This window comes from Kingella denitrificans ATCC 33394 (genome assembly GCF_000190695.1).
Lineage (GTDB): Bacteria > Pseudomonadota > Gammaproteobacteria > Burkholderiales > Neisseriaceae > Kingella_A > Kingella_A denitrificans.
Map to the genome: position 1 here is coordinate 1,457,393 of NZ_GL870929.1, position 55,109 is coordinate 1,512,501.

At 55.9% G+C, this 55,109-nt stretch carries 55 protein-coding genes and 1 other RNA gene (1 of these 56 cut by a window edge); 36 read left to right on the forward strand and 20 right to left on the reverse strand.

The genetic code is table 11. The features are described from left to right. Window positions 1-207: 207 nt before the first annotated feature. Complete coding sequence (gene ileS / locus HMPREF9098_RS07355; protein ID WP_040564355.1) at window positions 208-3,003, reverse strand: isoleucine--tRNA ligase; 2,796 nt, start codon at window positions 3,001-3,003, stop codon at window positions 208-210. A gap of 296 nt (window positions 3,004-3,299) precedes the next feature. Here ileS and HMPREF9098_RS07360 point away from each other — a divergent pair, with 296 nt between their 5' ends. Further along, window positions 3,300-3,713 (forward strand): MliC family protein, encoded by a 414-nt coding sequence (locus HMPREF9098_RS07360; RefSeq protein WP_003783440.1) that lies wholly within the window; start codon window positions 3,300-3,302, stop codon window positions 3,711-3,713. 72 nt (window positions 3,714-3,785) lie between these two features. On the opposite strand, the gene HMPREF9098_RS07365 is transcribed toward HMPREF9098_RS07360, so the two are convergent. The 5 genes from HMPREF9098_RS07365 to ftsY form a co-directional block, all read right to left on the reverse strand. Next, a complete protein-coding gene (locus HMPREF9098_RS07365) occupies window positions 3,786-4,751 on the reverse strand; it encodes an L-lactate dehydrogenase (RefSeq protein WP_003783442.1) in 966 nt (321 codons plus the stop codon). A 90-nt stretch (window positions 4,752-4,841) separates the two neighbouring features. Further along, complete coding sequence (locus HMPREF9098_RS07370; RefSeq protein WP_003783444.1) at window positions 4,842-5,024, reverse strand: hypothetical protein; 183 nt, start codon at window positions 5,022-5,024, stop codon at window positions 4,842-4,844. A gap of 74 nt (window positions 5,025-5,098) precedes the next feature. Next, window positions 5,099-6,379, reverse strand: coding sequence for a phosphoribosylamine--glycine ligase (gene purD / locus HMPREF9098_RS07375; RefSeq protein ID WP_003783447.1), 1,281 nt, complete (start codon window positions 6,377-6,379; stop codon window positions 5,099-5,101). A 94-nt stretch (window positions 6,380-6,473) separates the two neighbouring features. Beyond that, window positions 6,474-8,330: an ABC transporter ATP-binding protein gene (locus tag HMPREF9098_RS07380; protein WP_040564844.1), complete on the reverse strand. Its 1,857-nt coding sequence runs from the start codon at window positions 8,328-8,330 to the stop codon at window positions 6,474-6,476. A gap of 83 nt (window positions 8,331-8,413) precedes the next feature. After that, window positions 8,414-9,979, reverse strand: coding sequence for a signal recognition particle-docking protein FtsY (ftsY, locus tag HMPREF9098_RS07385; protein WP_003783453.1), 1,566 nt, complete (start codon window positions 9,977-9,979; stop codon window positions 8,414-8,416). 169 nt (window positions 9,980-10,148) lie between these two features. Between ftsY and HMPREF9098_RS07390 the strand changes: the two genes are divergently transcribed. Together HMPREF9098_RS07390 and HMPREF9098_RS07395 are read left to right on the forward strand one after the other, a co-directional pair. Beyond that, the gene (locus tag HMPREF9098_RS07390) at window positions 10,149-11,072 is read left to right on the forward strand and encodes an ABC transporter ATP-binding protein (RefSeq protein ID WP_050781270.1); all 924 of its coding nucleotides are present in this window, start codon (window positions 10,149-10,151) and stop codon (window positions 11,070-11,072) included. Window positions 11,073-11,368: 296 nt separating this feature from the next. After that, window positions 11,369-12,196, forward strand: coding sequence for a class I SAM-dependent methyltransferase (locus HMPREF9098_RS07395; RefSeq protein WP_003783458.1), 828 nt, complete (start codon window positions 11,369-11,371; stop codon window positions 12,194-12,196). 87 nt (window positions 12,197-12,283) lie between these two features. Here HMPREF9098_RS07395 and HMPREF9098_RS07400 read toward each other — a convergent pair whose 3' ends face one another. The 4 genes from HMPREF9098_RS07400 to HMPREF9098_RS07415 all read right to left on the reverse strand — a co-directional run bounded on the left by HMPREF9098_RS07400 (window position 12,284) and on the right by HMPREF9098_RS07415 (window position 15,784). Continuing rightward, the gene (locus tag HMPREF9098_RS07400; protein ID WP_040564357.1) at window positions 12,284-12,715 is read right to left on the reverse strand and encodes a hypothetical protein; all 432 of its coding nucleotides are present in this window, start codon (window positions 12,713-12,715) and stop codon (window positions 12,284-12,286) included. A gap of 47 nt (window positions 12,716-12,762) precedes the next feature. Further along, window positions 12,763-12,942, reverse strand: a complete 180-nt coding sequence (locus HMPREF9098_RS07405) for a hypothetical protein (protein WP_040564358.1) — start codon at window positions 12,940-12,942, stop codon at window positions 12,763-12,765. Between the two features lie 147 nt (window positions 12,943-13,089). Beyond that, the gene (gene argG, locus HMPREF9098_RS07410; protein WP_003783461.1) at window positions 13,090-14,421 is read right to left on the reverse strand and encodes an argininosuccinate synthase; all 1,332 of its coding nucleotides are present in this window, start codon (window positions 14,419-14,421) and stop codon (window positions 13,090-13,092) included. A 40-nt stretch (window positions 14,422-14,461) separates the two neighbouring features. Continuing rightward, on the reverse strand, window positions 14,462-15,784 hold the full coding sequence (locus HMPREF9098_RS07415; RefSeq protein WP_003783463.1) for a M16 family metallopeptidase: 1,323 nt from the start codon (window positions 15,782-15,784) through the stop codon (window positions 14,462-14,464). Between the two features lie 115 nt (window positions 15,785-15,899). Here HMPREF9098_RS07415 and HMPREF9098_RS07420 point away from each other — a divergent pair, with 115 nt between their 5' ends. Then, window positions 15,900-16,361, forward strand: coding sequence for a YchJ family protein (locus HMPREF9098_RS07420; protein WP_040564359.1), 462 nt, complete (start codon window positions 15,900-15,902; stop codon window positions 16,359-16,361). Between the two features lie 67 nt (window positions 16,362-16,428). Here HMPREF9098_RS07420 and HMPREF9098_RS07425 read toward each other — a convergent pair whose 3' ends face one another. Further along, a complete protein-coding gene (locus HMPREF9098_RS07425; protein ID WP_003783466.1) occupies window positions 16,429-16,797 on the reverse strand; it encodes a PAS domain-containing protein in 369 nt (122 codons plus the stop codon). A 226-nt stretch (window positions 16,798-17,023) separates the two neighbouring features. On the opposite strand from HMPREF9098_RS07425, the gene HMPREF9098_RS07430 reads away from it, so the two are divergent. Next, the gene (locus HMPREF9098_RS07430; protein WP_003783469.1) at window positions 17,024-17,461 is read left to right on the forward strand and encodes a protein tyrosine phosphatase family protein; all 438 of its coding nucleotides are present in this window, start codon (window positions 17,024-17,026) and stop codon (window positions 17,459-17,461) included. Window positions 17,462-17,661: 200 nt separating this feature from the next. On the opposite strand, the gene thrC is transcribed toward HMPREF9098_RS07430, so the two are convergent. Both thrC and HMPREF9098_RS07440 read right to left on the reverse strand, forming a co-directional pair. After that, window positions 17,662-19,071, reverse strand: a complete 1,410-nt coding sequence (thrC, locus tag HMPREF9098_RS07435; RefSeq protein WP_003783471.1) for a threonine synthase — start codon at window positions 19,069-19,071, stop codon at window positions 17,662-17,664. 83 nt (window positions 19,072-19,154) lie between these two features. Further along, window positions 19,155-19,538 carry a hypothetical protein gene (locus tag HMPREF9098_RS07440; protein ID WP_003783474.1) on the reverse strand — a complete coding sequence of 128 codons (384 nt, stop codon included), beginning with the start codon at window positions 19,536-19,538 and terminating at the stop codon, window positions 19,155-19,157. Window positions 19,539-19,670: 132 nt separating this feature from the next. Between HMPREF9098_RS07440 and HMPREF9098_RS07445 the strand changes: the two genes are divergently transcribed. The 5 genes from HMPREF9098_RS07445 to HMPREF9098_RS07470 all read left to right on the forward strand — a co-directional run bounded on the left by HMPREF9098_RS07445 (window position 19,671) and on the right by HMPREF9098_RS07470 (window position 24,956). After that, complete coding sequence (locus HMPREF9098_RS07445) at window positions 19,671-20,978, forward strand: replication-associated recombination protein A (RefSeq protein WP_003783476.1); 1,308 nt, start codon at window positions 19,671-19,673, stop codon at window positions 20,976-20,978. A 327-nt stretch (window positions 20,979-21,305) separates the two neighbouring features. Further along, on the forward strand, window positions 21,306-21,959 hold the full coding sequence (locus tag HMPREF9098_RS07455; protein WP_003783479.1) for a cell division ATP-binding protein FtsE: 654 nt from the start codon (window positions 21,306-21,308) through the stop codon (window positions 21,957-21,959). Further along, complete coding sequence (ftsX, locus tag HMPREF9098_RS07460; protein ID WP_003783480.1) at window positions 21,956-22,867, forward strand: permease-like cell division protein FtsX; 912 nt, start codon at window positions 21,956-21,958, stop codon at window positions 22,865-22,867. The genes HMPREF9098_RS07455 and ftsX overlap by 4 nt, the downstream gene beginning before the upstream one ends. A 169-nt stretch (window positions 22,868-23,036) precedes the next feature. After that, complete coding sequence (locus HMPREF9098_RS07465; RefSeq protein ID WP_147285383.1) at window positions 23,037-23,591, forward strand: hypothetical protein; 555 nt, start codon at window positions 23,037-23,039, stop codon at window positions 23,589-23,591. A 48-nt stretch (window positions 23,592-23,639) separates the two neighbouring features. Continuing rightward, window positions 23,640-24,956 (forward strand): DUF2130 domain-containing protein, encoded by a 1,317-nt coding sequence (locus tag HMPREF9098_RS07470; RefSeq protein ID WP_003783482.1) that lies wholly within the window; start codon window positions 23,640-23,642, stop codon window positions 24,954-24,956. 173 nt (window positions 24,957-25,129) lie between these two features. On the opposite strand, the gene HMPREF9098_RS07475 is transcribed toward HMPREF9098_RS07470, so the two are convergent. From HMPREF9098_RS07475 to rpsL, 5 genes are all read right to left on the reverse strand, one after another. Next, window positions 25,130-25,756: a hypothetical protein gene (locus HMPREF9098_RS07475; protein WP_003783485.1), complete on the reverse strand. Its 627-nt coding sequence runs from the start codon at window positions 25,754-25,756 to the stop codon at window positions 25,130-25,132. A gap of 85 nt (window positions 25,757-25,841) precedes the next feature. Further along, complete coding sequence (locus HMPREF9098_RS07480) at window positions 25,842-26,504, reverse strand: hypothetical protein (protein ID WP_003783487.1); 663 nt, start codon at window positions 26,502-26,504, stop codon at window positions 25,842-25,844. Window positions 26,505-26,601: 97 nt separating this feature from the next. Beyond that, entirely contained in the window at window positions 26,602-28,707 is a 2,106-nt protein-coding gene (gene fusA / locus HMPREF9098_RS07485; RefSeq protein ID WP_003783489.1) for an elongation factor G, read from the reverse strand. An 18-nt stretch (window positions 28,708-28,725) separates the two neighbouring features. Then, entirely contained in the window at window positions 28,726-29,199 is a 474-nt protein-coding gene (rpsG, locus tag HMPREF9098_RS07490; RefSeq protein WP_003783490.1) for a 30S ribosomal protein S7, read from the reverse strand. A gap of 152 nt (window positions 29,200-29,351) precedes the next feature. After that, a complete protein-coding gene (rpsL, locus tag HMPREF9098_RS07495; RefSeq protein WP_003783497.1) occupies window positions 29,352-29,723 on the reverse strand; it encodes a 30S ribosomal protein S12 in 372 nt (123 codons plus the stop codon). Window positions 29,724-29,939: 216 nt separating this feature from the next. On the opposite strand from rpsL, the gene mutS reads away from it, so the two are divergent. The 5 genes from mutS to HMPREF9098_RS07520 all read left to right on the forward strand — a co-directional run bounded on the left by mutS (window position 29,940) and on the right by HMPREF9098_RS07520 (window position 37,403). Continuing rightward, window positions 29,940-32,477 (forward strand): DNA mismatch repair protein MutS, encoded by a 2,538-nt coding sequence (mutS, locus tag HMPREF9098_RS07500; protein ID WP_040564847.1) that lies wholly within the window; start codon window positions 29,940-29,942, stop codon window positions 32,475-32,477. A 165-nt stretch (window positions 32,478-32,642) separates the two neighbouring features. After that, a complete protein-coding gene (locus HMPREF9098_RS07505; RefSeq protein WP_003783500.1) occupies window positions 32,643-33,386 on the forward strand; it encodes a hypothetical protein in 744 nt (247 codons plus the stop codon). Between the two features lie 156 nt (window positions 33,387-33,542). After that, a complete protein-coding gene (gene gyrA / locus HMPREF9098_RS07510) occupies window positions 33,543-36,251 on the forward strand; it encodes a DNA gyrase subunit A (protein ID WP_003783504.1) in 2,709 nt (902 codons plus the stop codon). Window positions 36,252-36,384: 133 nt separating this feature from the next. Beyond that, entirely contained in the window at window positions 36,385-36,789 is a 405-nt protein-coding gene (locus tag HMPREF9098_RS07515) for a DUF4878 domain-containing protein (RefSeq protein WP_003783506.1), read from the forward strand. Beyond that, window positions 36,771-37,403 carry a C40 family peptidase gene (locus tag HMPREF9098_RS07520; RefSeq protein ID WP_003783508.1) on the forward strand — a complete coding sequence of 211 codons (633 nt, stop codon included), beginning with the start codon at window positions 36,771-36,773 and terminating at the stop codon, window positions 37,401-37,403. Before HMPREF9098_RS07515 ends, HMPREF9098_RS07520 begins: the two co-directional genes overlap by 19 nt. Window positions 37,404-37,617: 214 nt before the next feature. On the opposite strand, the gene HMPREF9098_RS07525 is transcribed toward HMPREF9098_RS07520, so the two are convergent. Next, window positions 37,618-37,929, reverse strand: coding sequence for a hypothetical protein (locus tag HMPREF9098_RS07525; protein WP_198489557.1), 312 nt, complete (start codon window positions 37,927-37,929; stop codon window positions 37,618-37,620). A gap of 160 nt (window positions 37,930-38,089) precedes the next feature. Here HMPREF9098_RS07525 and HMPREF9098_RS07530 point away from each other — a divergent pair, with 160 nt between their 5' ends. Continuing rightward, complete coding sequence (locus tag HMPREF9098_RS07530) at window positions 38,090-38,773, forward strand: 2,3-diphosphoglycerate-dependent phosphoglycerate mutase (protein WP_040564360.1); 684 nt, start codon at window positions 38,090-38,092, stop codon at window positions 38,771-38,773. Between the two features lie 190 nt (window positions 38,774-38,963). Then, window positions 38,964-39,494 (forward strand): crossover junction endodeoxyribonuclease RuvC, encoded by a 531-nt coding sequence (gene ruvC / locus HMPREF9098_RS07535; protein ID WP_003783518.1) that lies wholly within the window; start codon window positions 38,964-38,966, stop codon window positions 39,492-39,494. Between the two features lie 291 nt (window positions 39,495-39,785). On the opposite strand, the gene HMPREF9098_RS07540 is transcribed toward ruvC, so the two are convergent. After that, a complete protein-coding gene (locus HMPREF9098_RS07540; RefSeq protein ID WP_003783520.1) occupies window positions 39,786-39,995 on the reverse strand; it encodes a hypothetical protein in 210 nt (69 codons plus the stop codon). A 178-nt stretch (window positions 39,996-40,173) separates the two neighbouring features. Between HMPREF9098_RS07540 and ubiM the strand changes: the two genes are divergently transcribed. The 19 genes from ubiM to nuoI all read left to right on the forward strand — a co-directional run. Then, window positions 40,174-41,352: a 5-demethoxyubiquinol-8 5-hydroxylase UbiM gene (gene ubiM, locus HMPREF9098_RS07545; protein WP_040564361.1), complete on the forward strand. Its 1,179-nt coding sequence runs from the start codon at window positions 40,174-40,176 to the stop codon at window positions 41,350-41,352. A gap of 410 nt (window positions 41,353-41,762) precedes the next feature. Continuing rightward, window positions 41,763-42,117: RNase P RNA component class A (gene rnpB, locus HMPREF9098_RS11255), an RNA gene on the forward strand. 248 nt (window positions 42,118-42,365) lie between these two features. Then, complete coding sequence (locus HMPREF9098_RS07550) at window positions 42,366-42,734, forward strand: NADH-quinone oxidoreductase subunit A (RefSeq protein WP_003783524.1); 369 nt, start codon at window positions 42,366-42,368, stop codon at window positions 42,732-42,734. Then, the gene (locus HMPREF9098_RS07555) at window positions 42,725-43,204 is read left to right on the forward strand and encodes a NuoB/complex I 20 kDa subunit family protein (protein ID WP_003783526.1); all 480 of its coding nucleotides are present in this window, start codon (window positions 42,725-42,727) and stop codon (window positions 43,202-43,204) included. Before HMPREF9098_RS07550 ends, HMPREF9098_RS07555 begins: the two co-directional genes overlap by 10 nt. Window positions 43,205-43,277: 73 nt before the next feature. Further along, entirely contained in the window at window positions 43,278-43,673 is a 396-nt protein-coding gene (locus tag HMPREF9098_RS07560; protein ID WP_003783530.1) for a GNAT family N-acetyltransferase, read from the forward strand. A 38-nt stretch (window positions 43,674-43,711) separates the two neighbouring features. Continuing rightward, window positions 43,712-44,464 carry an alpha/beta fold hydrolase gene (locus HMPREF9098_RS07565; protein WP_003783532.1) on the forward strand — a complete coding sequence of 251 codons (753 nt, stop codon included), beginning with the start codon at window positions 43,712-43,714 and terminating at the stop codon, window positions 44,462-44,464. Further along, the gene (locus tag HMPREF9098_RS07570; RefSeq protein WP_040564362.1) at window positions 44,431-44,931 is read left to right on the forward strand and encodes a hypothetical protein; all 501 of its coding nucleotides are present in this window, start codon (window positions 44,431-44,433) and stop codon (window positions 44,929-44,931) included. Before HMPREF9098_RS07565 ends, HMPREF9098_RS07570 begins: the two co-directional genes overlap by 34 nt. Before the next feature lie 51 nt (window positions 44,932-44,982). Continuing rightward, a complete protein-coding gene (locus HMPREF9098_RS07575; RefSeq protein WP_003783536.1) occupies window positions 44,983-45,570 on the forward strand; it encodes an NADH-quinone oxidoreductase subunit C in 588 nt (195 codons plus the stop codon). After that, entirely contained in the window at window positions 45,563-46,819 is a 1,257-nt protein-coding gene (gene nuoD / locus HMPREF9098_RS07580) for an NADH dehydrogenase (quinone) subunit D (protein ID WP_003783538.1), read from the forward strand. The genes HMPREF9098_RS07575 and nuoD overlap by 8 nt, the downstream gene beginning before the upstream one ends. Before the next feature lie 70 nt (window positions 46,820-46,889). After that, a complete protein-coding gene (locus tag HMPREF9098_RS07585; RefSeq protein WP_003783540.1) occupies window positions 46,890-47,330 on the forward strand; it encodes a hypothetical protein in 441 nt (146 codons plus the stop codon). Window positions 47,331-47,385: 55 nt separating this feature from the next. Further along, on the forward strand, window positions 47,386-47,859 hold the full coding sequence (gene nuoE / locus HMPREF9098_RS07590) for an NADH-quinone oxidoreductase subunit NuoE (RefSeq protein ID WP_003783542.1): 474 nt from the start codon (window positions 47,386-47,388) through the stop codon (window positions 47,857-47,859). A 190-nt stretch (window positions 47,860-48,049) separates the two neighbouring features. Beyond that, on the forward strand, window positions 48,050-48,484 hold the full coding sequence (locus tag HMPREF9098_RS07595) for a lysozyme inhibitor LprI family protein (protein WP_169309624.1): 435 nt from the start codon (window positions 48,050-48,052) through the stop codon (window positions 48,482-48,484). Between the two features lie 94 nt (window positions 48,485-48,578). Further along, window positions 48,579-49,880: an NADH-quinone oxidoreductase subunit NuoF gene (gene nuoF, locus HMPREF9098_RS07600; protein ID WP_003783549.1), complete on the forward strand. Its 1,302-nt coding sequence runs from the start codon at window positions 48,579-48,581 to the stop codon at window positions 49,878-49,880. 31 nt (window positions 49,881-49,911) lie between these two features. Continuing rightward, window positions 49,912-50,163, forward strand: a complete 252-nt coding sequence (locus tag HMPREF9098_RS07605; RefSeq protein WP_003783551.1) for a hypothetical protein — start codon at window positions 49,912-49,914, stop codon at window positions 50,161-50,163. A 131-nt stretch (window positions 50,164-50,294) separates the two neighbouring features. After that, window positions 50,295-52,544, forward strand: a complete 2,250-nt coding sequence (gene nuoG, locus HMPREF9098_RS07610) for an NADH-quinone oxidoreductase subunit NuoG (RefSeq protein WP_003783553.1) — start codon at window positions 50,295-50,297, stop codon at window positions 52,542-52,544. Window positions 52,545-52,546: 2 nt separating this feature from the next. Continuing rightward, on the forward strand, window positions 52,547-53,623 hold the full coding sequence (nuoH, locus tag HMPREF9098_RS07615) for an NADH-quinone oxidoreductase subunit NuoH (protein ID WP_003783554.1): 1,077 nt from the start codon (window positions 52,547-52,549) through the stop codon (window positions 53,621-53,623). Between the two features lie 53 nt (window positions 53,624-53,676). Continuing rightward, window positions 53,677-54,264, forward strand: coding sequence for an NAD(P)H-dependent oxidoreductase (locus tag HMPREF9098_RS07620; protein WP_003783556.1), 588 nt, complete (start codon window positions 53,677-53,679; stop codon window positions 54,262-54,264). 43 nt (window positions 54,265-54,307) lie between these two features. After that, on the forward strand, window positions 54,308-54,598 hold the full coding sequence (locus tag HMPREF9098_RS07625; RefSeq protein ID WP_003783558.1) for a YciI family protein: 291 nt from the start codon (window positions 54,308-54,310) through the stop codon (window positions 54,596-54,598). 180 nt (window positions 54,599-54,778) lie between these two features. Further along, window positions 54,779-55,109 carry the 5' portion of an NADH-quinone oxidoreductase subunit NuoI gene (gene nuoI / locus HMPREF9098_RS07630; RefSeq protein WP_040564363.1) on the forward strand. The gene runs 149 nt beyond the window's last position, so 331 of the gene's 480 nt are visible here — the first part of the coding sequence; its start codon is at window positions 54,779-54,781; the stop codon falls past the right edge of the window.

Consider the following 55,109-nt stretch of genomic DNA (forward strand, 5'->3'; position numbering starts at 1 on the left):
AGCTAAATTCCTTCATAAAGATCGATTAAAGAACAAGTTTGGTACAAAATGTGCCAAACACAAAACCAAACAACTGGCACGGGTGCAGGCTGCTTGGGCAAAGTGGGCGATTATAGGCGGAATTTTAAGTTAAATCAAGCGCATTTCTGCAGTTTTCCGACAAAAAAGCAGCCTGCACATTCAAAACCGCCATATATGGCACCCGAATCAAGCATGGGTACGGGTTTCCCCTTTTCCATCAATATTTTCCACGCAGCGGCTGCACAGTGTGGGATGTGCCGTATGGCTGCCCACGCTGTCTGTGTAATGCCAGCAGCGTTCGCATTTTTCCGCTTGGCTGGGGACAACATTTGCTGCCAATGCTTCGCCTTGGGCAATGCGGATTTTGGACACCAGAAACACAAAGCGCAATTCATCGCCCAATGTTTGCAGTGCGTCAAAAATGGCGGAAGGCGCGGTCAAATCGACTTCGGCTTGCAGTGAAGAACCAATGGATTTGTCTGTGCGCAAAGGTTCGATAGCCGCATTGACCACGGCACGGGCTTCGCGGATGGCGGCCCATTTCGCCACCAAAGCTTCTTCGCTGGCGGCCGGCATGGACGGGAACTCGTGCCAAGTGTGATACAGCACGCTGTCTTCTTCGCCGCCGCCAATCAGTTCCCAAGCTTCTTCGGCGGTGAAGCACAACACGGGCGACATTAACAGCACCAAAGAACGTGTGATGTGGTACAGCGCGGTTTGTGCCGAACGGCGCGCATGGCTGTCGGCCTGAGTGGTGTACAGGCGGTCTTTCAGAATATCCAAATAGAACGAGCCCAAATCTTCGGAGCAGAACTGCACCAAATCCTGCACGGCGAAATGGAAGGCATAACGCGGATAATATTCGCCGGCCAGTTTTTCCTGCAAGCGGCGCGCCAAAACCAGTGCATAACGGTCGATTTCCACCATGTCTGCCAGCGGCACGGCATCTTCAATGCGGTCAAAATCTTTCAAATTGGCAAACAGGAAACTCAATGTGTTGCGGATGCGGCGGTACATCTCGGTTACGCGTTTCAGGATTTCGTTCGAGATGGACAATTCGCCCGAATAGTCGGTATTTGCCGTCCACAGGCGCAGGATGTCCGCGCCGAATTCGTTGTACACGGCTTGTGGCGCAATCACGTTGCCCAAAGATTTGGACATTTTGCGGCCGTTGCCGTCCACCACGAAGCCGTGCGTGAGCAGTTGTTTGTACGGCGCGCGGCCCAAAGTGGCGCAGCCGGTGAGCATGGACGATTGGAACCAACCGCGGTGCTGGTCGCTGCCTTCCAAATACAAATCGGCAGGCCAAGCCAGTTCGGGGCGTTGTTTCAGCACGGAAAAGTGGGTGCTGCCCGAATCGAACCACACGTCCATGGTGTCGGGCAGTTTGTCGTATTGCTCGCAGTCTTCAGGCGAAAGCAATTCGGCTTTGTCCAATTCAAACCAAGCATTGATGCCTTTTTGCTCGATACGCTTGGCTACTTCTTCCAAAAGCTCTGCCGAATTCGGGTGCAGGCTGCCTGTTTCTTTATGGGCAAACAAAGTCATTGGCGTGCCCCAGAAGCGTTGGCGCGACACCACCCAGTCGGGGCGGCCTTCAATCATCGATTGCAGGCGCGCGCGACCCCATGCGGGGAAAAATTCGGTGTCGTCCACTGCTTTCAATGCATTGTCGCGCAATGTTTTGCCGGAAGTGCCGGCTTTGTCCATGCCGATAAACCATTGCGATGTGGCGCGGTAAATCAGCGGGGTTTTGTGCCGCCAGCAGTGTGCATAGCTGTGTTCGATTTTGGTGTGGGCGAGCAGGCGGCCGTTTTCTTCCAGCCATTGGATAACGGCATCATTGCCTTGTTTGAACACGTGCATGCCGGCCAAGCGCGGCACTTCACTGATGTAGCAGCCCTGCGCGTTCACGGGGTTGTACAGTTCGATGCCGTATTGGTTGCACACGATATAGTCTTCCAGGCCGTGTGCGGGTGCGGTGTGCACCAAGCCTGTACCCGCGTCTGTAGTTACGTGGCTGCCGTTGAGCATGACGATTTCGCGTTCCAAAAACGGGTGTTCTAGTTTCAGGTTTTCCAATGACGCGCCGGTGGTTTCGGCAAGCACAGGGCAGCCTGCACATCCGTAACGCGCCAATGCGCTTTCCGCCAAATCTTTGGCCAGCACCAGTTTGCCTTTGGGCGTGTCAATCAGTTGGTACACCACATCTGCACCGGCGGAAATGGCTTGGCTAGCCGGCAGCGTCCAAGGGGTGGTGGTCCAGATGACGGCAAAAGCTTCGCCGGAAATTTCGGGCAGGCCGAAGGCTTTGGCCAAAGCGGCATTGTCTTTGAACAGATATTGCACGTCGATGGCGGGCGATACTTTGTCTTTGTATTCCACTTCGGCTTCGGCCAGCGAAGAGCCGCAATCCAAGCAGAACTGAACGGGTTTCGAGCCGCGGTACAGATAACCCGCTTTATAGATTTCGCCGAGTGTGCGCACGGTGTCCGCCTCGGTTTTGAAATCCATTGTCCGATAAGGCTTGTCCCAATCGCCCATCACGCCCAGCCGCACGAAGTCGGTTTTTTGGCGGGCGATTTGTTCGGCGGCATATTCGCGGCACAATTCGCGGAATTTGTTGGCGGGCATATCCCTGCCGTGCAGTTTTTCAATCATGACTTCGATGGGCAGGCCGTGGCAGTCCCAGCCGGGCACATACGGCGCATCGAAACCGGCCAGCGTTTTGCTGCGGATGATGATGTCTTTCAGGATTTTATTGACGGCGTGGCCGATGTGGATGTCGCCGTTGGCATACGGCGGGCCGTCGTGCAGGATGAATTTCGGACGGCCGGCGGCTTTTTCGCGCAGTTTTTGGTAGCGTTTTTGGTCTTGCCATTGTTTGACCCAGCCGGGTTCGCGTTTGGCGAGGTTGCCGCGCATGGGGAACGGGGATTCGTGCAGGTTGACGGTTTTGGAATAATCGGTTTTATCGCTCATGGTTTGCTCTGTTGTGCAGGCTGCCTGCAAAGGCTTTGCCCGTTAAAAATGGTTGGGAATAAATGTTTGCCATTTTACAAGCGTTTAACCGCAGTGAAAAGGCAATGCGCTGAAATAAACTGCCGCGGCGTTCCGTAAATGCAATGGCGGGATTGTGTTATAACCTGCAAATCTGTGTGGGCTTTGCGTAAAAGTGCAGGCTGCCTGGCTTTACCGCGCAGGGGAAACTGTGCATAATGAAACAACGGCGGAATGATTCCGTCCGTTACCGACAAATGATATATGGAGAATAAACCATGAAATTACACACGATTATTGCTGTTGCAGTGTCCGGTTTGGTTTTGACGGCTTGTGCCGGTATGGACAACGAGCCGCGCGAACCGCGCCATCAGGAACGTCATGAGCACAGACACGAACACGCGCAAAACCGCATGGACGAGCGCAATGAACGCAATGCGCGTTTCGAATGCGAAAACGGCGTCGGCGGTTCTTTGAGCCAAACCGACGTGAACGGCTTGCGCATCAGCCTGAACACCGACAGCCAAAGCGCGCACCTGCCACGCGTCCGTGCCGCTTCCGGCGCATTGTTTGCCAGCGATAACGGCCTGTACGGCAAACGCACCGAATGGCACGAGAAAAACGGCGAAGCCGTATTCCAATTTGCCGATCCGTACGGCAATGTGGTGGAAACACGCTGCCGCTTGAAATAATCGCGTTTCCCATGAAAAGCAGCCTGCACTTCCGTTTTGGGGTGCAGGCTGCTTTTTGCTTGGCGCGGCGTGTTACAGGTATGCGTTCACTTTTTCCTGATAGCTGCGCAATATCTGTGCCGATTTTTCAAACTGGGTGCGTTCTTGTGCATCCAGCGGCTTTTCAATCACGCGGGCAATGCCGTTGCGGTTCAGCACGGCCGGCACGCCGATATAGACATCGCTTTGGCCGTATTGCCCGTCCAGCAGCGCGGAGATGGTAAGCACGATGTTTTGGTTGCGCAACACGGCTTGGGTAATCCGCGCCAAACCCATAGCGATGCCGTAATACGTTGCACCTTTGCCTTCAATGATGGAATATGCCGCGTCGCGCACGTTGGCATGGATTTCCGCCATCCGCGCCGCGCCGTCGCCCGCTTTTTCCAAGGCTTCTTTCAGCGGCACGCCGGCAATGTAGGCCGTGCTCCATGCGGCAATCACGCTGTCGCCGTGTTCGCCAATCATGTGCGCGTCCACGCTGGCGGGGGCGACGTTGAACGCTTTGCCCAGGCAGTTGCACAGCCGCGCCGTGTCCAAAATCGTGCCGGAGCCGATAACGTGTTCGGCAGGCAGGCCGGAAAATTTCCAAGTGGCATAAGCCAGCACGTCCACTGGATTGGTGGCGACCAGAAAAATGCCGTTGAAGCCGTGCTTCATCACTTCGCCGACGATGTTGTGGTACACCTTCAAATTGTTGTCGATTAAGTCCAGCCGCGTTTCGCCCACTTTTTGCGGCACGCCGGCGCAAATGCAGACGATATCGGCATCTTCGCAATCGGCATAGCCGCCCTGCTTCACTTGGATGGGCGATTGGGCATACAGCACGCCGTGCCGCAAGTCGCGCGCTTCGGCGGACACGCGTTTTTCGTTCAGGTCAATCAGGACCAGCTCGTCGCACAGGGCTTGGTTCAGCACGGCGAAGGCATAGCTGATGCCGACTGCGCCGGTGCCGATGATGACGACTTTGCGGCCGGATTTGTTGTGGTGGTAAGAAGACATTTTATTGCTCCTGATGTGTGTCGATGAAAAATGATGCGAATCATGAAACGGGCAGCCTGCACGCCGCGAAGGGAAAGTGCAGGCTGCTTTTTATGGCTGCGGCTTCGGTGCGGCAGGCTGCGAAGCGGTTTGCGAAGTTGCGCGCGCCGCTTTCTTTTTGGCGATTGCTTCGCGCATTTTCTGCTGCTGCTCCGCGCTCGGCATGGTCAGCCACACGCCCGCAATCACCACCGCCAGCGCGGCAATGTAAAACCAGACTTTGTTCATGTTCATGGTGTTGTCCGAAAGATGGGGTGCAGGCTGCTTTTGGGTGATGGAAAAGCAGCCTGCACCTTAAATTTGCACGGTTAATCTGCTTGGCGGCGAATCGCCTTGTCCGCAATATCGCGGCGCAGCTGCATGCCGTCAAAGTGGATTTTGCCCGCCGCTTCATAGGCTTTGGCTTTGGCTTTGGCAACGTCCGCGCCCAAACCCACCACGCACAGCACGCGGCCGCCGTTGGTCAGCACTTCGCCTTGTTCGTTGGCGGCGGTGCCTGCGTGGAACACTTTGCCGATTTGGTCAGCCGCTTCAATGCCGCCGATTACGTCGCCCTTGCGCGGCGTTTCGGGATAGTTGTGCGCCGCCAGCACCACGCCCACCGCTGTTTCGTTTTTCCATTTTGCCTGCACGGTGTCAAGTTTCCGTGCCAAAGCAGCCTGCACCAAATCGACCAAATCGCTGTCCAGACGGCTCATAATCGGCTGTGTTTCCGGGTCGCCGAAGCGGCAGTTGAATTCGATGGTGAACGGCGCGCCGCTTGCGTCAATCATCAGGCCAGCATACAGAAAGCCCGTGAATTCGATGCCGTCGGCCTTCATGCCGCGCACGGTGGGCAGGATGATTTCGTTCATCGCGCGTTCATAAACGGCGGGCGTTACCACGGGGGCGGGGCTGTATGCGCCCATGCCGCCGGTGTTCGGGCCTTGGTCGCCGTCCAGCAGGCGTTTGTGGTCTTGGCTGGTGGCCATCGGCAAAACGTGTTCGCCGTCCACCATCACGATGAAGCTGGCTTCTTCGCCGGTCAAATAATCTTCAATCACCACGCGGCTGCCGGCGCTGCCCATTTTGTTGCCCAGCAGCATATCGTCAATCGCCGCGTGCGCCTCGTCCAAGGTCATGGCGACCACCACGCCTTTACCCGCCGCCAAGCCGTCGGCCTTAATTACAATCGGCGCGCCTTTTTGGCGGACGTAATCGTGCGCCGCATCCACCTGTTCGAAGGTTCGGTATTGCGCGGTGGGAATGCCGTGCTTTTGCATGAACGCTTTGGCGAAATCTTTGGAGCTTTCCAGTTGCGCCGCCGCTTTGGTGCAGCCGAAAATCGGCAGGCCGGCGGCGCGGAAATCGTCCACAATGCCTGCCGCCAGCGGCGCTTCGGGGCCGACCAGCGTGAAGGCGACCTGTTCGTCGCGGCAGAATCGGATTAAATCGTCGTGTGCCGTGAGCGCGATATTGCGCAATTTGGGTTCGGCCGCCGTGCCCGCGTTGCCCGGTGCCACAAAAACGGTTTCCACTTTGGGCGACTGTGCCAATTTCCACGCCAGCGCGTGCTCGCGGCCGCCGTTGCCGATAACGAGTAATTTCATGGTGTCTGCTTTCTGTATATCGATAAATTAACAATAATAAAAAGCAGCCTGCACTTTGGCGATTCGATGGCCGCAAGGGTGCAGGCTGCCTGGCTTAATGTTCAATCTGCTCCGGTAAAAAGCCGCCGCTTTGGTGCGTCCAGAGTTTGGCATACAGGCCGTTGTTTTCCAAAAGCTGCGCGTGCGTGCCTTCTTCCACGATGCGGCCTTTGTCCAGCACGATGAGGCGGTCCATGGCGGCAATGGTGGACAGGCGGTGGGCAATCGCAATCACGGTTTTGCCGTCCATCATTTTGTCCAGGCTTTCCTGAATGGCGGCTTCCACTTCGGAATCCAGCGCGCTGGTGGCTTCGTCCAGCAGCAGGATGGGTGCGTCTTTCAGCATCACGCGGGCGATGGCGATACGCTGGCGCTGGCCGCCGGAAAGTTTCACGCCGCGTTCGCCGACGTGCGCGTCATAACCTGTGCGGCCTTTCGCGTCCGACAGGTTGGGGATGAAGTCGGCGGCTTCGGCGCGCAAAGCAGCCTGCACCATTTCTTCTTCGGTGGCTTCGGGGCGGCCGTAGATAATATTATCGCGCACGGAGCGGTGCAGCAGGCTGGTGTCCTGTGTGACCAGGCCGATTTGGGCGCGCAGCGATTCTTGGGTAATGTCGTTGATGTTTTGGCCGTCGATGGAAATCGTGCCGCTTTGCGGTTCGTAAAAGCGCAGCAGCAGATTGACGATGGTGGATTTGCCCGCGCCGCTGCGGCCGATTAAGCCGACTTTTTCGCCTGCCTTAATGTGCAGGTTGAAGCCGTTGAGTAGCGGTTTGCCCGCTTCGTAGGAAAAGTCGATGTGCTCGAAACGGATGTCGCCGCGTTCCACTTTCAGCGGCAGGGCATTGGGTTTGTCCAAAATGGTGTGCGGTTTGGACAGCGTGACCATGCCGTCCGACACGGTGCCCACGTTTTCAAACAGCCGCGCCGATTCCCACATAATGAACTGCGACAAGCCGTTCAGCCGCAACGCCATGGCCGTTGCCGTGGCCACCGCGCCCGCACCGACATGCCCGCCGTGCCACAGCCAAATGCCCAGCGCGGCCGTGGAGAGCGTGAGCGACGAATTGATGATGAAACTGCAAGTGTGCAGCAGCGTGGCCAGCCGCATTTGCGCGTACACGGTCACCATAAATTCTTCCATCGACTGCTTGGCGTATTTGGCTTCGCGCGCGCCATGCGAAAAGAGCTTCACGGTGGCGATGTTGGAATACGCATCGGTGATGCGGCCCGTCATCAGGCTGCGTGCGTCCGCCTGTGCCTGCGCGGTTTTGCCCAGTTTGGGCATCAGCGTTTTCATCATGACGGCAAACGACACAATCCACAGCGCGAACGGCACGAGCAACCAGCCGTCCAATGCCGCCAGAATCAGGCCGGAGGTCAAAAAATACACCAGCACATACACCACCATGTCGGCAACGGTCATCACCACGTCGCGCACGGCCAGCGCCGTCTGCATGACTTTGGCGGACACGCGGCCGGCAAATTCGTCCTGATAGAAGCCGAGCGACTGGTTCAGCATCAGGCGGTGGAAATTCCAACGCAGGCGCATGGGGAACACGCCTTGCAGCGTTTGCAGGCGGATGTTGGATGCGGCGAAATGCCAGAACACGGCAAACACCATCATCGCCGCCATGCCGAATATCGCCCAGCCTTTTTCGGCAAACAGCGTTTGCGGCGTGTATTTGCCCAGCCAGTCCACCAGCTTGCCCATAAATTGGAACAGCAGGGCTTCCATAATGCCGATGCCGGCGGTGAACACGGCCAGCGCGAATATCCACGGGCGCACGCCTTCCAAGCTGCTCCAAATAAAGCGGAACGTGCCTTTGGCGGGCGTTTTCGGGGATTCGGAAGGATAGGGTTCGATACGGGTTTCGAACCAGTGGAAAATTGAATTTAAACGTGTTTTCATAATGTCAGACAAGTGCAGGCTGCTTTTGGCAACGGAAAAAGCAGCCTGCACATAATTTCACAATCAATAGCGGAAGATTCGGCTTATGCCAGCGAGCCTTCGTCCAGCAGGGCATCGACAAACGCGCGCGCATTGAACGGCCGCAAATCATCAATACGCTCGCCCACGCCGATAAAGCGCACCGGAATGGCGCGGCTGCTGGCCAATGCCGCCAACACGCCGCCTTTGGCCGTGCCGTCCAGCTTGGTGACGATAAGGCCGGTAACGCCCAAGGCATCGTCAAACGCCACCACTTGGTTCACGGCGTTTTGGCCGATGTTCGCATCCAGCACCACGATGATCTCATGCGGCGCATCGGGCATGGATTTTTGCAGCACGCGCTTCACTTTTTTGATTTCTTCCATCAAATGCAGCTGCGTGGGCAGGCGGCCGGCCGTGTCCGCCAGCACCACATCAATTTTGCGCGCTTTCGCCGCTTCCACGGCATCGAAGCACACGGCGGCAGAATCGCCTTTTTCCTGCGAAATCACCACCACGCCGTTGCGCTCGCCCCATTCCTGCAACTGTTCGCGCGCGGCGGCACGGAAGGTATCGCCCGCCGCCAGCATCACGCTTTTGCCTTGTTTTTGGAAATATTTGGCCAGCTTGCCGATGGACGTGGTTTTACCCGCGCCGTTAATGCCGGCCATCATGATGACGAAAGGCTGGCCGTTTTCGGGCAGAACCAGCGGTTTTTCCAGCGGTTTGAGCAAATCGTAAATCGCTTCTTTCAGCGCCTGACGCAGCTCTTTGCCGTCTTTCAGGCCACGCAGCGACACGCGTTCTCGCACTTCCTTCATCAAATGTTCGGTCGCTTCGATGCCCATGTCGCTGGTCAGCAGCACGGTTTCCAGCTCTTCATACAAATCTTCGTCGATTTTGCCGCCGCCGAACACGCCCGCCAGCGATTTGGCCATGTGGTTGCGCGATTTGTCCAATCCGCGCACCAGCCGCGCCGTCCAGTTCAGCGGCTCTTCTTCTTCGGGCTGCACTTGCGGCGGCATTTCCGTAACGGCTTTGGGTGCTTCGGTTTTGGGCAAAGCAGCCTGCACGGGTTCTTCGGTTTCAGTTTGCGCTGTTTCCGCTGCGGCGGTTTCTGTGGTTTCGTTTTGGGCTACATTTTCCGTAACGGCGTTGTCCACTTCGGTTTCAACGATAGGTGCAGGCTGCTTTTCTTCATCCGCGCTGTCGGGTTGGGCAGCCTGTTCGGTGGCTTGTGCGGATTCTTCGGTTTCGGGTTGCGCTGTTTCTTCAGCGGCGGTTTCTTTGGTTTCGTTTTGGTTTACATTTTCCGCAACGGCGTTGTCCATTTCGGGTTCAATGGCAGGTGCAGGCTGCTTTTCTTCATCCGCGTTTTCAGACAAAGCAGCCTGCACGGGTTCGGCAGGTTGTTCGGACGCAGGTTCGCCCGCGGCTTCTTGCACGCCGGGTTCTGCGGTTTCGCCGCTGTGCGCCGCGCTGCTGCCTGTGTTTGCTTCAGCGGCAGGTGCAGGCTGCTTTTGTTGTTCGGTCGTGTCGGGTTGGGCAGGCTGTTGTGCAGTTTCGGTATTGGTTGGTGTTGGTGACGCGTCTTTGGGTTTACGGAATAATTTATTGATAAAACTAAACATGGCGCGGACTCGTTGGAATAAAAATGTTGATATTGTATCTGTATTTTGGCTGGCATTAAAGCGGTTTGTCGCCGTTGGGGGGCTGCAATGGTGCAGTGTCAGCCTGTCGTGTCTCATTTTTATTTTAATCCGCTATATAATGCGCGTTTTGGGCAATGGGAGCGGCAAAATGTTGGAGATTCGGCGGCTGGATAAGCGGTTTGCAGACAAAATAGTGGCGGACGGCGTTGATTTGCGTGTGGAGGCAGGCTGCCTGACGGCGGTTTTGGGCGCGTCGGGCAGCGGTAAATCCACGCTGCTGAACATGGTGGCGGGGCTGCTGCCGCCCGACGGCGGCGAAATCGTGCTGGGCGGCACGCTGCTGAATCCGCTGCCGCCGCAAAAGCGCGAAGTGGCGATGATGTTTCAGGATTTCGCCCTGCTGCCGCATTTGAACGTGTGGCAGAACGTGGCGTTCGGGCTGCGGATGCGCGGCGAGGGCAAGCACGTTGCCCAAGAAAAAGCCGAACGGTTTTTGGCGCAGGTGGGCTTGCAGGACACGGCCGACCGGCGGATTGATGCCTTGTCGGGCGGCGAAAAGCAGCGCGTGGCATTGGCGCGCGCCTTGGTGGGTGCGCCGAAAGTGCTGTTGCTGGACGAGCCTTTTTCCAGCTTGGACACGGGGTTGCGCGGGCAGTTGCAAACTTTGGTGCGCGAGTTGGTGCGCCAATACGGGATTCCGGCGCTGCTGGTCACGCACGACCCGGCCGAAGCCGCATTGACGGCCGACCGGATGGCGGTTCTGCAACACGGCCGCATCGTCCAACACGACACGCCCGAACAACTGTTCCGCCGCCCCGTGTCAGAACCGGCTGCTCGGCTGCTCGGCTGCGTGAACGTGTCGCCCGAATATTATGTGCCGCCCGAAGCCGTGTTGATTGGCGACGAACGCGGCATTCCCGTGCCAGTGCACGCGTGCCAAAAGCAGCCTGCACTTTGGCGCATTGTGTTGCAACATCCGAAATGGGGCGAGCTGGTGTGCTGGCATGCGTATCCTGTGGGCGACACCTGCCGCGCATGGGTGGACGAGGCGCAAGTGGTGCGGTTTGCCTGAACCGCCGCGTACATGGTTTCGGACGATGAAAAAGCAGCCTGCACTTGGAATTTACCGTGCAGGCTGCTTTATTTGCATGCGGCAAACCAAGGAGCAGGCTGCTTTTAAAGCGTGGGTATGGCGGCGCAACGCCATGAACGCCGTAAAAAGCAGCCTGCACATTCGTCTGCGAAAGCCCGAAAAATGCGGCGGCGGTGCTTTTGTTTTCCGTCAAAGGCAGGCAGGTACGCGTTTGCCGTTCCTGTGGCGCGGGCGTAGAATAATAATCGTTATCAACAAAAACAGGAGTCATCGCAATGGAAAACAATAAAATTTCGCCCAGCCAAATCAGCGTATTGTCCGAAACCATGTTGATTCCGTTGTGGGCGAAGGCGGTGGAATACGGCCGGCCGGACGCGCTGCTGACCGATGCGGAAGCGGCGCGCATGAAGGAGATGATTGACTATGATTTCGGCAAATTTGCGGGCGTGAAGGCCTCGCAGGCGGGCTGCTGCGGCAGGGCTGCGCTGATTGACGATGAAGTGCGGCGGTTTGCCGAAGCGCATCCGGACGGTGTGGTGGTGCAGCTTGGCGCGGGGCTGGACGCGCGCTATGAGCGTTTGGGGCGGCCGAAGCTGACGGCCTGGTACGATTTGGATTTGCCGGACGTACTGGAGTTGCGGCGCATGCTGCTGCCCGAATCGGGCAATCATTATCTGGCGGGCTCGCTGTTTGACGAGGATTGGGCGCGGACGGCGGCGGCGCATGGCAAGCCGGTGTTGCTGGTGTCGGAAGGGGTGCTGATGTATTTTGAAGAGGCGCGGGTGAAGGAATTTTTTGCGATGGTGAACCGTGTGCTGCCGGGTGCGGAACTGGTGTTTGACGTGATTCCGCCGTTGTTGTTGAAACACGCGAAACAGCACGATGCGCTGGGCAAAATGGGAAAACCGCCGGAATTCAAATGGGCGCTGCCCGACCCGAAAGCGCTGGAAAGTTGGCTGCCGGGGCTGCGCGTAGAACGGGTCGGCAGCCTGATGGAGCGTTGTTTGCACCGCTATCCGTGGCTGCTGCGCCTGCTGTATAAAACGGCGTGGGGCAGGAAGAATGCCGACCAGAAAATCATCACGCTGCGGTTCGGCGGTTGATTGTGTCATGATTTTATGTGTTTAAAAAAAGTGCAGGCTGCTTTTTCATCGTCCAAAAGCAGCCTGCACTTCATTTATTGGTACCGCTTATTTTTTCACCATAAACCAAAGCCCGAGCAGGGTGAGCAGCACGCCGGCGGCTTTCTGCCACGAAAAATGTTCGCCGAACAGCAGCAGGCTCAACGGTATCAGCAGCAGTGCGGCCATGCCGTTCACCGCCACGCCGCCCCATTGCGGTGAACCGCCCACTTGGTAGGCCAGTAGGAAGCCCAGTTCGATAAGGATGATGCCCACGGCCACCAGCCATATGCGCCAGTTGCCCAGCAGCGGCACGGCGGCGGCCAGTTCGGTTTTGCCCCAGAACGCGAAGGCGAGCAGGCACAGCAGCATGGCGATGCCGTAATAAATGCTCAGCACCAGCATGGGATGGGCGGTTTCGCCGTGCAGCGATTTCTGGCCGAGGTGGTAACAGATATTGCCGAGCGCGGCAACAAGCAGGAAGGGGAGGAATTTGGGCATTGTGTTGTGGGATTCGGTGGGTGGAAGGGTGCAGGCTGCCTGAGCCGTCATCGCCAAAGCGCCAAACCCAGTATCAACAGCAGCAACATACCGCCCAGCATGCGCGTGGGCTTGGGCGCGGACGGTTTTATCCAGCCGCATTTGCGCCCTATCCAGAACATCAGGCGCAGCAGGCATTCAATCAGTGTCGCGGCAATATCGATAAGCAGCAGGGGCGATTCGGCCATTGTCGGCCTTCCTTTCGGCTTTGGCGGCAAGCAAGTAAGATAAATATCTATCTTACCCTGATTATACGCCGCCATCATGCCCAAACAAAAGTGCAGGCTGCTTTTTCTGTTGCCAAAAAGCAGCCTGCACTTTGCGATTATGCTTCTTTATTTATTCTCCAGCTTCGGAATCACCGCGCCTTCGCCCAGCTGCACCAGTCCGGTTTGCGCGTAAATGCCCAGTTTGGTGCGGGTGTCGGTAATGTCCAGATTGCGCATGGTGAGCTGGCCGATGCGGTCAAGCGGCGTGAACGCGGCGTTTTCCACTTTTTCCATGCTCAGGCGTTCCGGATGGTAGGTCAGGTTGGGCGATTCAGTGTTCAGAATCGAATAATCGTTGCCGCGACGCAATTCGAGGGTGACTTCGCCGGTGATGGCTTTGGCCACCCACCGTTGTGCCGTTTCGCGCAGCATCAGCGCTTGGCTGTCGAACCAGCGGCCTTGATACAACAGGCGGCCGAGGCGCAGGCCGTTGATGCGGTATTGTTCGATGGTGTCTTCGTTGTGGATACCGGTGACCAAGCGTTCGTAGGCGATATGCAGCAGCGCCATGCCCGGGGCTTCGTAGATGCCGCGTGATTTGGCTTCGATGATGCGGTTTTCGATTTGGTCGCTCATGCCCAAGCCGTGGCGGCCGCCGATGCGGTTGGCTTCGAGGAAGAGTTCGACGGGATCGGCATATTCTTTGCCGTTCAATGCCACCGGCACGCCTTCTTCAAAGCGCACGGACACGGTTTCGGGTTTCACCTCCACGTTTTCATCCCAAAACGCCACACCCATGATGGGTTTGACGATTTTGATGCCGCTGTTCAGAAACTCCAAATCTTTGGCTTCATGCGTCGCGCCGAGCATATTGGAATCGGTGGAATAGGCTTTTTCTACCGACATTTTGTATTGGAAGCCGTTGGCGATGAGGAATTGGCTCATTTCGTGGCGGCCGCCGAGTTCGTCGATAAATTGCTGGTCGAGCCAAGGTTTGTAGATTTTCAGCGCGGGATTGGTCAAGAGGCCGTAGCGGTAGAAACGCTCGATGTCGTTGCCTTTGTAGGTGCTGCCGTCGCCCCAGATGTTCACGTCGTCTTCTTTCATGGCGGAAACGAGCATGGTGCCGGTCACGGCGCGGCCGAGCGGGGTGGTGTTGAAATAGGGCACGCCGCCGGTGGAAATGTGGAACGCGCCGCATTGGATGGCGGCGATGCCTTCGTGCGCCAACTGGGCGCGGCAGTCGATTAAGCGGGCGTTTTCTGCGCCGTATTCCATCGCTTTTTTGGGAATGGCATTGTAGTCGTCTTCGTCGGGCTGGCCCAAATTGGCGGTGTAGGCATAAGGCAGCGCGCCTTTGAGTTTCATCCACAACAGTGCGGCGGAGGTGTCGAGCCCGCCGGAAAAGGCGATGCCGACTTTTTGATTGACGGGGAGGGATTGCAAAATGGTGCTCATGATATTCCTTCAATATTTTGGGCTGGGTGGTCAATAGGCATCAGCGTGCAGGCTGCATTTCCACGAAAACGGCGCGGCCGGACGTGAGCAATCGTGCGGCTTCCTGCACTTGTTGTGCGGTCACTTGGCTTAAACGGCGGCGGATTTCGGCTTCGTCGCGATAGGAAAAGCCGGTGTTTTCCAGCGTACCCATCAGCGAAGCGCGCGATTCGATGCTGTCGCGGTCGTAGATTTCGTTGGCTTCTTCTTGGCGGATGGCGCGTTGCAGCTCTTCTTCGGAAACGCCGTTTTCGGCAATGTCGGCAATCTGCGCTTCAATAAGCTGGCGCAGTTTGGCGGTGGAAGTGCCGTTGGCGGGCATGGCGAAGACGGTCCACAGCTGCGGCTGGCGCGACAGCAAATCGTATGAAACGTCGATGCGTTGCGCGGTTTGTTGGCCGCGTACCAGATTTTTGCTGAAACGCGCGGCGGAGTGGCCGTCCAGAATGCTGCCCAAAACGTCCAGCGCGTAAGGCATGGTGTCGTCCAGTTTCTGCAAATGCGGCACGCGGTAGCCCAGCACCATCAGGGGCTGCTTGGTGTTGGCGCGCATGGCGGCCGGTTTGACGGGGCGGTCCAGGCGTTCGGAAATGTCTTGGCGTTTGGGCAGTTCGCGTGCTGGGATTTGACCGAAATATTGTTTGACGGTGGCCAGCGTTTGTTCGGGGTTCACATCGCCCACGATAATCAGCGTGGCGTTGTTCGGCGCATACCATTGGCGATACCACTGGCGCAAATCGTTCGGTTTCAGGTGGTGCAAGTCGCGCATGATACCGATGGTGTGGGTGCGGTTGGCGGATTTTTGCCAGGCAATGCCCAACAGTTTTTCATACAGCGCGTTGTTCGGGCTGTCGTCCACGGTTTGGCGGCGCTCTTCGCGGATAACTTTCATTTCGTTGCGGAACGCGGCATCGCTGAAATTCAGGTTGGCCATGCGGTCGGCTTCCAATCGCAGCACGGTGGGCAGGTGTTGCGCGGCGATATTGACGTGATAGACCGTTTCTTCAGGCGATGTGTAGGCGTTGTCTTCACCGCCGAGTGCGGAAATCCGGCTGCTGTATTCGCCAGCGGGCACGGTGTGCGTGCCTTTGAACATCATGTGTTCCAAGGCGTGGCTGAGCCCTGTTTTGCCGGGCACTTCGTCTATCGAGCCGATTTTGTACCAAAGCTGCGTTAAAACGACGGGCGCGCGGTGGTCTTCGGCAATAATAACTTTCATGCCGTTGTCGAGTTGGTGGAAAACGGTTTCGGCAAATGCGGCGGGCATGGCCAACAGGGCGATGCCGGTGCAAATCAGGCGTTGGAGCGATTGCGGAAATAACATAGCGTATCCATAAAAACGAAAGGGGGATATTATAGCGAATTTGTGTGCAGGCTGCTTTTCCCGTATTGAAAAAGCAGCCTGCACGGGTCAAAAATCGGACGGAAAGGAAAAAAAGATGCTGTGTCCCTGCGGTTCGGGTGCGGATTACCAAGATTGCTGCGCGCCGCTGCACCGGCAAAAGGCGGTGGCGCAAACGGCGGAGCAGCTGATGCGTTCGCGGTACGCAGCTTATGTCGCCCATGAAATCGATTATCTGGTGGTCACCACTGTGCCGTCGCAGCAGGCGTTGCTGGACAGGGAGGGCATGGCGCAGTGGTCGCGGCAGGCCGAATGGCTGGGCTTGGACGTGCTGCGGTATACGGACAACCTGAAACCGAACCACGCGCAGGTGGCTTTTGTGGCGCATTTTGCCGAACAGGGGCAGGAAAGGCGGCATGAGGAGCTTTCGGCGTTTGTGCGCGTGGACGGCCGCTGGTATTTCATCGACCCGACCGTGCCGCTGCCGCCGATGAAGCAGCCGTGCATCTGCGGTTCGGGGCGCAAGTTCAAAGCGTGCTGTGGGCAGTTTTTCCGTTGAGGCGCGCGAGCAAAAAGCAGCCTGCACGTTGAAGGGTTCGGCCTGTGCAGGCTGCTTTTTTACCCGCTCAATCCGCCGGCCGCGCGCTGGAAAGCGAGCCGAGCACTTGGCCTTGCGCGTTTTTAATCAGGCAGAAGCTCACTTGCGCGTAAATATAATGACCGTCGCGGTGCAGGGCTTTGGTGCGCGTGGCGCGGCCGTTGTGCTTGGTTCTGCCGCTTTCCACCGCCGCGTAAAACCCGCGCCAATGCGGCTCGCGCAGATATTCGGGAATGATGATGTCCAAACTCTGCCCGATGGCCTCTTGCGCCGTGAAGCCGAACATTTGCTCGCTGGCCGAGTTCCAAAAACGGATTTTGCCCTCCGTGTCGGCATAAATCACTGAATCGGGCATTTGTTCCAGCATTTCTTGAAACGGCAGTGAGAATGTGTTCATGATATTTCCTTTTGGTCTGTGGCGAGTCGTTATTGAAGCACAAATTTCGTGTGCCAAGCAACTATATATTTACACACATTTACAAGAAAACATACATGAATTAACTTTTACTGTGCCGTCAAACGGTTTAAAATTTCCATTTTTGGCGATTCTTATCACGCAATAAGCGTGTCTGCCGCGCCCGAACAGCCTGTTTGCGGCCGCCGGCATGCTTTAAGGAAAGATTATGGCTCTGGAAAAAATTGCAGATTATTTATACGTCTCCAAACAATTAAACGAACGCTTTGCCAAACAGGCGGCGCAAATCGGCATTAAAACCGTGATTTGCAACCGTCCGGACGGCGAAGAGGAAGGCCAGCCCAGCTTTGAAACGGTGAAAGAATGGCTTCATCAATACGGTATCGAGCATGTGGTGTATATGCCGATGGTGATGGAGCAAATCAACGATGCCGATTTGCAGCACTTTCAGGAAACCGTGGCCAAATCGCCCGCGCCCATTTTGGCGTATTGCCGCACCGGCACGCGCTCTGCGATGATGTGGGCATTGAACCAGGCCAAGCGCGGCGTGGAAGTGAATAGTCTGATTCGCGCGGCGGATTTGGCCGGTATCAATCTGGAACCGCACCGCGAACGCCTGAATGCCGTGTACCAAAAACGCGGATAAACCCCAATATACCAAAACATAACACACATCTCTAAAAAAGCAGCCTGCACCTTGGTTTTCAAAGTGCAGGCTGCTTTATAGTGAATTAAAATCGCAATGATACGGTGTTGGCTCGCCTTGACGTACTACTTGTACGCCTTGCGGCTCGCCGCCTTGTCTCATTTTTATTTTAATCGACTATATTTGCATGCGCCGGCGGGTTAATCCAGCTTCTCACGGATAATGCTTTTCACAATGTCGGCATTGTTCGGCACCACCTGCACGCGCTGCGGCAAGTCTTCCAAGCCGTTCAGCTTCGCGGGGCGCGGAATCGCCACATCGCCCACCGCTTCGCGGATGGTGGCATCGAATTTAGCGGCCAACGCGGTTTCCAAACATACGATGATTTCGCCGTCTTCACGCACTTCGCGCGCCACTTTCACGCCGTCTGCCGTATGCGGGTCAATCAGTTCGCCATCGGTTTCGTACACTTGGCGGATGGTGGCCAGGCGGTCTTGGTGCAGGCTGCGTCCGGAAACGAAGCCGTATTTTTCGCGGATTTCGGGCAGCTTGTGCGCCAGCGAAAAGCCTTTGCCCGCGCCCACTTCCGCCCACAAGGCGTTGATTTCGTCGCTGTCGCGCGCCATCAGATCGAATACGAAACGCTCGAAATTGGACGCTTTGGAAATGTCCATGGACGGGCTGGACGTTACATACGTCTGCTCGGTGGTGCGCGGACGGTATTCGCCGGTTTTGAAGAATTGGTCGAGCACGTCGTTTTCGTTGGTGGCGACAATCAGGCGGCGAATCGGCAAACCCATTTGTTTGGCGATATGACCGGCGCACACGTTGCCGAAGTTGCCGCTGGGCACGCAGAAACTCACTTCTTGGCGGTTGTTGTCGGTGGCGCGGAAATAGCCCGCGAAATAATAGGCCACCTGCGCGACAATGCGGCCCCAGTTGATGCTGTTCACCGTGCCGATGTGGTATTTTTCTTTGAACGCGTGGTCGTTTTGCACGCTTTTCACGATGTCTTGGCAGTCGTCAAACATGCCTTTCACGGCGATATTGACGATGTTTTCGTCTTGCAGGCTGAACATTTGCGCGCGCTGGAAGGCGGACATTTTGCCTTCGGGCGAGAGCATGAACACGTTCACGCCTTTTTTGCCGCGCAGGGCATATTCCGCCGCCGAGCCGGTGTCGCCGCTGGTGGCGCCCAGAATGTTCAACTGTTTGTTTTCTTTGTTCAATACATATTCGAATGCGTTGCCCAAAAACTGCATGGCCATATCTTTGAAGGCCAGCGTGGGGCCGTTGGACAGCGCTTGGATTTTGATGCCGTCTTTCAAGGTGCGCACGGGCGTGATGTCTGCCGAGCCGAAGGCTTCTTCGGTGTAGGTGCGGTCGATGATGCGGCGCAGGTCGGCTTCGGGGATGTCGGTGGCGAACAGGCGGATGATTTCAAAGGCCAGTTCGCGGTAGCTCAAGCCGCGCCATTGGTCCAACATGGTTTCGCTCACGGCGGGATAGGCTTCGGGCAGCATCAGGCCGCCGTCTGGCGCGAGTCCCATCAATAGGATTTCGCTGAAGGATTTACGGTCGGTTTGGCCGCGTGTGCTGATGTATTTCATGATTTTTGCCTTTTGGGATTGCGGAAATCTTGAAAGCAGCCTGCACTTGGGTTTATGGAAAGGTGCAGGCTGCTTTTTTGGGGTTATCGTTGGGTGAACAGGCGTTTGTAGCACGCGGTAACGGTTTTCGCGCCCACTTCGGCCACCACGCGTGTGCGGCCTTCCGGCGTGAGAATTTGCGTCAAATCGGCGGCGGTCAGCTGGTTCGGCGCTTCTTCGCTCACGCAGCCGCAAATTTTGTTTTCCCATGCTTCCTGTTGCGACTGGCTCATGGCCAATGCGGCCAAGCGCCATTCGGTGCGTGACTGCAATTCGGTTTTACACTGGTTCTGCACATACATGCTGAACAAGTTAGCGCCGATGTTGGACGTGTTGCCGCCGCCCAAACCCAGTCCGCCCAAATCGCCCATGCCGCCGCATCCGCCCAACATCAATGCGGCTGCCAATACAAATGCCGTTTTTTTCATCGGTTATCCTTCTGCTGTTTTGTTTCGTAAAAGTGGTATTATCATAGAGAACACTGCGCCCGACAAGGCAAATTGCACGGCAGAGCCGGAACGGGGCGCGGAGACCGTTGATTTCGAGAAAGCAGCCTGCACATGAACGATTTATTCTACACCCCGCCCGCCGCCCCGTTGGCCGAACGGCTGCGCCCGCAAAACCTGGACGATGTTTTGGGGCAGGAACACTTGACCGGCGAAGGAAAACCGCTGCGTGTGGCGATGGAGAGCGGCATTCCGCATTCCATGCTGCTTTGGGGCAGCCCCGGCATTGGCAAAACCACATTGGCGCGGATTATCGCGCAGGGCTTCGGCGCACAGTTTTTGCCCGTGTCCGCCGTGTTTTCGGGCGTGAAAGACATCCGCGAAGCGATTCAGAAAGCTGAAGCAGCGTGGCAGCGGCAGCAGCGCACCATTTTGTTTGTCGATGAAGTCCACCGCTTCAACAAGGCGCAGCAGGACGCCTTTCTGCCGCATGTGGAAAGCGGGCTGATTACGTTTATCGGCGCGACCACGGAAAATCCGTCGTTTGAAGTGAATGCCGCCCTGCTTTCGCGCGCGCAGGTGTATGTGCTCAAACCGCTGGGCGAAAGCAGCCTGCACCGCCTGTATCAAAAAGCGCAACAGTTGCCCGAATATGAAAATTTGACGCTCGAACCCGAAGCATTGACCCTGCTGTGCCAAGCCGCCGACGGCGATGCGCGCCGTTTCCTGAATATGCTGGAACAATGGTTTCATGCCGCCCAAACGCGCCGCATCGCCCGAATCGATGCCGATTTTGCCGCGCAAAACATGGGCGACACCGTGCGCCGTTTCGACAAAGGCGGCGAAGCGTTTTACAACCAAATCTCCGCCCTGCACAAATCCGTGCGCGGCTCGCACCCGAATGCCGCACTTTATTGGTTCTGCCGCATGATCGACGGCGGCGCCGACCCGCGTTATCTGGCGCGCCGCATTGTCCGCATGGCGTGGGAAGACATCGGGCTGGCCGACCCGCGCGCGTTGCAAATTGCTAACGATGCCGCTGCCACGTTTGAACGGCTGGGCAGCCCCGAAGGCGAACTGGCGCTGGCGCAGGCGGTGCTGTATCTGGCCAGTGCCGCCAAATCCAACGCAGGTTACATGGCGTATAACCACATGCGCCGCTTTGTCCGCGAACACGGCAGCGAACCCGTGCCGGTGCATTTGTGCAACGCGCCCACCAAGCTGATGAAAGAGCTGGGCTACGGCCGCGATTACCGCTATGCCCACGACGAACCGCACGCCTACGCCGCCGGCGAAAGCTATATGCCCGACGACTTGCCCGAACCGGATTTTTACCAGCCCGTGCCGCGCGGCTTGGAAATCAGAATTGCCGAAAAACTGGCGTGGCTGAAAAGTTTGGACGAACAGGCGGAAGCCGAATAGCCGCCCAAAGCAGCCTGCACTTTGGGGAAACGAAGTGCAGGCTGCTTTTTATAGCGGATGAGACAAGGCGGCAGTGCCGTATCATGGCGATTTTAATCCGCCGCCAATGCCCGACCCGTGCCGCAGGCGGAAATGCACAATCGGCCAACGGACTGCACACACAGTTATCCACAGCCTCGAAAAGCAGCCTGCACCCCGCCAAAACAGCGTTTGCAAAAGCAGTGCACGGATTTTCCACAAAAATATCCACGAATAAAGCAGCCTGCACCTATCAAACCCGGCCCAAATCCGCGTATAATTTCGCCATTTCCAACCCCATTAACCATCATGATACGATTTGAGTCCGTTTCCAAAGTGTATTCCGGCCATTTCCAAGCCCTGAAAAACATCAGCTTCAACATTCAAAAAGGCGAGATGATTTTCATCGCGGGGCATTCCGGCGCGGGCAAATCCACCGTTTTGCGCCTGATTGCGGGTATTACCAAGCCCACGTCCGGCAAAGTGCTGATTAACAAACACAACCTTGGCGATTTGACCGACAACCAACTGTGCTACCTGCGCCAACACATCGGCATCGTGTTTCAAGACCACAAAATCCTGTTCGACCGCAACGTGCTGCAAAACGTGATGCTGCCGCTGCGGATTATCGGCTACGACAACAAATCGGCGGAAAAACGCGCCCGCATCGCCATTGAAAAAGTGGGCCTGTCGGGGCGCGAGAAAGACGACCCGAACGGTTTGTCGGGCGGCGAGCAGCAGCGGCTGTGCATTGCCCGCGCGGTGGTGCACCAACCCAGCCTGCTGATTGCGGATGAGCCTTCCGCCAACTTGGACAGGGCGTATGCGCTGGATATCATGGAGCTTTTCAAAACGTTTCACGAAGCAGGCACCACCGTAATTGTGTCGGCGCACGATGAAACTTTAATGCAGGACTACGGCCACCGTATCTTGCGCTTGCAGCAGGGACGGTTTGCATCATGAACAATTATTTTTCACTTCATTGGGAAAGTGCGAAACGCGCGCTGGTGTATTTGTTCCGCCAGCCGGTGGCCACGCTGCTGATTCTGGCCATGCTGTCGATTGCCATGACGCTGCCGCTCACGCTGTATTTGAGCGTGCAAAGCGGCAAAGCGGTGCTGGACAAATTGAGCGACGTACCGCAAATCACGCTGTATATGGATTTGGCGGCCACGCAGCAGGATGTGGACAACGTGAAGCGCATTTTGTCGGCCGAACACCGCGTGGAAGACGTGCGCTTTGTGAGCAAGGCGGACGGTTTGGCGGAAATGCAGAAGGCGATGGGCGAACAAGACATTGTGTCCATGCTGGACGAAAACCCGCTGCCCGATGCGTTCATTGTGAAGCCGGTGAACAATTCGCCGGAAGAAATTGCCGCGCTGCAAAACGATTTTGTGCAGTATCCGATGGTGGAAACCGCGCAGCTGGACAAAGAATGGATGCAGACGCTGTATAAAATCAACCAGTTGCTGAACCGCGTGTTTTGGTTTTTATCGCTGACGTTGGGGCTGGCATTCGTGCTGGTGGCGCACAACACCATCCGTTTGCAGATTTTGAGCCACCGCGATGAAATTGAAATCACCAAACTTTTGGGCGCGCCTTCATCGTTCGTGCGCCGCCCGTTCCTGTATCAGGCGGCGTGGCAGAGCCTGTTTGCGGGCAGTTTGAGCCTGTGGCTGTGCCATGTGCTGATGACGGCGACGCAGCCTTTGGTGAACCAGATTTTCCAGCCATACGGCATTGTGCTGCAATGGCGCACGTTCACGAACAGCGAAATGGGCTTGGTGATGCTGGTGGTGTGCGCGCTGGGCATTGCGGGCGCATGGCTGGCCAGCACGCAGCATTTGTTGAGTTTTCAGGCCAAACGCTGAATGCCGCCAAATGCCGAAAGCAGCCTGCACTTCGTTTTCCAAAGGTGCAGGCTGCTTTTTCGGTATCGGAACATTCGCCAACATAGTTTTACAGTTTTGAAAAATCAAATTTTTTTAAAGCTGTTATGATATTCCGTTGGCGGCTTGGCATGGCAGCCTGCACGGGTTTTTGCCAATATCCGAACCGCCGTTTGCCATCAACTTGGAGTTTTTAGTGAAGATTACGCAATCATGGTTTTTCTGTTTCTGCGCCCTGGCCAGCACGGCGGCATGGGCGGACGATGCGGCGCAGCCTGCACTTTTAACCGCGTCCGCACCGGCCACGCCGTCCGTGATTGAAGACGAAATACAGCAAACGTGGCAGCAGCGGGATTTCCAGCTGTCGGACGATATCGTGGTGGTGGACCCGCCGCCGGCAGCGCCGCAAACACCGGTGAAGCTGAACACGGCAACAACGGCCGTGGTGAAAACCCAAACGCGGATGAAGCCGCCGCGCGTGCAGCCTGCAAAAATCGTCAGCCTGCCGCCGGCCAAGCCCGTGCTGACGCGCGAACAGCGGATTGCGCAGGAAATCGCCCAAGAGCGGCAGGCGCTCGCCCGTTTGCGCGCGCAACTGGCGCAGGCACGGCAGCAGGGCAAGGCCAATGTCGTCCAGCAGATTACCGTGCAGATTCTCGACCGCGAAGGCAACATTGCCGCCTTGCAGCAGGAAATGCGCCGCTGACCGAAGCAGCCTGCACATTGCCGTTTAACCGTTCCCCGAAAGAGCCTCATGCCGCACCAAATCAAATGCCCCAACTGCCACACCGCCTTTTCCATTGACGAAGCAGGTTATGCCCAAATCCAAAGCCAAGTGCGCACCCAAGAGTTCGAGCAGGAAATCCGCCTGCAAGCCGAACGGCTACGCGAGAAATACCAAAGTGATTTGGAATTGGCCGGTGCGCAATCCGCCGCACGGATGCAGGCTGCTTTGGCGGAAAAAGAACAGCAAATCGTGCAGCTGCAAACCCGTTTGGCACAGCACGAGCAAAACACGCAGCTGGCGGTGCAGCAGGCACAAAGCAGCCTGCACGCCCAAATTGCTGAAAAAGAGCGCCAGCTCACCGCGCTGCAACTGCAAACACAGGCGCAGTTGCAGCAGCAGCGCGCCGAAGCGGACAAACAGCTGCTCATCGCCACGCACGAACAGGCACAAGCCTTGAGCCGCCTGCAAAACCAACTGGCGCAAACCCAGTCGCAACACCAGGCCGACCAACAGCATTTGCAGCAGCAATACGAATGGCAGCTGCGCCAAAAAGACGAAGCCATCGCGTTTTACCGCGATTTCAAAGCCAAGCAATCGACCAAAATGCTGGGCGAAAGTTTGGAGCAACACTGCGAAGTCGCCTTCAACCAAATCCGCGCCGCCGCCTTCCCAAATGCCGAATTCGGCAAGGACAACGATGCTTCCGGCGGCAGCAAGGGCGATTATATTTACCGCGAATGCGATGAAGAAGGCGTGGAAATCCTGTCGATTATGTTCGAGATGAAAAACGAGGGCGACACCACGCAAACCAAAAAGAAAAACGAGCATTTTTTCAAGGAATTGGACAAAGACCGCAACGAGAAAAAATGCGAATACGCCGTGCTGGTGTCGCTGTTGGAGGGCGACAGCGAGCTGTATAACCAAGGCATTGTCGATGTGTCACACGCATATCCCAAAATGTATGTGGTGCGGCCGCAGTTTTTCATCGCCATGATTTCGCTGCTGCGCAATGCTGCGCTCAACAGCCTGAAATACAAGCAGGAATTGGCGCAATTCAAGGCGCAGAATGTCGATATTACCAATTTCGAGCAGGATTTGAATGATTTCAAAACCGCGTTCGCCCGCAATTACGATTTGGCGAGCCGGCGGTTTAACGAGGCGATTGAACACATCGACAAATCGATTGCGCAACTGGAAAAAACCAAGGCCGCGCTGCTGAATTCGGAAAACAATCTGCGGCTGGCGAACAACAAGGCGGAAGATTTGACGGTAAAAAGGTTGGTGCGCAAAAACCCGACCATGAAGGCGAAGTTTGCCGCGCTGAAAGACGGGGAAAACGGTTGATTTGCACATTGAAAAAGCAGCCTGCACTTCGGATGGGCAAGTGCAGGCTGCTTTTTTGACGGTTTTTTGAAGCTGCGGGCGTTATAGCGGATTAAAATAAAAATGAGACAAGGCGTACAAGTAGTACGTCAAGGCGAGCCAACGCCGTATCATTGCGATTTTAATTCGCTATATTATTCGACAGGAATATGGCAGGCTTTAAGTGACCAGAAGGCATACCGTTGGAAGCTGTGAGCACTGTTCTCGATAGGGCTATTGTCGAATGTGAGCGAAAGCAAGAGTTGCCGCAAATCGCGGTGTTGCTCCCCGCTCATGAAGCGGTCGACCGCATTGAACAGCGGCGGGTCTTGCTGAAGTTTTTCAACTTCTTGAAGGGACAGGCCGGGGCTGCGGTCTTCTTGCGTGAATGCCGACATGAGGCGCGACAATGCCTGCACGGTTTGCGGTGTCAGCAGGGCGAAATCCTGCTGCAATTCCTGCGGCGAGCGGCTCTGAACATAATGCAACGCTTCTTCCGCTTTGTATTCGCGAAAACCTTGCGATGTGGTCATTTTGGCCTTGAAGCATTGGAATTGTTCGTCCGTCATCTTCATTTTTTCCTGCCATGGCTGCAATTCATACCATGGCGGCAAGTCTTTTCCGCTGCCCAGGAATTGGCCGAAATCGAGAATCTGCACGGCGGTCTCGGTCAATTTTTGTGCGTCCTGCTGTTGTTGCGGCGTGGGGACAGGTTCTGCGCGCACGGCCAATGTGCCAAGCAGAAACACGGCGGATGCGGCAGTTCGAATAAAATTTTTCATATCAATATCCTATCAGGGGGAGGGTTCGGTGCAGGTAAAAAGCAGCCTGCACTTCGGATTGGGCAAGTGCAGGCTGCTTTTGGGACTATTTTCCCGATCTGCCATGGAATCCTGCCCGCAGTTCCTCTGCCGAAATATGGCATTCCCGCAGCGACCACAAACGATATCGCTCTATGCTGCGTGCTCCGTCCTCCTCAGGCGCGGTATCGAATGCGAACGAAAGCAGCAGCTGCCGCAAATCATGATGCTGCGCTGACTCCATAAAACGGCTGACGGCATTGAACAAACGGGGATTTTGCTGCAACCGGTCCATTTCCTGTATGTACCTGTCGTTGTTATTATGGGCGATTCCGTCCTCCCAAGCCGACATTAGGCGCGACAATGCCTGCACGGTTTGCGGTGTCAGCAGGGCGAAATCCCGCTGCAAATCCTGTGGCGAGCGATGTTGCACATAATCCAACGCTTCATCCATTTTGTATGCGCGGAAACCTTGCGACGTGCCCATTTTCGTGGTGAAGCAGCGGAATTCTTCGGCCGTCATGATTGCCTGAAACGGCTTGTACCGCGAATCCTCAGAACCGTTGTAGCGGAACAATTGGCCCAAATCCAGAATCCTTACCGAGATGCCTGCCAATTTTTGCGCGGCCTGCCGTTGTTGTGGTGTCGGCGTGGATGTCGGTTTTGCGTTCGCTGCCAATGCACCGAACAGCAGCACGGTGGCTGCGGCAGTGCGAATCAATGCGTTCATACAAACCTCCTGTTTTGACGATAGGGCTGCCAGTATATGCGAAAAGCAGCCTGAACTCCAAAAGAAAGTGCAGGCTGCTTTTTATGTGCCGATTCTATCAGCCTTTGCGTGCCGCAGTAACTTCCGCTGCAACGTGTGCAGGGGCTTCTGCGTATTTGGCAAATTCCATAGAGTAGGTTGCACGGCCTTGTGTGGCAGAACGCAGGTCGGTTGAGTAACCGAACATTTCGGCCAAAGGCACTTCGGCGCGGACTTTTTTACCGCCGATGCCGTCGTCGTCCATACCCAGTACGATGCCGCGGCGACGGTTCAAGTCGCCCATTACATCGCCCATGTACTCTTCCGGAGTTTCCACTTCAACCGCCATAATTGGCTCCAACAGCGCAGGCGATGCTTGACGCATACCTTCTTTAAACGCTTGTGAAGCAGCCAATTCGAACGCCAGTTGCGAAGAGTCCACATCATGGTAAGAACCGAATACCAGGCGGATACGTACGTCCACCACAGGGAAGCCTGCTACCACGCCGTTTGGCAGGGTGTCGCGGATACCTTTGTCCACAGACGGGATGAATTCGCGGGGAATCACACCGCCTTTGATTTCATCGATGAACTCGTAGCCTGCGCCACCGGGTTCCATCGGTTCCATCTCAATCACAACGTGGCCGTATTGACCTTTACCGCCGGATTGTTTCGCGTGTTTGTACTCGGCTTTAACGGCTTTGCGGATGGTCTCGCGGTATGCTACTTGAGGCGCGCCCACATTGGCTTCTACGCCGAATTCGCGCTTCATGCGGTCCACGATGATTTCCAAGTGCAGCTCGCCCATACCCGAAATAATGGTTTGGCCGGATTCTTCGTCCGTGCGAACGCGGAACGAAGGGTCTTCTTTTGCCAAGCGGTTCAAAGCGATACCCATTTTTTCTTGGTCGGCTTTGGTTTTGGGTTCAACGGCCACATGGATAACGGGCTCTGGGAACTCCATGCGTTCCAAGATGATAGGTGCTTTTTCGTCGCACAGGGTTTCGCCTGTGGTCACGTCTTTCAGGCCGATGGCGGCGGCAATGTCGCCCGCGCGTACTTCTTCGATTTCGGTACGGTCGGCAGCAGTCATTTGCACCAAACGGCCGATACGTTCGCGCGTGCCTTTTACCGAGTTGATAACGGTATCGCCGGATTTCAATACGCCGGAATACACGCGGATGAACGTCAGGTTACCCACATATTTGTCGTTCAGCATTTTGAACGCCAAAGCGGAGAACGGAGCGTCGTCGCTGGCTTCGCGGCTGTCGGCTTCGTCAGAATCGGGGTTCATGCCTTGCACGGGCGGAATGTCGGTTGGTGCAGGCAGCAATTCAACCACTGCGTCCAACATGCGTTGCACGCCTTTGTTTTTGAATGCGGAACCGCACAACATCGGTTGGATTTCGCCGGACAGTGTACGTTCGCGCAGCGCGGCAACGATTTCTTCCTCGGTCAGCTCTTCGCCGCCCAAGTATTTGTCCATCAATTCTTCGTTGGCTTCGGCGGCGGCTTCAATCATGTATTGACGCCATTCTTCCGCAGTGTCCACCAAATCGGCAGGAATATCGCCGTATTCAAAGGTAACGCCTTTGTCGGCTTCGTTCCAGATGATGGCTTTCATTTTCAGCAAGTCCACCACGCCTTCAAATGCGTCTTCCGCACCCACGGGGATGACGATAGGCACAGGGTTGGCGCGCAGGCGGGTTTTCATTTGTTCCACCACGCGGAAGAAGTTTGCGCCTTGGCGGTCCATTTTGTTCACAAATGCCAAACGTGGCACTTTGTATTTGTTGGCCTGACGCCACACGGTTTCGGATTGGGGCTGTACGCCGCCAACCGCGCAGTACACCATGACCGCGCCGTCCAAAACGCGCATAGAGCGTTCCACTTCAACGGTAAAGTCCACGTGTCCCGGGGTGTCGATGATGTTGAAACGGTGTTCTTTGAACTGTTTCGCCATGCCGGACCAGTAGGAAGTTACGGCAGCGGAAGTAATGGTAATGCCACGCTCTTGTTCTTGTTCCATGTAGTCGGTGGTTGCCGCACCGTCATGCACTTCACCCAGTTTGTGTGTCAAACCGGTGTAGAACAGGATACGTTCGGTCGTGGTGGTTTTACCGGCGTCAATGTGAGCCGAAATACCGATGTTGCGGTACAGGCTGATGGGGGTTTTGCGAGCCATTTGATAATCCTCTCTAGATTAGAAACGGAAGTGAGAGAATGCTTTGTTGGCTTCTGCCATACGGTGCACTTCTTCGCGTTTTTTCATTGCGCCGCCACGGCCTTCTGCCGCGTCAATCAGCTCGCCCGCCAGGCGCAAATCCATGGATTTTTCGCCGCGTTTGCGTGCTGCGTCGCGCACCCAGCGCATTGCCAATGCCAAGCGGCGTGTTGCGCGCACTTCAACAGGAACTTGGTAGTTCGCACCACCTACGCGGCGGCTTTTCACTTCTACCAATGGTTTGGCATTGTTAATCGCTTCGTTAAATACTTCGATGGCTTCTTTGCCTTGCACTTTTTTGGCAATTTGTTCCAATGCGCCGTAAACAATGCGTTCTGCAACGGCTTTTTTGCCGTCGATCATCAACACGTTCATGAATTTGGTCAATTCAACGCTGCCGAATTTAGGATCGGGCAGTACGTCGCGCTTGGGGACTTCTCTACGTCTTGGCATTTTAATTCCTTAAATCTATTCAGTTGGGGCATTCCCATGAATGTTTATTAAAACATTCACTTACTCGGCTTCAGCAAAGCTGCGTTCAAGTGCAGGCTGCCTGAAAACCGACGTGCCAGTGATTGGGGTTTATGAATTTACTCGGTGCGGGATTATTTAGGGCGTTTAGCACCGTATTTAGAACGCGCTTGTTTACGGTCTTTAACACCGGCCGTATCCAAAGAACCGCGTACTGTGTGGTAACGCACACCCGGCAAGTCTTTTACACGACCGCCGCGAATCAGCACCACGCTGTGCTCTTGCAGGTTGTGGCCTTCACCGCCGATGTATGAAATAACTTCAAAACCGTTGGTCAGGCGCACTTTGCAGACTTTACGCAAAGCTGAGTTTGGTTTTTTAGGGGTTGTGGTGTACACGCGGGTGCACACGCCGCGTTTTTGCGGGCACGCTTCCAGCGCGGGAACTTTGTTCACATAAACGGGCTTTTTACGGCCTTTGCGAACCAATTGGTTAATCGTTGGCATATTTTTATTCCTGTTGAAAAATATCTTGCCGGCACCATGCCAGCAAGCCGAGCATTATCGCGCTATAACAAACAGTTTGTCAATCTATTGTGTTGTTTGGCGGGGTGCAGGCTGCTTTTTGTGTCCGATTTGCCGCAAAGCAGCCTGCACGGAAAATGTGCAGGCGGCGCAAAAACCGTTAAAATCTGCGGGCGACACGAAATATCGGGAAAATTTATGACGATCAAACCCCTTTCGCCCATGATGCAGCAATACCTTGCGATTAAAGCCGAGCACCAAGACAAACTGGTGTTTTACCGCATGGGTGATTTTTACGAACTTTTTTTCGATGACGCGGTGAAGGCGGCGAAGCTGCTGGACATCACGCTCACCACGCGCGGCCAGTGCAACGGCGAACCCATCAAGATGGCAGGCGTGCCGTATCACGCGGCGGAGCAATATTTGGTGAAACTGGTGAAACTGGGCGAAAGCGTGGCGATTTGCGAACAGGTCGGCGAAGTGGGCGCGGGCAAGGTGGTGGAGCGCAAAGTCGTGCGCATCGTTACTGCCGGCACGCTGACGGATTCCGCCCTGCTGGAAGACAAGCAGACCAACCGCATTGCTGCGTTGTTTGCCGGCAAAAAGCAGGCTGCATTGGCTTGGGCGGCGCTGGAAAGCGGCGAATTCTGCGTCAAAATCATCCCGATTGAACGGCTGGCGGACGAATTGGCGCGGCTGCAAGTGTCGGAACTTTTGGCGGATGCGGCGTTCAAGTTGCCCGAAAATTGCCCGAAAATTCCCGTGAGCCGCCTGCACCATTGGCAGTTTGCGCCCGATGCGGCGTTCGCTTTGCTGACCGATTATTTCGGCTGTCAGGATTTGCGCGCGTTCGGATTGGATTTGGCGCAGCATTCGGCGGCAATTTCGGCGGCCGGCGCGCTGCTCAATTATTTAAAAACCACGCAAAACCAACTGCCGCCGCACATGGACGCGCTGGTGCTGGAGCACGAAAGCCAATTTGTGGCGATGAATGCGGCCACGCGGCGCAATCTGGAAGTCACGCAAACCTTGCAGGGGCAGCCTGCACCCACGCTGTTTTCCGTGTTGGACAACTGTATGACGAACATGGGCAGCCGCCTGCTGGCGCATTGGCTGCATCATCCGCTGCGCCACCGCCCGCACATTCAGGCGCGGTTGGATGCGGTGGAAGCCTTGCGCCGACACGGGGGCGATGACGTTGCAGGCTGCCTGAAAAAGATGGCCGACATCGAACGCATTGCCGCGCGGATTGCGCTGGGTTCGGCACGGCCGCGCGATTTGTCGGCGCTGCGCGACAGCCTGTCGGTCTTGCAGGATATTCATCTGCCGCAAAGCAGCCTGCTGGACACGCTTGCAGGCTGCTTTCCCGAAACGCAGGGCGTTGCCAAGCTGTTGCAGGCTGCTTTGCTGCCCGAGCCTTCCGTGTGGCTGAAAGATGGCGGCGTCATCAACCACGGCTACCACGCCGAACTGGACGAACTGCGCCATTTGCAGACGCACGGCGACGATGCGTTGCGCGAACTGGAAGAGCGCGAACGGCAGCGTACGCAGTTGTCCACATTGAAAGTGGAATACAACCGTGTGCACGGGTTTTATATCGAATTGTCGAAAAATCAGGCAGAAGAAGCGCCGGCCGATTACCAGCGCCGACAAACGCTGAAAAACACCGAGCGCTTCATCACGCCCGAACTCAAAGCTTTTGAAGACAAGTTTCTGGCGGCACAGGAGCGCGCGCTGGCGTTGGAAAAAACCTTGTTCGAGCAACTTTTGGGCAGTCTGCAAACCGAGTTGCCCCGCATTCAGAAGGCCGCCAAAGCCGCCGCCACGCTGGATGTGCTGGACGGTTTCGCCCGCACCGCACGGGAGCGGCAATACACCATGCCCGAATTTTGCAGCGGCAGCGAAATCCATATCCGCGCCGGACGGCACCCTGTGGTGGAGCGGCAGGTGGCGCATTTCACGCCGAACGATACGGATTTGGACGAAGCGCGGAAACTCTGCCTGCTCACCGGCCCGAACATGGGCGGCAAATCCACTTATATGCGGCAAACCGCGCTGATTGTGCTTTTGGCGCACACGGGCAGCTTCGTGCCGGCCGAGCATGCCAAAATCGGCAGCATCGACCAGATATTCACGCGCATCGGAGCCAGCGACGATTTGGCGGGCAACCGCTCCACGTTTATGGTGGAAATGTCCGAAACCGCCTATATCCTGCACAACGCCACGCCGCAATCGCTGGTGTTGATGGACGAAGTGGGGCGCGGCACGTCCACGTTCGACGGGCTGGCATTGGCGCATGCCGCCGCCGAACATTTGTTGCAGAAAAACGGCTCTTTGAGCCTGTTTGCCACGCATTATTTCGAGCTGACCCAGTTGCCCAACCAATATGCCGCCGCGTTCAACAGCCATTTGTCGGCGTTGGAGCAGGGGCACGACATCGTGTTTCTGCACAATGTGCAAAACGGTGCCGCCGAAAAAAGCTACGGCATTGCCGTGGCGAAACTGGCCGGATTACCCGCGCGCGCGTTGAAGGCGGCGCAGCGGCAGCTCAAACAGCTGGAACAGCAAACCGCCGACCGCCAACTGGATTTGTTTGCCGCGCCGCCGGAAGAAGCGGACGCGCCCGTTGCCGAAAATCCTGTGTTGCAGCAGCTGGCCGCCGTGAATCCGGACGAGCTCACGCCGCGGCAGGCGCTGGACGTGCTGTATCGGCTCAAAGCGGCGGCGGAAGAATGAATAAAAGCAGCCTGCACGTCTCAAATTCAAAGTGCAGGCTGCTTTTCATTGGCGGTAAATCATCAATCAATTCAATTCAATGAGTATTAACAAATCAAAAGAAAAACAATATGCTGCCGTGTTGTTCCTCACTCCTGCCTCCCTCGTCAACAAAGGATTTTCATCATGAAAAAAACGATTTTTACTGCCCTGCTGACATTGTTTATTGCCGCCTGTGATAATGGATTGTCGGTTGATATGACCGCGCGCCCTAAGAATGAGAGCTCGTCAAGTAATTCGGCCAGTTCTGTCAGTGTTGATCCCGTCAAGCAGTCCGCCACGCTGCACACTTCTATTGAGCCGAACACGCCGAAAACCGCGGATTGGACGCCGCTGTTTAAGTATTTGGAAACGGACGGGTGCGCTTCAGACAATCGCCCGCCGGAATTAGCGCGGTTGATAAAAAGTATGGAAGCTGTAACAACGGACCCCAAAACCGGACGTACTATTTCTTCGGGTAAAGTTGCCGTGCCGAAAGGTTATGAAAATGCTGTCGGGCGTGTGATGGACGATCATTCGGGCGACTTCGTCAAACTATCTGTCCGCGGGACTTATCATGGGCTTCCGGTGAAAGAATTGGTGTTGGTGGCAATAGGGGATTCCGTAACGCATTATTTGGTGTTGGATGTGCCGCTTGCCGAGGCCAAAGACAAATTGCGCCGTGTGCGTTACGCCATACCGAAAACCCTGTCGGCCGACAGACGAGTAGCGTTGAAACTGTTTGAAGAAATGGGTGGCGGGAAAGCGGATGCTCATGATATGGCAAGTTTCTTAAAAGGCTATCAGGCGTATGTCGATAGTTACGACGGCAATGATTACGGGGAAGAGATGAAAGGGAAAGCCGTATTGGCGTGTGACGGCGGTTTTTAATCCTGCGCCCTAAAAAGCAGCCTGCACTTTAAAGATGGGAAGGTGCAGGCTGCTTTTTCCCTGCCACCAAGGCAGCCTGCAAAATCGTTCCGCGCTAAAAGCGTGTTTTCATGTTAAAATTGCACATTTTTTCATTTCATCAAACGGAAGCCCAGTATGACCGGCGCGAACGACCACCAATTTGCCAAAGAAACCATCCCCGTCAGCCTTGAAGACGAGATGAAAAAGTCCTATCTGGACTACGCCATGTCCGTCATCGTCGGGCGCGCGCTGCCCGATGTGCGCGACGGCCTGAAACCCGTGCACCGCCGCGTGCTGTACGCCATGCACGAGCTGAAAAACAACTGGAACAGCGCATACAAAAAATCCGCCCGCGTGGTCGGCGACGTTATCGGTAAATACCACCCGCACGGCGATTCCGCGGTGTACCAAACCATTGTCCGCATGGCACAGCCGTTTTCCATGCGCTATATGCTGGTGGACGGGCAGGGCAACTTCGGCTCGGTGGACGGCGACGCGGCCGCGGCCATGCGTTATACCGAAATCCGCATGGCGAAAATCGCCCACGAAATGTTGGCCGACATTGAAGAAGAAACCGTCAATTTCGGCGACAACTACGACGGCAGCGAACGCGAACCGCTGGTGCTGCCCACACGCTTCCCCGCCCTGTTGGTGAACGGCTCCGAAGGCATTGCCGTGGGCATGGCCACCAGCATTCCGCCGCACAACCTGCGCGACACGCTTGCAGGCTGCCTGAAACTTTTGAACGACCCCGAAACCGGCATCGATGAACTCATCGACATCGTCAAAGCCCCCGATTTCCCCACCGGCGCCACCATTTATGGCTTGACCGGCATCCGCGCGGGCTACCAGACCGGCCGCGGCCGCGTGGTCATCCGCAGCAAATCGCATATCGAGCCCATCGGCAAAAACGGTGAGCGCGAAGCGATTGTGGTCGATGAAATCCCGTATCAGGTGAACAAATCCAAGCTGGTGGAAAAAATCGGCGAATTGGTGCGCGAAAAAACCGTGGAAGGCATTGCCGAGTTGCGCGACGAATCCGACAAAGACGGCACGCGCATCGTCATCGAACTCAAACGCGGCGAAAACGCCGAAGTGGTGCTGAACCAGCTGTACAAACTCACTCAGCTGCAAGACACATTCAGCATCAACATGGTTGCGCTGGTGGACGGTCAGCCACGCCTGCTGAATTTGAAGCAGATTTTGAACGAATTCCTGCGCCACCGCCGCGAAGTCGTCACGCGCCGCACCCTGTTCCGCCTGAAAAAGGCGCGCGCCGAAGGGCATATTGCCGAAGGCAAGGCGGTTGCGCTGTCGAATATTGACGAAATGATTGCGCTGATTAAGGCCTCAGCCGACGTGGACGCCGCGCGCGAAGCCCTGATGGGGCGCGCATGGCAGTCTGCTTTGGTGAGCGAAATGTTGAGCCGCAGCGACTTGGATTTGACCTTGGCGCGCCCCGAATGGCTGCCTGAAAACCGCGGCCTGCACCCGGACGGCTATTGGCTGTCGGACGAACAGGCGCGCGCCATCCTGCGCATGAGCCTGCGTAACCTGACCGGCCTGGATCAAGACGAAATTGTGAAAGAATACAAGTCTTTAATGGATATTATTATGGACTTGCTGGACATTCTGGCCAAACCCGAACGCGTGCGCCAAATCATCGAGGGCGAACTGGTGGAAATGCAAACCCAGTTCGGCGACGAACGCCGCAGCGAAATCAACCCGTTCGGCGGCGGCGACATTGCCGACGAAGACCTGATTCCGCCGCGCGAAATGGTGGTAACGCTCACCCACGGTGGCTACATCAAAACCCAGCCCACCAGCGATTACCAAGCGCAAAAACGCGGCGGGCGCGGCAAACAGGCGGCCGCCACCAAAGACGAAGACTTCATCGAAACCCTGTTTGTGGCGAACACGCACGATTATCTGATGTGCTTCACCAATTTGGGCCGCTGCCACTGGATTAAGGTGTATCGCCTGCCCGAAGGCGGCCGCAATTCGCGCGGACGGCCGATTAACAACGTCATCCAGTTGGACGACGGCGAAAAAGTCTCCGCCATCCTGCCCGTGCGCGAATTCCCCGAAGACGAATACGTCTTCTTCGCCACCGCGATGGGCGTGGTGAAAAAAGTGCAGCTGTCCGCGTTTAAAAACGTCAGCGTCAAAGGCATCAAAGCCATCGCCCTTAAAGAAGGCGACAGCCTGGTGGGCGTGGCGAAAACCAGCGGCAGCAGCGACATCATGCTGTTCTCAAACTTAGGCAAAGCCATCCGCTTCAACGAATACTGGGCGGGCGGCGCAGGCGATGAAGACGAAGCCGAAAACGACGTTTCAGGCAGCCTGCAACAAGACGAAGAAGACGGCGGCGAAACCGAATTCAACCTGCAAACCAACAAAGGCGTGCGCCCCAGCGGACGCGGCAGCGGCGGCCTGCGCGGCATGAGGCTGCCTGAAAACGGCCGCATCGTCAGCCTGCTCACCGCTGAAATCGGCAGCGATTTGCAGGTGCTCACTGCCACCCAAAACGGCTACGGCAAACGCACGCCGATTGCCGATTACACCCGCAAAGGAAAAGGCGGCCAGGGCATCATCGCCATCGACACAGGCGAGCGCAACGGCGAACTCATCGGTGCGGTACTCGTTTCCCCGGCGGACGATTTGATGCTCATCACTTCCGGCGGCGTGCTCATCCGCACCAAAGTGGAACAGGTGCGCGAAACCGGCCGTGCCGCCGCCGGTGTCCGCCTGATTAATTTGGATGAAGGCACCACGCTGGTGTCGCTGGAACGCGTGGCCGAAAGCGAAGAAGACGAAGCGGAAGCCGCAGAGGGTGAAGCATAGGCAAGGAAAGCAGCCTGCACTTTGATTTTCCAAGGCGCAGGCTGCTTTTTTCGTATCCGCCGCGCCTTTATCCAAACCCAAATCGTTTGTGGTACACTCTCCGTGTTTCCCCATCGTAACGTAAGGATTTTGTATGAAAACCATGACCAAACTTGTTTCCACATTTGCCGTGTCGCTGCTGCTGGCTGCCTGTTCGGGCAAATCGCCCGAAGACACCGCCAAAAAATTTGTCAGCGAAATTTATAACGGCAATGCCGATGCGGTGGTCGCCATGGTGCATTTGGACGATGCGGACAAACAAAAACCGGGCGTACAAGAAATGCTGAGCGGCAAAATCAAGGCGGGTGTGGCCGAGCAGAAAGCATTTGCCGAGCAGCAGGGCGGTGTGGAGAGCATTACCGCAGAACCTGCCGCCATCGACCCGAAAGACAACAACCGTGCCAACGTGAACGTGAAAACGCAGTTCAAAAGCGGCAAAACCCACACGGACAGGGTGCGCCTGATTAGCGTGGACGGCACATGGAAAATCCGCCTGTAAACCAACCCAAACGCCGCCTGCTCCGATGGGCGGCGGTTTTTGTTGTGTGCCTGGCAGTGTGGGTGGTTTGGCTGCAAAAGCAGCCTGCACCCCGCGCCGTGCCGCTGCCAGATGTTTCGCGGCTGGAACCGGGCGATTGGGTTTTCCGCAGCGGCATTTCCGCCGACAGCCGCGTGATTAAAAGCATCAGCCGCAGCCGCTATTCGCACATCGGCATAATTGTGCAGACCGTGCCGCAAGTGGTTGTGGCGCATGCCGCCACCGATGACGACCCGAAGCATCCCGACCAAGTGCTGCTCACGCAGCTGGACGAATTTGCCGCCGCCGACAAGGCCGACGGCATTGCCGTGGCGCGCCCCAAATTTCTCACCACGCCGCAACGACGGCAGGCCGCACAATCCGCCGCCGTGCAACGGGGCAGGCCGTTTGTGCTGGCCGCGCGCGACCGGCAGCCGTATTACTGCACCTTGCTGCTGCTGGAAGCCGTCCGCCCGCACGCGCCGCAGTTTTCGCCGCAATGGCAATATCTGGACATGGCCGTGTTCCGCGGCGAATATCTGTTTCCCGAAGCCTTCATGCACGAAAACGTTGAATGGATATACCGCAGCGAATAGGGCGTATTCGGACGGTTTTATGGCGTATCGCCGCTATTCCTGCGTTTTAAAGGTAGGAGGCTGACGGTTTTTGCCCCACACCTTCGACCGCATAAAAAGCAGTCTGCACTTTTATTTTCCAAGGTGCAGGCTGCTTTTAAAGGTTTTTGCCAACCGTTCTTTCGCTTTTGTGGCGGAAGGGGGCGGTTGGTCGAAAAGGATATTATCCGTGCGCTTAATGCCATATAAGGCAGAATTGTGTTAAGAGCAGCAAGATTGCAAATAGGTCGGGGAAAAATACGGCAGCTAAAACCAATAGGGATACTGCTAAAATAAGCTGCGCTTTTGCCCAGTTGGCTTTGGTGGGCGATGTGCCGCCGCCGAATGCCCAAACAAGCAATATAATAATGCCGATTAAGGGCAGGTGGGCCAGAATCGTGCTGGCAATCCATTCGCCCGTGCTGATTTCATCGCGGGTTTCTTCATCGTAATGCGCCATCATATTCCCTAAAATATCAAAAGTATTGGTTCGTTGCGATTTTAACATGAAAATCCGAATGTTAAATTGGAACAGATAATGCCGCATACTGCCGTTTGAAGCTGTTTATATTTAAATTGGACGTGTTGCAGGCAGCCTGCATATTGAATACGTGCGGCGCAATCATGTTAAAATGCGACATTTTCAAACGGCAACCGAAAGGACGATGATGGAACTGGTGTTTATCCGCCACGGGCAGAGTGAATGGAACGCGAAAAACCTGTTTACAGGCTGGCGCGATGTGAAATTGAGCGAGCAGGGCATTGCCGAAGCGCAGGCGGCCGGCCGCAAGCTGGCGGAAGCGGGCTACGAGTTCGATATCGCCTTCACTTCCGTGCTGACGCGCGCGATTAAAACCTGTAATCTGGTGCTGGAAGAATCCAACCAGCTGTTTGTGCCGCAAATCAAAACCTGGCGGCTGAACGAGCGCCATTACGGCGCATTGCAGGGCATGGACAAAAAGCAGACGGCGGAAAAATACGGCGACGAGCAAGTGCACATTTGGCGCAGGAGCTACGACACACTGCCGCCGTTGCTGAGCCGCGACGATGAGTTTTCCGCCCACAAAGACCGCCGCTATGCCGGCCTGCCTGCCGACGTTATTCCCGACGGCGAAAATCTGAAAGTGACTTTGGAGCGCGTGCTGCCGTTTTGGCACGATAAAATCGCACCGGCCATTTTGTCGGGCAAACGCGTTTTGGTGGCGGCACACGGCAACAGCCTGCGCGCATTGGCCAAGCATATCGAAGGCATTTCCGACGCGGACATTATGGGCTTGGAAATCCCGACCGGCCAGCCGCTGGTGTACCGTTTGGACGACCAACTGAACGTGTTGGAAAAATTCTATTTGTGATGTTTTAATGCAAAGGGTGCAGGCTGCTTTTGGTCGGTTCGAAAAGCAGCCTGCACTTTGTATAGTGGATTAAAATGGCAATGATACGGCGTTGGCTCGCCTTGACGTACTATTTGTACGCCTTGCGGCTCGCCGCCTTGTCTCATTTTGATTTTAATCCACTATATTTTATTGAAAATACGGATAAATCATGAGCAAACCCATCCGCATACTCGGCATCGACCCCGGCAGCCGCATTACCGGTTTCGGCGTTATCGACTGGCACGGGCGCGAGCCGGTCTATGTGGCTTCCGGCTGCATCAAAACGCTGCCGAACGATGAATTGGCCGGCCGAATCGGCATGATTGTGCGCGGCATTGGTGATTTGGTGGCGGAATACCGTCCGAATCAGGCGGCGGTGGAGCAGGTGTTTGTGAACGTGAACCCTGCCGCCACGCTGATGTTGGGGCAGGCGCGCGGGGCAGCGGTGGCCGCGTTGGTGCTGCGAGATTTGCCGGTGTATGAATACACGGCGCTGCAAGTGAAGCAGAGCGTGGTGGGGCAGGGCAAGGCAGCGAAGGAGCAGGTGCAGCACATGGTGGTGCAGATGCTGGGCTTGTCGGGCACGCCGCAGGCCGATGCAGCGGACGGCTTGGCGGTGGCGATTACGCACGCGCTGCGGTCGCAGGGTTTGGCGCGGCAGCTGGGCGGATTGTCGATAAAGAACGGCCGGCTGCGTTGAGCCGCTATTCAAAAAGCAGCCTGCACTTTGGGAATCGGAGTGCAGGCTGCTTTTCATTGAATCATTTAATAGGATGCCGCCGTCTGTCTCTCCCTGTGGGGCAAACCCGAATGGGAATCGCACATTGACAGGCAGCGCATGGCGTATCGCCGCCATACCCACTCTATTTAAGGCGCACCCCACACAGAAACAGGTGCAGACGGCTGTTGCGATACAGCTTTCGCCGCATAAAAAGCAGCCTGCACTTCGATGTTCCAAAGTGCAGGCTGCTTTCGATGGGTGCGGCAGGCGTTATTTCGGCAGGATGGCGTGCTGCACGGGGCGCGATTCGTGGTAATGCGTGTTTTGCGATGCCGCGCCGTTGGTGTAGTAAACACCTGTGCCGTTAGGATATTTTTGGCGCAGCGCCGTGCCACCGTTTTCGGTTTGGTAGGTTTCCCAAGTGCAGGCTGCCGCGAGCGAGCAGGCAAGGGCAAGGCAGAACAGGGTGGATAATTTCATGGCATCGTCCCTTTAAAATTGAGTGAATAAGCTGAATTTTAAACCTTTTCGGGCAGCCTGCACATCAAAATTTGGTATAAGGCAGCCGGACGGTGCGCTTTTTTCATACCCAGCGGCAGGCAACTGCGTTACAATGGCCGCTTGTTTTCATTTCTTATCAAAAGGAAGGATGCAGCATATGGATACTGATATTTTAGTGGTGGGCGCCGGCCCCGCAGGTTTGGCGTTTGCACGACAATTCAAAGACAGCCGCCTGCGGATTACCGTTATCGAAAAAGCGCCGTTGGAAAGCCTGCAAAATCCGGCATACGACGGCCGCGAAATCGCCCTGACACACCGTTCGCGCGAAATTATGCAGCATTTGGGCATGTGGCAGCGCATTCCCGAAAACGAGATTTACCGCCTGCGCGATGCGAAAGTGTATAACGGCACTTCGGATTACACGCTGCACTTTCCCGAACCGACCAAAGCGCGCGGCGGCAAAACCGACCGCTTGGGCAACCTGATTTCCAACCACAACATCCGCCGCGCGGCTTATGAAGAAGTGGCGCAAATGCCGAATGTGGAACTGCGTTGCGGCGTGGGCGTGAAAAGCGTGGAAACCAACGAAAACCGCGCCTTGGTGGAACTGGAAAACGGCGACACGCTGACCGCCAAACTGCTGGTGGCCGCCGACAGCCGTTTGTCGCAAACCCGCCGCCAGCTGGGCATTGCCGCTGATATGCACGATTTCGGCCGCACGGTCATCGTGTTCCGCACCAAACACACGATTTCCAACCAGCACACTGCCAGCGAATGCTTTTTCTATGGCCGCACGCTGGCATTGCTGCCGCTGGAAGAGCATTTGACCAACTGCGTCATCACCATTTCCAACACCAAAGCGCACGAACTTTTGGATTTGCCGCCGGAACAGTTGGCCAAAGAAGCGCAGAAAATGCTGGGCGGCCGCCTGGGCGAAATGGAAATTGCCGGCACGGTGCACACTTATCCGCTGGTGGGCGTGCACGCCGCCAAGTTCTACGGCACGCGCTGCGCGTTGATTGGCGATGCGGCGGTGGGCATGCACCCGGTAACGGCGCACGGCTACAACCTGGGCTTGGAAAGCACGGATATCCTGTCGCGCCAGATTTTGAAAGCAGATGCGGCCGGCAAAGACATTGGCAGCAAAGACGTGCTGGAAGTCTATAACGTACAGCACCAACTGCACACGCGGCCGCTGTATCACGGCACGAACGCGATGGTAACCTTCTTCACCACCGAACACGCGCCGGTGAAACTGCTGCGCGGCGCGGTGCTGCGCGTGAGCAACAATCTGCTGCCGCTGAAGAAAATCATCAGCAAACAACTGACGGGTTGATTGTCCGCCGCTCAAAAAGCAGCCTGCACTTTAAAAAAGGGGGAGTGCAGGCTGCTTTTTTATGCCCTGACGACGTATCCATGCAGGTTTTGCAGTATTTGTTCACATGATTATCCACAGGTCGGCAGGCGGACGGCGGTTCGTGGAATGCTTGTTATGCTGGTCGGCAGGTGGAAGAAGCGGGGTGTTGGTAATTTATTGTTTCAAATAAAATTTGTGAAAATTAAAACTCACGCTGCAACGTGCAGGCTGCTTTTTACCGTGCCGCAGAATCCCGGCAATACGGCTGTGGTCTTCAGATATCGCGCGCCTATTTATCCACAGAAATATCCGCCCCGTGCAAATGCGGGAGTGCAGGCTGCTTTTTGCCGCCGCCGCAAACGGTACCGACCGTGCTATAATCCGCGCCGCAGGTGGAACAGACAGTCGCCGCGTGGCAACACGGGGAGGAAAGTCCGGGCTGCACAGAGCAGGATGCCGGCTAACGGCCGGGTGCGGCAACGCAACGGAAAGTGGCACAGAAAGCCAAACCGCCGATGGTCGGGGCAACCCGAATCAGGTAAGGGTGAAAAGGTGCGGTAAGAGCGCACCGCGCAACTGGCAACAGCTTGCGGCAGGCAAAACCCCATCCGCAGCAAGACCAAACAGAACGCATTGACGCTGCTCGCCGAGCGTTCGGGTAGGTTGCTCGAATCTTGCGGCAACGCAAGGTCTAGATGAATGACTGTCCAACGACAGAACCCGGCTTATCGTTTTACCTGCCCCGATAACCGAAAGCAGCCTGCACGCTTTCCAGTCCCGTGCAGGCTGCTTTTTTGTCAATGAAAACAAGCAAAAGCCACATCGGCATCAATAAACACCGCCCAATGCACACACAAATGGGAATAAATATCATTACCGTATTGAAAATATTGGAACTTTTTACAGAAATTTGACTGCAACAGCTTCAAAAGAACATAAAAAATCGTTAAAATAGCAAATTACACAAATTAACCATTTTGCAGGTGCAAAATATGTTGGCCAACTATTTTCCCGTTTTAATCTTCGCCATTATCGGCCTGATTGCCGGTATCGTCTTCATTTTGCTCGGCACGTTTTTAGGCCCCAAGCGCCACTACGCCGAAAAAGACACCCCCTTCGAATGCGGCTTTGAAGCCTTTGAAAACGCGCGCATGAAGTTTGACGTGCGCTATTATCTGGTCGCCATCCTGTTTATTTTGTTCGACCTCGAAGTCGCCTTCATGGTGCCCTGGGCAGTGGTGTATAAAGACCTGATGGCCGACACGGGCGCGTATGCGTTCTGGTCGATGCTGGTGTTCATTGTGGTGCTCACAGTGGGCTTTGTTTACGAATGGAAAAAAGGTGCGCTCGAATGGGAATAGAAGGTGTTTTGAACAAAGGCTTCGTAACCGCCAGCGCGGATACGGTGTTGAACTATGTCCGCACGGGCTCGCTCTGGCCGGTTACTTTCGGCTTGGCATGCTGCGCGGTGGAAATGATGCACGCCGGTATGGCGCGCTACGACCTTGACCGCTTCGGCATCATCTTCCGTCCGTCCCCCCGTCAGGCCGATTTGATGATTGTGGCCGGCACGCTCACCAACAAAATGGCGCCCGCCCTGCGCCGCGTGTACGACCAAATGGCCGAGCCGCGCTGGGTGCTGTCAATGGGTTCGTGCGCCAACGGCGGCGGCTACTACCACTATTCCTATTCCGTGGTGCGCGGCGCAGACCGCGTCGTGCCGGTGGACGTGTATGTGCCCGGCTGCCCGCCCACCGCCGAAGCCCTGCTGTACGGCCTTATCCAGCTTCAGGGCAAAATTAAACGCACCTGCACGATTGCGCGGAACTAGGGTGCAGGCTGCTTTTGGAACGATGGCAGCCTGAAACCGAAAAAAGCAGCCTGCACATTATAAAGAAAGCAAAATGGCCATTACTTACGACCAACGCCGTCCCGAAATCGACGACATCATCGCCATTTGCCAAAGCAGCGGCATCAAACGCCCCGTTCAGGATGCCGACCGCATCCGCGAGATGTACCGCCACGCCAATCTCGTCATCACTGCATGGGACGGCGAAAAGCCCGTCGGCATTGCCCGCGCGCTGACCGATTTCAGCTACTGCTGCTACCTGTCCGATTTGGCCGTGCGCGCCGAATACCAGCACCAAGGCATCGGCAAACGCCTGATTGGCGAAGTGAAACAGGCGGTCGGCGAACAAAGTATGCTGCTCCTGCTTTCCGCCCCCGCGGCCATGGGCTATTACCCGAAAATCGGTATGCAAACCGTGTCCAACGGCTTTATGATTAAACGGACGGAATAGCAGAGGCGTTTCAGACAACCTTAAATCAAGGAAAATTCATGCAATCAAAAATCATCGAATATCAAGGTGCGATGCTACACTACCAAATTGGCGGCAAGGAAACGGCTTCTGTTATCGTGCTGCTGCACGGCGGTTTCGGTTCGATTGCCGACTTTGCCTCGCTGCTGCCGCGTTTGCAGCAACACTACCGCGTGATTGCGATAGATACGCGCGGACACGGGTGCTCCACACTCGGCACGGCCGAGCTGACCTATGCTCAAGCTGCTGATGATGTGCGTCACATCCTGCGGCGCGAAGGCGTGGAGAAATACAGCCTGTTCGGATTCAGCGACGGCGGAACAACTGCCTACCGATTGGGCGCGGAAGACAAAAATATCGAAAAAATCATTACCGTAGGCGCGGAATGGCACAAAAAGCACTTGGATGGTGTCCGCCCGATGTTTGAAGCGATAAACAGTGGCTTTGTAAAAGAAAATCTGCCCGAAAAGCTCGCCGCCTATCAGGCAGCCAACCCCAAGCCTGATGCGGAAAAATGGGCGGCGGCATTGAAAGCCATGTGGCTGGATGAGGGCGCAAGCGGCTATCCCAACGAAAACATCCGCCAAATCCAAGCCCCCGTGCTGGCCATACGCGGAGAAGCTGATTTCCTATTCGCCTTTGACGACTGGACTGAACTGAAAACCGAATTGCCCGATGTGCATTTAATGAATGTGCCGTTTGCCGCACACGAAGCCGTGAAAGAGCAGCCTGAAATCGTATGGGCGGCCGTGCAGGCATTTCAGGCAGCCTGAAAAATCATATCGGGATGCGCACCGGCACCAAACCAAAGACATTTAAGGAAATAGCAGTGGCACTCTATGCAGATGGTAACGGCAAATACCAAAAAGAATATGATGAGTTATGGAGTGCGTTTGTGCCTGAGTCAGGCAGTGCCACAAGTTTGCAAGGCGAACTTGTGCGTTTGATTGGCAGGCTGGCCAGCGAATATTACCGTAATGGCAACATGAACTGGGAACTTGGCTATCAAAACATGGCGCATTGCCTGCAAGCCGAATTAAATAAAGCCTTCCCTGAAAAACGAGAAATCATTAACGGTATTGTTGCCCGTATTATTTCTGATGCCGAGACAGGCGAATGCGACTACCGGGATGATGAAGACGAATACGATATCCTTACGGATTATGTCGTTGAGTTTTGCCAAAAATATCTGGAAATGATCCCGAATAATTGCCCCAAAATTTACGGATACGATTTTTAAAATTTTCAGGCGAACTGAAAAAACCAACACCCCAAAACTAGGAAACGTACCATGCACGTTTTAGACCTAAAAGCAGCCTGCACCCGCATACTGGGCGGCAAGGCGGACAACATTATTCTCGCATTCGGCGAACTCACCGTCGAATGCCGTCCCGAGCACTATCTCGACATCATGCAGACCCTGCGCGACCATGCCGAGCTGCATTTTGAAACACTGATTGACCTGTGCGGCGTGGATTACAGCACCTACAAAAACCAAGAATGGCACGGCAAACGCTTCGCCGTGGTCAGCCAACTGTTGTCTGTGCAAAACAATCAGCGCGTGCGCGTGCGCGTGTGGGCGGACGACGACAGCTTCCCCATCGTCCACACCGTTACCCACCTGTATAACGGCGCAGACTGGTACGAGCGCGAAGCCTTCGATATGTACGGCATTATCTTCAACGAACACCCCGATTTGCGCCGCATCCTGACCGACTACGGCTTTGTCGGCCACCCGTTCCGCAAAGACTTCCCCGTGTCCGGCCATGTGGAAATGCGTTATGACGAAACTGAAAAACGCGTTATTTATCAACCCGTAACCATTGAGCCGCGCGAAATCACGCCGCGCGTTGTCCGCGAGGAGAACTACGGTGGCTAAACTCAGAAACTACACCATCAACTTCGGCCCGCAGCACCCCGCCGCCCACGGCGTATTGCGCATGATTTTGGAATTGGACGGCGAACAAATCGTCCGCGCCGACCCGCATATCGGCTTGCTGCACCGCGGCACGGAAAAATTGGCCGAAACCAAAACCTACCTGCAGGCCCTGCCGTATATGGACCGTTTGGACTACGTTTCCATGATGGTTAACGAGCAGGCCTATTGCCTTGCCGTGGAAAAGTTGCTCGGATTGGAAATCCCCATCCGCGCCAAATACATCCGCACCATGTTCGCCGAAGTAACGCGCATCCTGAACCACCTGATGGGCGTCGGCTCGCACGCGCTGGATATTGGCGCGATGACCGCGATTCTGTATGCCTTCCGCGACCGCGAAGAGCTGATGGATTTGTACGAAGCCGTGTCCGGCGCACGCATGCACGCCGCGTATTTCCGCATCGGCGGCGTGTACCGCGACCTGCCCGATTTCATGCCGAAATACGAAAAAAGCAAATTCCGCAGCGCGAAAGTGTTGAAAGAACTCAACGCTTCCCGCGAAGGCACCATGCTCGACTTTATCGACGCCTTCTGCGAACGCTTCCCCAAAAACATCGACACGCTGGAAACCCTGCTCACTGACAACCGTATTTGGAAACAGCGTACGGTCGGCATCGGCGTGGTTTCCCCTGAGCGCGCGCTGCAAAAAGGCTTCACCGGCGTGATGCTGCGCGGTTCCGGCGTGGAATGGGACGTGCGCAAAAAACAACCGTATGAAGTGTACGACCAAATCGATTTTGACATCCCCGTCGGCGTGAACGGCGACTGTTATGACCGCTATCTCTGCCGCATGGCCGAAATGCGCCAGTCCGTCCGCATCATCAAGCAGTGCGCCGACTGGCTGCGTGCGAACCCCGGCCTGCCCGTGATTACCGACAACCACAAAGTCGCCCCGCCCAAACGCACCGAAATGAAGCAGGGCATGGAAGATCTGATTCACCATTTCAAACTGTTTACCGAAGGCATGCACGTGCCCGAAGGCGAAACCTACACCGCCGTGGAACACCCCAAAGGCGAATTCGGCGTGTACATCATCTCGGACGGCGCGAACAAGCCCTACCGCCTGAAAATCCGCGCCCCCGGCTTTGCCCACCTGCAAGGCATGGACGAAATGGCGCGCGGCCACCTGCTCGCCGACGTGGTGGCGATTATCGGCACGCAGGATATCGTATTCGGGGAAGTGGACAGATAAGCCGCAAAAAGCAGCCTGCACTTTTCAGGCTGCCTGAAAGCTGGGCAAACAAATAAGAAGGCTATTAGAAATGAATTTTTGGCATATGCAGATGCACCGAACTGGCGAAATGGAACTTTCTGAAAACATTGATTGGATTTTAGAACACAAAAAAATCATTGGTTTGGGACAATGGGAAGAAGGAAAAGAACAAATTAACCGTTTTATCAATGAGATTCAGGTTAATGACATTGTTGCACTAAAACGCGGGGGAGAGCTGATTGCGCTTGTCCAAGTTACGGGCGGGGCATATAAAGTTACTGACGATGCTAATCCCGATACGGATTGGATTGTGAATCGCCGTCCTATTCGTGTTTTAGATTGGGCGATTGAACCAAAAACATTGAAAGATGTGCGCGGCACATTAAAACGTTGTAAGAGCGATGATGTAGAAACCACTCAAACTATTAAACAATGGTATGAAGCCGTAGTGAAATCATTTGCAAAACGAAGAGTGGATTTAACCGTTTAAATTAGTTTTCAGACTACCTGAAACCCGCCCCATCATTATTATCGAGAACAAAACCATGTTATCCGCACAATTGTTGCAACAAATCGACACCGAACTGGCCAAATATCCCGCCGACCAACGCCGCAGCGCCATTATGGGCGCGTTGCGTATCGCCCAAACCGAGCTTGGCTACCTTGCGCCCGAAACCATCGAATATGTGGCGCAATATGTCGGCATTCCTGCCATCGCGGCGTATGAAGTCGCCACGTTCTACAATATGTACGACCTCAAGCCCGTGGGCAAATACAAACTCACCGTCTGCACCAACCTTCCCTGCGCCCTGCGCGGCGGCGTGGATGCGGGCGAATACCTGAAACAAAAGCTCGGCATTGACTACGGCGAAACCACTGCGGACGGCAAGTTCACCCTGGTAGAAGGCGAGTGCATGGGTGCGTGCGGCGATGCCCCCGTGATGCTGCTGAACAACCACACCATGTGCAGCTATATGGACGCGGAAGCGATTGACAAGAAACTGGCAGAGTTGGAGTGAATGTTCGGGCAGCCTGAAAAGCAGCCTGCACCCCCAAACCCTTCTCTCTGCGGGAAAGGCCGATTCGTACGGCCGCAGAAAATTTTAAAGATTAAACATGGCGTCTTGCCGCCATACCCACGCTTTCAGGCAGCCTGAAAACCAAAGGCGGCATCCTGTGCCGAAAGCCAAACCGCCAGAAAACAAAACCATGCCCGGTAAAACTGCACTATTGCTTGCCGCATTCCTGTCGGCCACCCATGCGGCTGCCGAAATCGTGCAGACCGAATACAATATCCGCCGCCGTTGCAGCGAACGTCATTTTGCCCAAACCGAAGTTCGGGACTGTGTCCGCCGTGCCGCTGAAATCAGCGCGGCAAACTTGCGGCAGGCACAACGGCAGGCCACCGCCAAAATTCGAGCGTGGAACGAAGACCGCCGCTATGTCCTCGCCGCACAGCAAAAATTAAAGGCGGCGGAACACAGTTTTGCGACATATCGCCAGAATCATTGCTCTTGGGCAGCATCGCTCGGTGGCGGCGCAATCGGTACGGCAAACGAAATGCGGCGCAATGCCTGCATCGCCGAGACGAACAACCGCCGCGCCGAAGAATTGCGCGGAATCATGCAACACTGGCCGTTTTGACACAAGGCGCACAAAAAGCCTGCATCCCAACAAACCCAAGCAGCCCCGTTTGCAGGCTGCCTGAACCCTGAAAACAAACCTAGGTACAATCCAAATGGCAATCTACCAATCCGGCGTAATCTTCAAAGACGTAAACACCCAAGACCCGAACTGCTGGACGCTGGCGGCCTATCAGGCGCGCGGCGGCTATCAGGCGTTGCGCAAGATTTTGAGCGAAAAAACACCGCAAAACGACGTGATTGACGAAGTCAAAGCATCCGGTTTGCGGGGACGCGGCGGTGCGGGCTTCCCCACCGGCCTGAAATGGAGCTTCATGCCCCGTTCCCTGCCCGGTGCAAAATATGTTGTCTGCAACACGGACGAAGGCGAACCCGGCACGTTCAAAGACCGCGACATCATCATGTACAACCCCCACGCGCTGATTGAGGGCATGATTATTGCGGGTTACGCCATGTGCGCGGAAGCCGGCTACAACTACATTCACGGCGAAATTTTCGAGGGTTTCCAACGCTTTGAAGCTGCGCTGAAAGAAGCTCGCGAAGCAGGCCTGCTCGGCAAGAACATCATGGGCAGCGGTTTCGATTTCGAGCTCTTCGCCCACCACGGTTACGGCGCATACATCTGCGGCGAAGAAACCGCATTACTCGAATCGTTGGAAGGTAAAAAAGGCCAGCCGCGCTTCAAGCCGCCGTTCCCTGCATCATTCGGTTTATATGGCAAACCCACCACCATCAACAACACCGAAACCCTGTCGTCCATCCCCTTCATTATCCGCGACGGCGGCAAAACCTTTGCCGACCAAGGCATTGAAGGCGCAGGCGGCACCAAGCTCTTCTCCATTTCCGGCCACGTGGAACGCCCCGGCAACTACGAAGTGCCATTGGGCACGCCATTTGCCAAACTGTTGGAAATGGCGGGCGGCATGCGCGGCGGCAAAAAACTCAAAGCCGTTATTCCCGGCGGTTCGTCCGCGCCCGTGTTGCCCGGCGACATTATGATGGGCTTGAACATGGACTATGACAGCATTGCCAAAGCCGGTTCCATGCTCGGTTCTGGCGCGATTATCGTGATGGACGAAGATGTGTGCATGGTCAAAGCCTTGGAGCGGTTGAGCTATTTCTACCACGAAGAATCCTGCGGCCAATGCACCCCCTGCCGCGAAGGTACGGGCTGGCTCTACCGTGTCGTGCACCGCATCGCCAGCGGCAAAGGCCGTCCCGACGATTTGGAACTGCTCGACAGCGTGGGCAACAACATGGCCGGCCGCACCATTTGCGCGCTGGCTGATGCCGCCGTGTTCCCCGTCCGCAGCTTCACCAAACACTTCCGCGCCGAGTTTGAACACTACATCGAGCACGGTAAACCGATGAAGCCGCACCAATGGGGCAGTTGGTAAAGTGCAGGCTGCCTGAAACAGGAGTCAAGATATGGCAGATATGAGTGTTGTCGCGCTCGGCGCGGTGGTGGGCTATGTGGTCGTCAGCTATATTCAGAAGACTAAGGCGCAGTCGAATGCAGACAAAATTGCCGCCCTGCTGCTGGGCAATCCCGAAGTCGCCGCGTGGCTCGAACAGAATTTGATGGGCAACAATGTGGCCGACATCAAAGCCATCCGCCTGCAATTTGGGCTGGGATTGCTCGAAGCCAAAGCCCTGTTGGATAAATATCGGGCGCAATAAAAGCAGCCTGCACACCAGACAGCGGCGCAAACAAACAGCAGATACAGACAGTTAAGAACAATATGATTGCAGGCACGGCCGCCCAAAGCAGCCTGCACCCCTTTTCAAAAATCCGGTAACTAGGAAGAACCATGTTACAAATCCAAATAGACGGCAAACAGATTGAAGTACAGCAGGGCGCGACCGTAATGGAAGCTGCGCACGAGCTGGGGACATATATCCCGCATTTCTGTTACCACAAAAAACTCTCCATTGCCGCCAACTGCCGTATGTGCCTGGTGGAAGTGGAAAAAGCCCCCAAACCATTGCCCGCCTGCGCCACGCCGGTAACGGACGGCATGGTGGTGCACACGCATTCGGCCAAAGCCAAGCAGGCTCAGGAAGGCGTGATGGAGTTCCTGCTCATCAACCACCCGTTGGACTGCCCCGTGTGCGACAAGGGCGGCGAGTGCCAGTTGCAAGATTTGGCGGTGGGCTACGGTATGTCGTCCAGCCGCTACGGAGAAGAAAAACGCGCTGTAAAACCCAAAGAAATGGGCCCGCTGATTTCCACGCAGGAAATGAGCCGCTGCATCCACTGCACCCGCTGCGTGCGCTTTACCGAAGAAATTGCCGGCGAACAGGAAATCGGTATTGCCAACCGCGGCGAATTGTCCGAAATCATGACCTTTGTCGGCAAAGCGGTGGAAACCGAACTGTCGGGCAACGTGATTGACCTCTGCCCTGTGGGCGCATTGACCAGCAAACCGTTCCGCTTCAACGCGCGGACGTGGGAATTGAGCCGCCGCAAATCTGTGTCCGCGCACGACGCGCTGGGCTCGAATCTGGAAGTTCAGACCAAAGAACACACCGTGCGTCGCGTGCTGCCGCGCGAAAACGAAGCCATTAACGAATGCTGGCTGTCGGATAAAGACCGTTTCGCGTATGAAGGCCTGAACCACGAAAGCCGCCTGACGCAGCCGAAAATCAAGCATGGCGGCGAATGGCAGACGGTGGATTGGCCGACTGCGCTCGAATATGTGCGCCACACGCTCGAATGTGTGGGCAACGAATACGGCAAAGACCAAATCGCCGTGTGGGCGAACCCGATGAACACGGTGGAAGAACTGTATCTGGCGAAAAAACTGGCCGACGGATTGGGCGTGAACGCCACCACCGCACGCCTGCGCGAAAGCGACAGCCGCCTTTCAGGCAGCCTGCAAGGCGCGCAATGGCTCGGCCAAACGATTGAAGAGCTGGCAGACAACAACGCCGTGCTGGTGGTCGGCGCGGTGCTGCGCAAAGAACAGCCGCTGCTGACCGCACGCCTGCGCCGCGCTGCGAAAAACGGCATGGCGGTGAGCGTGTTGTCCGCACAGGCGGAAGAACTGCATATGCCGCTGCTGACGCAGGACGTGCGCCACCCGAATACTTGGGCGGACTATCTGAACAACCTGCCCGAAGCCGTTGCAGGCAGCCTGCAAAACGCCGAACGCGCCGCCATCGTCTTGGGCGCGGAAGTGCAAAACCATCCGGATTACGCGGCGATTTACCATGCGGCGCAGAAAGCGGCATTGGCATTGGGCGCGCGCTTCGGCATTTTGCCGCAGGCGGCCAACAGCGTGGGCGCGGACGTGCTGGGCTTCAACCAGGCTGCGATTGCCGATTTGGTCGCCCAACCGAAAAAAGCCGTGCTGCTGCTGAATGTCGAGCCCGATGTGGACGTGTTGGGCGGCGGCAAAGCCGTGGACAGCCTGAAACAGGCGGGCAGCGTGTTGGCGTTTACCGCATACGAAAGCGACACCCTGCTGGACGTGGCGGACGTGCTGCTGCCGATTGCGCCGTTCACCGAAACTTCCGGCAGCTTCATCAGCATGGAAGGACGCTTGCAGTCGTTCTACGGCGTTACCAAAGCATTGGGCGACAGCAAACCGCTGTGGAAAGTGCTGCGCGTGCTGGGCAACCTGTTCGCGCTGGACGGCTTCGGTTTCGAGAGCAGCGAAGAAGTGCTGGCGGAAGCCTTGGGCAATGCAGATGCGCTGCCTGAAAAACTCAATAATTTCAGCAACGGACAGGTGCAGGCTGCTTTCAATAATGCCGACAAACTCGTGCGCGTGGGCGGCGTGGGCATTTACCACACCGACCCGATTGTGCGCCGTGCCGCATCTTTGCAGCAAACCCAACACGCCGCCGTGCCCGAAGCGCGCGTACACCCCATGACGCTGGGCATGCTCGGCCTGGTGGATGGCGACGAAGTGCTGGCCGAACAACACGGCCACACCGCCAACGTGACCGTGCGCGCCGACAAAACGCTGCCCGAAAACGTGGTACACCTGCCGCACCATCCGGCCAACGCCCAACTCGGCGGCCTGATGAACACTATTAAATTGACGAGGGCATAATCATGCAAGAATGGTTTCAAACCCTATTTGCCACCACGCTCGGCATGGGCGAAACAGGCGCAACGATTGGCCTAATCGTCGCCATTTTGGTCAAAATCGTGCTGATTTTGCTGCCGTTGATTTTGACGGTGGCGTATCTGACCTATTTCGAGCGCAAAGTCATCGGCTTTATGCAGCTTCGCGTCGGCCCGAACGTGGTCGGCCCGTGGGGCTTAATCCAGCCGTTTGCCGACGTGCTGAAACTGCTGTTTAAAGAAGTGACCCGCCCCAGCTCGTCCAACAAATACCTGTTCTACATCGGCCCGATGATGGCGCTTGCCCCGTCGTTTGCCGCGTGGGCGGTTGTGCCGTTTTCCGACACATGGGTGCTGACCAACGTGGACGCAGGCCTGCTGTATATCCTGATGATTACGTCGCTGTCCGTGTACGGCGTGATTATCGCCGGCTGGGCTTCCAACTCCAAATACGCCATGCTCGGCGCGATGCGTGCTTCGGCGCAAACCATTTCCTACGAAATCGCCATGTCCGCCGCGCTGGTGTGCGTGATTATGGTTTCAGGCAGCCTGAATTTTAAAGACATCGTGGCCGCGCAAAGCAGCGGCATTGCCGGCGGTTCCATTTTCTCGTGGAACTGGTTTACCCTGTTCCCCGTGTTTCTCGTGTACCTGATTTCCGCCGTGGCCGAAACCAACCGCGCGCCGTTTGACGTAGCGGAGGGCGAAAGCGAAATCGTGGCCGGACACCACGTGGAATATTCCGGCTTTGCTTTCGCACTGTTCTTCCTGGCCGAATATATTTTCATGATTTTAATCGGCGCGCTCACTTCCATCATGTTCCTCGGCGGCTGGCTTTCGCCCTTCCCGCAAAGCTGGGGCGTTATCGGCACACCGAGCGCAATTTGGATGTTCGCCAAAATGGCATTCGTGCTGTACGGCTATTTGTGGATTCGCGCCACCTTCCCGCGCTACCGTTACGACCAAATCATGCGGTTGGGCTGGAAAGTGCTGATTCCCGTAGGCTTCATTTCCATCGCCGTGCTGGCGGCGTGGATGGTATCGCCGCTGAGTTTGTGGAAATAAGGGCAGCCTGAAATCCAAAAGCAGCCTGTGAATTTACCGTAAAAGGAAATGATATGAAAACGCTCATCAATCTGTTCCATCCCAACCTTGCTCGATCCAAAGTAAACCGTGCATGGGCGGAACGGTTGGCACGCGAACCGAACGTAACCGTCCGTAAACTTTATGAACTTTATCCCGACGGTAAAATTGATGTCGCCGCAGAACAGTCCACATTGTTGGCGCACGACAGACTGGTGTTTCAGCATCCGTTTTACTGGTATTCCATTCCCCCATTGATGAAACAGTGGCTGGACGACGTGCTGACCTATAACTGGGCATACGGCCCCAAGGGCGGCGTATTGGCGGGTAAAGAGTGGGTGTGCGCCATTTCTACGGGCGGACCGGCAGATTCGTATCAAGCAGGTGGCTATAACAGCTTTTCCATGTCCGAATTTTTAAAACCTTTGCAGCAGACCGCGAATTTGCTGAAAACCCCGTTTCTGCCGCCGTTTGTTTTTCACGGTGCAGTAGTTGCCGATGATGTGGCGATAGCGCAATCTGCCGAAGATTGCGTCGCCCATGTGTTAAATCCCTTGCTGGATCCCGCTAAAAAACTTGCCGCCCTGTCCGCCAAAATGGAACAGGAAGGCGTAAGCTTGTAACCGCGTTTTCAGGCAGCCTGCACCCGCATAACAAGGACACCCCATGTTCATCATCGCCCTGACCTACACCGCCCCGCTCGAACAAGTGGAACAGCACCTGGCTGCCCACCGGCAGTTTTTGGACAAACACTACCAAAGCGGCGTATTCCTGTTTTCGGGGCGCAAAGAACCGCGCACCGGCGGTATTATCGTTGCCCGTGCCGCAAGCCGCGCCGAGATAGAGCGCATTATCGGCGAAGACCCATTTCACCAAGCCGGCATTGCCGATTACGAAATTACCGAATTTATCCCTGCCAAAACCGCCCCCGATTTGGCGCAATACGCAGAAAACTGAACGGCGCAGACGCTGCCACGCAAAAGATATAGTGGATTAAAATAAAAATGAGACAAGGCGGCGAGCCGCAAGGTGTACAGGTGGTACGTCAAGGCGAGCCAACGCCGTATCATTGCAATTTTAATCTACTATAAAAAGCAGCCTGCACCCCGAACACCCAACCCGAAAGAGCAAACCAAAATGGCCAATTTCTTCAAAACCTTCCTGCTCGGCGAACTCGTCAAAGGCATGGGCGTAACGCTCAAAAACTTCTTCGCCCGCAAAGACACGATTTACTTCCCCGAAGAAAAAACCCCGCAATCCGTGCGCTTTCGAGGCCTGCACGCCCAACGCCGCTATCCGAACGGCGAAGAACGCTGCATCGCCTGCAAACTGTGCGAGGCCGTCTGCCCCGCCATGGCGATTAACATCGAATCCGAAGAGCGCGAAGACGGCACCCGCCGCACCACACGTTACGACATCGACCTGACCAAGTGCATTTTCTGCGGCTTCTGCGAAGAAGCCTGCCCCA

Excerpts from the sequence above, each read along its gene's own strand:
- HMPREF9098_RS07445 (WP_003783476.1), top strand. The coding sequence starts at position 19,671 with ATGAACGATTTATTCTACACCCCGCCCGCCGCCCCGTTGGCCGAACGG.
- HMPREF9098_RS07595 (WP_169309624.1), top strand. The coding sequence starts at position 48,050 with ATGCCCGGTAAAACTGCACTATTGCTTGCCGCATTCCTGTCGGCCACC.
- nuoG (WP_003783553.1), top strand. The coding sequence starts at position 50,295 with ATGTTACAAATCCAAATAGACGGCAAACAGATTGAAGTACAGCAGGGC.
- ruvC (WP_003783518.1), top strand. The coding sequence starts at position 38,964 with ATGAGCAAACCCATCCGCATACTCGGCATCGACCCCGGCAGCCGCATT.
- rpsG (WP_003783490.1), bottom strand. The coding sequence starts at position 29,199 with ATGCCAAGACGTAGAGAAGTCCCCAAGCGCGACGTACTGCCCGATCCT.
- thrC (WP_003783471.1), bottom strand. The coding sequence starts at position 19,071 with ATGAAATACATCAGCACACGCGGCCAAACCGACCGTAAATCCTTCAGC.
- fusA (WP_003783489.1), bottom strand. The coding sequence starts at position 28,707 with ATGGCTCGCAAAACCCCCATCAGCCTGTACCGCAACATCGGTATTTCG.
- HMPREF9098_RS07625 (WP_003783558.1), top strand. The coding sequence starts at position 54,308 with ATGTTCATCATCGCCCTGACCTACACCGCCCCGCTCGAACAAGTGGAA.
- HMPREF9098_RS07540 (WP_003783520.1), bottom strand. The coding sequence starts at position 39,995 with ATGAAATTATCCACCCTGTTCTGCCTTGCCCTTGCCTGCTCGCTCGCG.
- HMPREF9098_RS07605 (WP_003783551.1), top strand. The coding sequence starts at position 49,912 with ATGGCAGATATGAGTGTTGTCGCGCTCGGCGCGGTGGTGGGCTATGTG.
- HMPREF9098_RS07380 (WP_040564844.1), bottom strand. The coding sequence starts at position 8,330 with ATGAAAACACGTTTAAATTCAATTTTCCACTGGTTCGAAACCCGTATC.
- HMPREF9098_RS07405 (WP_040564358.1), bottom strand. The coding sequence starts at position 12,942 with ATGGCCGAATCGCCCCTGCTGCTTATCGATATTGCCGCGACACTGATT.
- nuoF (WP_003783549.1), top strand. The coding sequence starts at position 48,579 with ATGGCAATCTACCAATCCGGCGTAATCTTCAAAGACGTAAACACCCAA.
- HMPREF9098_RS07430 (WP_003783469.1), top strand. The coding sequence starts at position 17,024 with ATGGCTCTGGAAAAAATTGCAGATTATTTATACGTCTCCAAACAATTA.
- ftsY (WP_003783453.1), bottom strand. The coding sequence starts at position 9,979 with ATGTTTAGTTTTATCAATAAATTATTCCGTAAACCCAAAGACGCGTCA.
- HMPREF9098_RS07575 (WP_003783536.1), top strand. The coding sequence starts at position 44,983 with ATGCACGTTTTAGACCTAAAAGCAGCCTGCACCCGCATACTGGGCGGC.
- HMPREF9098_RS07530 (WP_040564360.1), top strand. The coding sequence starts at position 38,090 with ATGGAACTGGTGTTTATCCGCCACGGGCAGAGTGAATGGAACGCGAAA.
- argG (WP_003783461.1), bottom strand. The coding sequence starts at position 14,421 with ATGAGCACCATTTTGCAATCCCTCCCCGTCAATCAAAAAGTCGGCATC.
- HMPREF9098_RS07390 (WP_050781270.1), top strand. The coding sequence starts at position 10,149 with ATGTTGGAGATTCGGCGGCTGGATAAGCGGTTTGCAGACAAAATAGTG.
- HMPREF9098_RS07570 (WP_040564362.1), top strand. The coding sequence starts at position 44,431 with ATGGGCGGCCGTGCAGGCATTTCAGGCAGCCTGAAAAATCATATCGGG.
- purD (WP_003783447.1), bottom strand. The coding sequence starts at position 6,379 with ATGAAATTACTCGTTATCGGCAACGGCGGCCGCGAGCACGCGCTGGCG.
- HMPREF9098_RS07525 (WP_198489557.1), bottom strand. The coding sequence starts at position 37,929 with ATGTTAAAATCGCAACGAACCAATACTTTTGATATTTTAGGGAATATG.
- HMPREF9098_RS07360 (WP_003783440.1), top strand. The coding sequence starts at position 3,300 with ATGAAATTACACACGATTATTGCTGTTGCAGTGTCCGGTTTGGTTTTG.
- HMPREF9098_RS07560 (WP_003783530.1), top strand. The coding sequence starts at position 43,278 with ATGGCCATTACTTACGACCAACGCCGTCCCGAAATCGACGACATCATC.
- nuoH (WP_003783554.1), top strand. The coding sequence starts at position 52,547 with ATGCAAGAATGGTTTCAAACCCTATTTGCCACCACGCTCGGCATGGGC.
- HMPREF9098_RS07480 (WP_003783487.1), bottom strand. The coding sequence starts at position 26,504 with ATGAACGCATTGATTCGCACTGCCGCAGCCACCGTGCTGCTGTTCGGT.
- HMPREF9098_RS07425 (WP_003783466.1), bottom strand. The coding sequence starts at position 16,797 with ATGAACACATTCTCACTGCCGTTTCAAGAAATGCTGGAACAAATGCCC.
- HMPREF9098_RS07365 (WP_003783442.1), bottom strand. The coding sequence starts at position 4,751 with ATGTCTTCTTACCACCACAACAAATCCGGCCGCAAAGTCGTCATCATC.
- HMPREF9098_RS07515 (WP_003783506.1), top strand. The coding sequence starts at position 36,385 with ATGAAAACCATGACCAAACTTGTTTCCACATTTGCCGTGTCGCTGCTG.
- rpsL (WP_003783497.1), bottom strand. The coding sequence starts at position 29,723 with ATGCCAACGATTAACCAATTGGTTCGCAAAGGCCGTAAAAAGCCCGTT.
- HMPREF9098_RS07440 (WP_003783474.1), bottom strand. The coding sequence starts at position 19,538 with ATGAAAAAAACGGCATTTGTATTGGCAGCCGCATTGATGTTGGGCGGA.
- nuoE (WP_003783542.1), top strand. The coding sequence starts at position 47,386 with ATGTTATCCGCACAATTGTTGCAACAAATCGACACCGAACTGGCCAAA.
- HMPREF9098_RS07620 (WP_003783556.1), top strand. The coding sequence starts at position 53,677 with ATGAAAACGCTCATCAATCTGTTCCATCCCAACCTTGCTCGATCCAAA.
- HMPREF9098_RS07395 (WP_003783458.1), top strand. The coding sequence starts at position 11,369 with ATGGAAAACAATAAAATTTCGCCCAGCCAAATCAGCGTATTGTCCGAA.
- HMPREF9098_RS07415 (WP_003783463.1), bottom strand. The coding sequence starts at position 15,784 with ATGTTATTTCCGCAATCGCTCCAACGCCTGATTTGCACCGGCATCGCC.
- HMPREF9098_RS07520 (WP_003783508.1), top strand. The coding sequence starts at position 36,771 with ATGGAAAATCCGCCTGTAAACCAACCCAAACGCCGCCTGCTCCGATGG.
- mutS (WP_040564847.1), top strand. The coding sequence starts at position 29,940 with ATGACGATCAAACCCCTTTCGCCCATGATGCAGCAATACCTTGCGATT.
- gyrA (WP_003783504.1), top strand. The coding sequence starts at position 33,543 with ATGACCGGCGCGAACGACCACCAATTTGCCAAAGAAACCATCCCCGTC.
- HMPREF9098_RS07565 (WP_003783532.1), top strand. The coding sequence starts at position 43,712 with ATGCAATCAAAAATCATCGAATATCAAGGTGCGATGCTACACTACCAA.
- HMPREF9098_RS07470 (WP_003783482.1), top strand. The coding sequence starts at position 23,640 with ATGCCGCACCAAATCAAATGCCCCAACTGCCACACCGCCTTTTCCATT.
- ileS (WP_040564355.1), bottom strand. The coding sequence starts at position 3,003 with ATGAGCGATAAAACCGATTATTCCAAAACCGTCAACCTGCACGAATCC.
- HMPREF9098_RS07475 (WP_003783485.1), bottom strand. The coding sequence starts at position 25,756 with ATGAAAAATTTTATTCGAACTGCCGCATCCGCCGTGTTTCTGCTTGGC.
- HMPREF9098_RS07400 (WP_040564357.1), bottom strand. The coding sequence starts at position 12,715 with ATGCCCAAATTCCTCCCCTTCCTGCTTGTTGCCGCGCTCGGCAATATC.
- HMPREF9098_RS07420 (WP_040564359.1), top strand. The coding sequence starts at position 15,900 with ATGCTGTGTCCCTGCGGTTCGGGTGCGGATTACCAAGATTGCTGCGCG.
- HMPREF9098_RS07550 (WP_003783524.1), top strand. The coding sequence starts at position 42,366 with ATGTTGGCCAACTATTTTCCCGTTTTAATCTTCGCCATTATCGGCCTG.
- ubiM (WP_040564361.1), top strand. The coding sequence starts at position 40,174 with ATGGATACTGATATTTTAGTGGTGGGCGCCGGCCCCGCAGGTTTGGCG.
- ftsX (WP_003783480.1), top strand. The coding sequence starts at position 21,956 with ATGAACAATTATTTTTCACTTCATTGGGAAAGTGCGAAACGCGCGCTG.
- HMPREF9098_RS07455 (WP_003783479.1), top strand. The coding sequence starts at position 21,306 with ATGATACGATTTGAGTCCGTTTCCAAAGTGTATTCCGGCCATTTCCAA.
- HMPREF9098_RS07585 (WP_003783540.1), top strand. The coding sequence starts at position 46,890 with ATGAATTTTTGGCATATGCAGATGCACCGAACTGGCGAAATGGAACTT.
- HMPREF9098_RS07555 (WP_003783526.1), top strand. The coding sequence starts at position 42,725 with ATGGGAATAGAAGGTGTTTTGAACAAAGGCTTCGTAACCGCCAGCGCG.
- HMPREF9098_RS07505 (WP_003783500.1), top strand. The coding sequence starts at position 32,643 with ATGAAAAAAACGATTTTTACTGCCCTGCTGACATTGTTTATTGCCGCC.
- HMPREF9098_RS07370 (WP_003783444.1), bottom strand. The coding sequence starts at position 5,024 with ATGAACATGAACAAAGTCTGGTTTTACATTGCCGCGCTGGCGGTGGTG.